Consider the following 56,730-nt stretch of genomic DNA (forward strand, 5'->3'; position numbering starts at 1 on the left):
CCACACGGGCCTGACGATCGTGCGGCGACTCGACGCCGTCCTGCCCGAGCTGGACAAGGAGAGCGAACTCGTCCTGTACCGGGTCGCCCAGGAGAGCCTGACCAACGCCGCCCGCCACGCCGACGCCCGCCGGATCGAGGTCGGTCTGCGCAGCGCGGGCGAGGCGGTGGTGCTGGAGATCTCCGACGACGGACGCGGCATCGGTTCCGCGTTCGAAGGCGCCGGGATCCGGGGCATGCGGGAGCGTGCCCTGCTCGCGGGCGCCACCCTCGACATCACCTCGGTCCCCGGCGCGGGCACGCGTGTCCGCCTCGCCACCCCTGCCCCCAGAAAGCAGTTCTGACCATGTCCGCTTCCGAACCGTCGGAACCTCCTGAATCCGTGCCGGCCCGCTCCGACGCCGGGCCGGCTCCCATCCGCATCCTGCTCGCCGACGACCACGCCCTGGTGCGCCGCGGTGTGCGGCTGATCCTCGATCACGAGCCCGACCTGCAGGTCGTGGCGGAGGCCGGGGACGGTGCCGAGGCGGTCGAGGAGGTGCGCCGCCAGGAGATCGACCTCGCGGTCCTCGACATCGCCATGCCGCGGCTGACCGGGTTGCAGGCCACCCGGGAGCTGCTGGCCATCAGGCCGGGGCTGCGCGTCCTGATGCTGACCATGCACGACAACGAGCAGTACCTGTTCCAGGCGCTGAAGGCGGGGGCGTGCGGCTACGTCCTGAAGTCGGTGGCCGACCGCGATCTGATCACCGCCTGCCGGGCCGCGATGCGCGACGAGCCGTTCCTCTACCCGGGCGCGGTGAGCGCGCTGATCCGCCACTATCTCGACCGGGCCAGGCAGGGCGAGGACGACCAGCTCCTCACCCCGCGCGAGGAGGAGGTCCTCAAGCTGGTCGCCGAGGGGCATTCGTCGAAGTCGATCGCCGACATGCTGTTCATCAGCCTGAAGACCGTGCACCGCCACCGGGCGAACCTGCTGCACAAGCTCGGCCTGCACGATCGTCTCGCGTTGACGCGCTACGCGATCCGCGCGGGCATCGTCGAGCCCTGACCCGTCGTCCGGCCGGGGTGCCCGCACCGCCGGCCGGCCCGTCGTCCGCCCCCCGGGGGCCCTGGCGGTCGCCCTGCCGGGCCCTGACACGTACCGGCCCGGCGCCCGGTAGAGATCCGCGTGCCCGAGCAGTGAGGAAGGAGCGAGCGGTCCGTGCCTTCGGTGCAGCGCGCCCTCCTGCCCTCCGGTCGCCGGATCGCGACGGCGCTGGTCGTGTTCGTCGCTCTGGTGACGACGGGGGCGCTCGCGGCGCCCGTCCCGGCGTCGCACCCGGTGGCGTCCCTCTCGGTGCCGGCCTCCGCCGGCAGCCCGCACCAGGACGTCGTCCCGTACGCCGACGGTCCCTTCAGGAGCGACAGTCCGCACCAGGTCAGGACGGTGCGCGACCAGCTCGCCGAGCGGCTGGACCTGCCGGACCAGCAGGCCGCGGGAGGCGACGGCGGCCAGGTCGTCCCCGGCCCCGGCGTGCGCGCCGTCGCGTCCGACGGGTGGGCGCCCGGGTTCCGTGGCCGCGCGCGGCACGATCGCGACAGGGCTCCTCCGGCCCCTGTCGACGTCTGAGACACCCACCCCATCCCTTTTCCCCGTCGGGGCCGGCGCGCGCCGTCGCCTCGACGTGCCTGCCGGAGGCATGTGTTGAAACGCCGGAAGAACCCGCTGCGCGCCCGCGCGCTGCTCGCCCTCGCCGTGATCGTCGGATCACTGGCCATCGCTCTCACCACCCCGGTCCGTCTCGGACTCGACCTGCGGGGCGGTACCCAGATCACGCTGGAGACCCGGCCGGCGGACGCCGGCCGTGAGGCCACGGACCGCACCCTGGAGGTCCTGCGGGGCCGGGTCGACGCGCTCGGCGTCGCCGAACCGACCCTCGTCCGCTCAGGCGACCACCGCATCCTCGTCGAACTGCCCGGCGTGCACGATCCGAAGCAGGCCGCCGACGTGCTGGGCAGGACCGCGCAGCTCACCGTCCACTCCGTGCTGGCGGACGGGGACCGGGCCGAGGAGTCCGGCGGGTCCGCGGAGGACGGTGAGCTGACCCTGCCCGACGAGTCCGGCCGGCCGCTGAGGCTGACGGCACCGCAACTGACCGGCCGGGACGTCGAGGGCGCCGACGCCCGCTTCGACCAGGAGAGCGGCGCCGGGTGGCATGTCACCGTCGACTTCACCGAGGCAGGCCGGGGCCGCTGGGCGCAGCTCACCGCACAGGCCGCCTGCCACCAGGCCGACGATCCGCGGCGCCGGATCGCCATCGTCCTGGACGACAAGATCATCTCGGCGCCGCAGGTCGCCCCGTCCGTCCCGTGCGGAGCGGGCATCCAGGGCGGCACCACGCAGATCAACGGCTCCTTCGACGACGCCGAGGCCCGCGAACTCGCCCTTCTCGTCGCGGGCGGAGCACTGCCGACGCCGGTGGAGACGGTGGAGCAGCGCGTCGTCGGCGCCACGCTGGGCGAGAGCGCCATCAGGGCCGCGGCCTGGGCGGCCGTCGTCGGAACGGCCCTGACGGCGCTGTTCGTCATCGCCGTGTACCGGCTCGCCGGGCTGCTCGCGACGGCGGCCCTGGCCTGCTACGGCCTGATCTCCTACGCGGCGCTCGCCGCGCTCGGCGCGACCCTGACGCTGCCGGGGCTCGCCGGGTTCGTCCTCGCCCTCGGGATGGCCGTGGACGCCAACGTCCTCATCTTCGAACGGGCCCGCGAGGAGCACGCCGCCCGGGTCAGGCCCAGCCCGCGGTCCGCGCTCAGGGCCGGCTACCGGGGCGCGCTCTCCGCGATCGCGGACTCCAACATCACCACGCTGATCGCCGCCGCCCTCCTCTTCTTCCTCGCCTCCGGGCCGGTGCGGGGATTCGGAGTCACTCTCGGCATCGGGGTCCTGGCGTCCATGGTCAGCGCGCTGCTGATCACCCAGGTGCTCGTGGAGTACGCGGTCGGCCGCTCCTGGCTCCTGCGTCGCCCACGCCTCACCGGCATCACGCACACCGGGTGGGTCCGTGACCGGCTGGTGCGCCGCGATCCGTTCCTGATGCGCCGGCCCCGACGCTGGCTGGCCGCCTCCGCGGTGCTTCTCGTCCTCGCGGGCGCGGGCATCGTGACCCGGGGTCTCGCGTTCGGCGTCGAGTTCACCGGCGGCCGGCTCATGGAGTACTCCACTGCCTCCCCCGTCTCCCCCGACCGGGCCCGCGAGGCCCTCGCCGACGCCGGCATCCCCCGCACGACCGTCCAGTCGTCGGGACCGACGTCGCTCACGGTGCGCACCGACGCGTTGACGCCTGCCGCCGAGGCCACCGTCACCGACACCGTCGCGGGGCTCGGCGGGGAGACCCGGAAGGTGCGGGACGAACTGATCGGCCCGAGCCTCGGCGACGAACTGCGGCGCAACGCCCTCATCGCGCTCTCCCTCGCCCTCCTCGCCCAGCTCGGCTATCTCGCGGTCCGCTTCCAGTGGCGGTTCGCGACGGCCGCGGTCGTGGCCCTCGCGCACGACGCCGTCCTCGTGGTCGGCGCGTTCGCCTGGCTCGGCAAGCCGGTCGACGGCGTCTTCCTGGCCGCGCTCCTCACGGTCGTCGGCTACTCGGTCAACGACTCGGTCGTCCTCTTCGACCGCGTCCGCGAGTTCCGCGCGCGTGACCGTACGACGCCCCTGCCGCGTCTGACGAACCGGGCGATCCTGGGCACCCTGCCCCGCACGGTCAACACCGGCATGGGCGCGCTGCTCATCCTGGCGGCGCTGTTCGTCCTCGCCGACGCCACCCTCACCGACTTCGCCCTCGCCCTCCTCATCGGCCTGACCGTGGGCACCTACTCGTCCGTCTTCACCGCCGCACCCCTGACCCTCGTCCTGTCGCCCCGCAGCGGCCGGCGGCCGGGATCAGGGCCCGAGGAGCGGCCCTTGAGGAGCGGGGGCAGGACGGGTTCGCCGAGCGTGCGTTGATCGGAGCGGCCGTCGTCGTGACACCCCAGGACGTGCGTCCCGGGGTGCGCGTTCGGGGACATAAGTTTGGGGGCGTGCGTTTTGGGGCGTGCGTCGTCCGTGTCGACGCGGCACGGACCGCGTGCGCCGCCGGCCTCGACGAAGCCGCCTGCCGTGCGCTGTCCCGAACGCCGTGCTGCGTTCGGGACAGCGAGCTGCGTTCGGAACAGACCCTTCACCCGATCGATGGCGTGTCGGGCCTCTGGCGTGTCGGTGCCTCCCGCCGTCCCGCCAGTTCACGGGACAGCGCGCTGAACGGCTTCTGGGCCTCCCTCCCCGCCTGACGCCACCGGCTCCAGGGGGCCCGCCGATGGGGTGACGATGGCCCGAAGGGCACCGCACGAGGCGCTCGTGCCGTCTCCCGTTCCGGTGCGGTGCGGGTCGCGCGGGGCGGTCGGGGTGCGTCCACGCGCTGTTGTTTTTGTACTTGCGCTCTCCTAGCCTGCTTCCCATGGCGAATCAGATTGCGGCCGGTCCTGAACTTCTCGAATACGTACGGGAGTTCTCGCTCAGGGAGGACGACATTCTGCGCGACCTCCGGTTGCTGACCGTCGGGCTGCCCGGCGGCGAGGCCATGCAAGTCATGGCGGAGGAGGGCCAGTTCCTCGCATTCCTGATCGCGGCCACCGGGGTCACGGATGTGCTGGAGATCGGCACGTTCACCGGTTACAGCACGCTCTGCATGGCGCGCGCGCTGCCCGCGGAAGGGCGGCTGATCACGTGTGACATCACCGAGCGGTGGCCCGAGATCGGCGCCGAGCACTGGCGGCGGGCCGGCGTCGCGGAGCGGATCGACGTACGGATCGGCGCGGCCGTGGACACGTTGGAGAAAATGCTCGCCGCCGGGTTCGCGGACCATTTCGGCCTTGTTTTCATCGACGCCGACAAAGTGAATTACCCGCGCTATTACGAGCTGGCGCTGCGGCTGGTGCGGCCCGGTGGAGTCGTCGTGGTGGACAACACGTTGTTCTTCGGCCGGGTCGTCGATCCGCTCGCCGTCGACGCGGACACCGCGGGGGTGCGGGCGCTGAACGCCGTCGTGCGGGACGACGAGCGGGTCGATGTCTCCATGCTGCCGGTGGCCGACGGCATCACCCTCGTGCGTCGGAGGTGACGTCGGGGGCAGTGAGGTCGGGGGCGTTGAGGCGGAGGGTGGTGGGGGGCTGCCGTCGCTCGGCCGCGAGGTGCAGCAGCTGGACCGGGTGCGGGTAGGCGGAGCCGTCCTCGTGCGGGTCGGCGCGGATCGCGGCCCGGCAGGGGCAGGGGGCGTCGTCGAAGCCGGCGAAGCGGTAGGCGATCTCCATCATGCGGTTGCGGTCGGTGGGTCTGAAGTCCGCGAGCAGGTGGACGCCGGCCCGTGCGGCCTGGTCGCAGAGCCAGTTCAGCAGGACCGTCCCGACGCCGAAGGCGACCACGCGGCACGAGGTGGCGAGGAGTTTGAGGTGCCAGCTCCCGGGGTGCCTCTCCAGCAGGATCACGCCCACGGCGCCGTGCGGTCCGAAGCGGTCGGTGAGGGTCGTCACCAGGACCTCGTGGCGGGGTTCGGCGAGCAGGTCGCGCAGGACGTGGTCCGGGTAGTGGACCCCGGTCGCGTTCATCTGGCTGGTGCGCAGGGTCAGTTCCTCGACCCGGGCGAGTTCCTCGGGGGTGGCGCGGGTGATGCCGAGGACCAGGTCGAGTGAGCGCAGGAAGTCCTCGTCGGAGCCGGTGAAGCGGGCCTGTTCGTCGGTGCGGCGGAACCCGGCCTGGTACATGGAGCGGCGCTGGCGCGCGTCGACGGTCACGGTCCGGGGGCTGAACTCGGGCAGGGTGAGCAGGGTGGTGGCGTGCTCGGCCGGATAGCAGCGGACGTCCGGGAGGCCGTGGGCGACCTCGGCGCGCTCGGCGGGCTGGTCGTCGATGAGGGCGAGGGCGGAGGGCGCGAAGTTCAGCTGTTCGGCGATCCGGCGCACGGCGTCCGACTTGCGCCCCCAGCCGATCTGCGGGACGACGAAGTACTCGGCGACGCCGAGGGCTTCGAGGCGGGCCCAGGCGGGGTCGTGGTCGTTGCGGCTGCACACCGACTGGAGGATGCCGCGGGCGTCGAGGCCGGTGATGACGTCGCGGACGCCGTCGGCCAGGGCGACGTCGTCGCCCTCCAGGAGGGTGCCGTTCCAGAGGGTGTTGTCGAGGTCCCAGACGAGGCATTTGACGGGCGGGGGCGTCCCCCGGCCGGGGGCGCTCATGCCCGGGTCCTGAGGACGTGGTCGGCCAGGACGAGTTGGCAGACCTCGTCGGTGCCCTCGATGATCTGGGTGAGTTTGGCGTCGCGGTAGGCACGGGCGACGACATGGCCGTCGCTCGCGGCCGCGGAGGCGAGGACCTGGGCCGCGGTCGCCGCGCCCCGGGCCGCGTGCCGGGCGCCGATGTGTTTCGCCAGGACGATGGCGGTACCGAGGTCGGGCGCGTTCTCGTCCCAGCCGCGGCTGGCGTGTTCGCAGGCGCGGGTGGCGATCTGTTCGCCGGTCCACAGGTCGGCCAGGTGCCGGGCGACGAGCTGGTGCTCCCCGAGCGTCTTGCCGAACTGGCTTCGGGAGCCGGCGTGTCGGGCGGCGGCGGTGACGCAGGCGCGCAGGATGCCGACGCATCCCCAGGCGACGGAGAGCCGTCCGAAGGCCAGGGCGGTGGTCACCAGGAGGGGCAGTGGCTGGTGCCCGCCGCCGAGGAGGCTGGTCGCGGGCAGGCGTACGGCGTCGAGGAGGATGTCCGCGTGTCCGGCCGCCCGGAAGCCCATCGGGTCCGGCACCGCGCGTATCCGGACCCCGGGGGTCTCTCTGGGCACCACGACGACGGCGCCGGCGTCCCCCATGCGGGCGACGACGAGGAGCAGGTCGGCCTGTTCTGCGGCGGTCACCCAGCTCTTGCGGCCGTCGAGCACGACGGTGTCGCCGTCGAGGGCGGCGGTGGTGGCGATGGCGGAGAGGTCGCTGCCCGCCTGCGGCTCGCTGAAGGCGACGGCGGCCGTCGTGCCCGAGGCGAGCCGGGGCAGCAGCTGGGCGGCCTGCGCCGGGTCGCCGAGCCGTTCCACGGTCCACGCGGCCATGCCCTGGCTGGTCATGACGCTGCGCAGGGAGCCGCAGAGGCTGCCGGTGTGGGCGGTGAACTCGCCGCCGTCGGCGCTGTTCCAGCCCAGTCCGCCGTGGCGGGCCGGGATCTGGACGGCGAGACGGCCGGTGGCGGCGAGTTCGCGCACGAGGTCCTCGGGCAGCCGGCCCGCGCGGTCCCAGTCGGCCGCGCGGTCGCCGACCAGCTCGGTGAGTTCGCCGGCCGCGGCGGCGACGGCGTCACCCACCGGTGCCGCCCGCGGCGGGACGGCGGAGCCGGTCGACGAGGGCGGTCATCCGCCGCGCGGTGCGGAAGTGCTCCATCTGGAGGTCGGCGCCGCGGACGGAGACGCCGTAGGTCCGCTCCAGGTGGACGACGAGTTCCATGGCGAAGAGCGAGGAGAGTCCGCCGGAGCCGAAGACGTCCATGTCGGGTGACCAGGGTTTCCCGGTGCGCAGTTCGAGGAACGTCAGCAGTTCGTTCTCGATGTCGCCCGGGTCGTCGCCCAGGGGTTCGGGAACCGCGCGGTCGGATGACATGGTCATGCCTTCTCTCCCTCGTACGCGTACGTGTAGAAACCGCGCCCGCTCTTGCGGCCGAGGCGCCCGGCCCGCACCATCTCCAGCAGCAGGTCGCAGGGGCGGCACCCCTCGTCACCGGTCCGGCTGTGCAGCACCCACAGCGAGTCGACCAGGTTGTCGAGCCCGATCAGGTCCGCGGTGCGCAGCGGACCCGTCGGATGCCCGAGGCAGCCCTGCATCAGCCGGTCGACCGACTCGGCGCTCGCCGTGCCCGCCGCCACCACCCGCACCGCGTCGTTGATCATCGGGTGCAGGATCCTGCTGGTCACGAACCCCGGCGCGTCGTCGACCACGACGGACTGCCGGCCCAGCTCCGCCAGCAGGGCGCGCAGCGCGTCGAGCGTCGCCTCGCCGGTGTGGGTGCCCCGGATGACCTCGACCGTCCCGATCAGGCAGGGCGGGTTCATGAAGTGGGTGCCCACCAGGTCCACCGGACGGACGGTGGCGCGCGCCAGCTCGTCGATCGGGATCGCCGAGGTGTTCGAGATGACCGGGGTGCCGGGCGCGAGCAGCGCGGAGGCGTCGGCGAGGACCTTCGCCTTGGTGTCGGGATCCTCGGTGACCGCCTCGATCACCGCCGTGAACCGGGTGCCGTCGGCCATCAGGTCGGCGAGCGACAGACCGGTGACGAGATCGCCCGGCTCGGTGTCGCCGGGCAGCGCGCCCATCAGCCGTGCCGTGCGCACCTGGTGGTCGATGCGCTCCGGTGCCTCGTCGAGCCGGCGCCGGTCGAGGTCGGCGAGGGACACCGCCATCCCGTGCCCGATCGCCAGCGCGGCGATGCCCGTCCCCATCACCCCCGCTCCGAGCACGGCCAATCGCCGCCCGGTGGCTGGGGTACCGTTCTCCGCTGCCATGTCGTCCCTCTTTCGGTGCCTGGCCTGTCCTGCGCTCACTCCTGCGAGCGGCCCGCCTCGGAGCGTTCGGGCCGCGGGGCGAGCAGGTCGCCCGAGGGCTGGGTGTAGAACTGCTGCGCCCACTGCCGGTAGCGGCCGATCGGGCCGTCGCCCTTGGCGAGCCGGGGACGCTCCACGTGCTCCTGGTGGTGCCACATCAGCAGGTCGGCGCCGGTGTCGACGCTGCCCACCCGTTGCAGGATCTCGCTGAGCAGCCGGGCCAGCGGCATCGCCGCCGGGCGGCCGAGCCAGTCGGGCACCCCTGGCACTCCGTTCAGCTCCAGCTTGGTGCCGAAGCGGACCTGCATGCGGCCCGGTCCCGTGGGGGTCGCGTGGAGCATCACGTAGAGGTTCCCGACGCCCGCGGGCAGGACCGTCCGGGCGGCGATGGTGGCCAGCCCGATCACGGTGAGCGTGTAGGACTGGTGGAAGCCGCGCATCATCGTGTTGCGGGCGGTCGCGGTGACCGTGCTGACGGGTTCCCCGGTGACCGGCTGGCCCTCTATGTCGACCTCCTTCAGCCCGTGCAGGGCCGGCAGGTGTCCCCAGTCGAAGGCGTTCTCCATGACGTCCTGCGGGTGGCCCGCGATGTCGAACGTGCCGTGGCTGAACGGCTGCCGGTCGTCCATCGGGAAGGTCGGGACGTCCCAGTGCGGGGGTGCGCCGAGGGCGTGCCACCAGACGTAGATCGAGCCGTTGACCTCGCAGACCGGGTACTGGGTGAGCGACGCCTTCGGGGGCGGCTGGTCGTAGCCGGTGCGGACGCAGCTGCCCGACGGGTCGAACGCGAAGCGGTGGAAGGGGCAGACGATGTCCTCGCCCTCGATCGATCCGCCGACGCCCAGATGGGCCCCGAGGTGCGGGCACTGGGGCCTGACCGCGCGCAGCACGCCCTTGGCGGTGCGGTAGACGACGACCTCGGCGCCCGCGAGCCGCCGGGTGGTGAGGGCGCCGGCCCGCAGCTCGTCGCTGAAGGCCACGCAGAACCAACCGTTGGGGTAGGGGCGGGTGGGCGCGTGCAGGGAGTCGGCCGGCTCCGCGGTGTGCAGGCTGATCTCCCGGGCGCCGAGGAGCTGCTTGACCAGGGGTTTGATGTGCGGCTTCATGCGGTCACTCCCCGTGCTTCACCGGGCAGGCGGCGCCCGGCCGGGTCGGCGGCTCGACGGCGGACTGCGGCTGCGCGACGTCGGTGCGCGCGCCGTCGTCGCCCGCGTCGCGGCGCCGCGCGGTGAGGCGCAGCCGCAGGCCCCGTGAGCTGAGGCTGGTCTCGACCTTGGGGCGGAAGGGCTGGTCGCCGACCGGGGAGAGGTCCCAGCGGTCGACGATGGCGGTCAGCGCGAGGATGGCCTCGGAGAGGGCGAACTGGTCGCCGATGCACTTGCGGGCGCCCGCGCCGAACGGGATGTAGGTGGCGCGGTCGGGCTGGCCGTCCAGCCAGCGGTCCGGGTCGAAGCGGTCCGGGTCGGTGTAGAGGTCGGGCCTGCGGTGCAGCAGGTAGGGGCTGAGCACGATGGTGCTGCCGCCCTTGAAGCGGACGCCGCCCAGTTCGGCGTCCTCGCGGACGACGCGGGTCATCATCCAGGCGGGCGGGTACAGCCGCAGCGTCTCGGTGACGACCCGGGAGGCCAGGCCGAGGGAGGGCAGGTGGGCGGGGTCGAGTCGGCCGCCCGCGAGGACCTGGTCGGTCTCGGCCTTCAGCCGGTGCTGGACGTCCGGGTCGGTGGCGAGCAGGTGCATCGCCCAGGCCAGGGTGATGGCCGTGGTCTCCATGCCGCCGAGGAAGAACGTCAGGGCCTCGTCGGCGAGTTCGGCGTCGGTGAGCTGCCGCTTGCCCTCCTCGCTCTCCTCGTCGACCGCCGCGACCAGGGTGGAGAGCAGGTCGGCGTGGTCGGTCGGGTCGGCCCGCCGCTCGGCGATGATCTCGGCGATGGTGGCGGCGAGCCGGGTGCGGGCGGCGTCGTAACGGCGCTTCTGCGGGGTCGGCAGCCGGCGCAGCAGGGCCGGGGTCATCATGCGGCGGAAGAACGCGCTGACGATGACGGCGGTGTCGGCCAGGGAGCGGCGCATGGTCTCCGCGGGCAGGGCACCGCTGAACATCGTCTCCATGGTGGCGCGGGTGGTGAGGGTCATCATCTCCTGGGTGACGTCGAGGACGTCGCCGTCCTGCCAGGAGGCCGCCTTCGCCTCCGCGGCCCGCGCGAACACCGCGCCGTACCCGGCGAGCCTGGCCGGGTGGAACGAGGGCTGGCAGAGCCGTCGCTGACGGCGGTGCAGGGGGTAGGCGCAGGTGGAGAGGCCGTCGCCGATGACCTCGCGGATCCGGTCGTAGATCGGGCCGCCCTTGTCGAAGGTGCGGTCGTTGAGGAACACCTGCCGGGTCAGGTCCGGGTCGCAGATCATCACGGCGGAGCTCGGGCCGAGCCGGAGGCGGACCATCTCGCGGTACCCGGACAGCGACATGATGAACGCCAGCGGGTCGCGGAGCAGGGGCAGCGCGTGGCCCAGCAGCGGCCACGCGCGCGGGGCGAGCGGGACCGACCCGGCGAGGGGCGTGGTCGTGTCTGTCATGGGGAACCTCACTTCTGCGTTGAGCGGCCGGACGGCCCGTCGGTGACCAGATCGCGGGTGATCTCCAGCAGCGCGGTGGTCCAGCGGAAGCCGACGCCGAAACTGACGACGAGGACGTGTTGTCCGGCGCGCAGCGTGCCGGAGCGGAACTCCCGGTCGAGGCCGACGAGGACGTCGCACGGTCCGGCGTGGCCGAGGTGGCGGCCGGAGGTCCAGGTGGTGTCGGCGGCCCGCAGGCGCAGCGGCGCGGCTCCGAGGAGCAGGTCGATCACCTCGGCGCCGATCGCGATGGGCACCACGCGCGCGATGTCCTCGGGCCGGACGCCGGTCTCGTCGAGGACGGTCTCGACGCAGCGGCGCGTGGATCGCGTCAGCACGTCGATGTAGGGCATGAACCCGGTCTCCTGGACCAGGAGCGGCCGGCCGCTGCCGTCGGGCATCCTGCGGGCCCGGGTGAGCAGTTCGAGCTGCGGGTGGGTGGCCTGGGCGGTCGCGAGGAGCCGTGCGAAGCCCGTTCCCCTGGTGAGGACGGCGGCGGCTCCGGCGTCTCCGGCCAGGTGGCCCATGTCCTCGACGTGCTGCCACCGTTCGGGCAGGAAGCGGACGCCCGCGGTCACCAGCGCGGCTTTGGCGGCCGGGCGGGCGGTGAGGTGTTCGGCCGCGGCGACCAGGGCCGCTCCCCCGCCGTCGCTCGCGGCGCCCACCTCCAGGGCGGTGGTGTCGGGGCCGCCGAGGACCCGCAGCAGATAGGTGGCGGGCGTGAAGTGGTCGTCGTCCTGGAAGTTGGCGTGCGCCACCAGGCTGAGGTCGGCGCCGGTGACACCGGCGTGGCGCAGGGCCTTCAGACCGGCGCGGGCGGCCATCTGGGACGCGGTGCTGTCCACGGAGGCGGCGATCGAGGTGAAGCCGTTGAGGGTGGCCATGGAGGGGGCCCGGGTGTCCACGGGTTTGTCCCAGGGCTCGTGTTTCTGCCGGATCGGCGGTATCCACGCGCCGGTTCCGGCGATGGTGATGTCCTGCCACAACACTGCTGTCTCCTCGGCTGTCACGAACGGACCGGTTGTGGCGCGTCGCCGCGCGGCCGGACGAGTTCCCCGCTGTGGTCAAGGGCGTGCGCGCTGACTCCGGATATCCGGGCGAGCACCTGCCCTTCGCCGCTCAGCGCGGTCAGTTCCCCGGTGGCGAAGTCGCCGTGCAGCCGGATGACCGGGTGCCGTGCGCTGAGCCGGCAGTCGTCGCCCGGTCCGCCGAGGTCGACCTCGTCGAGGCCGGCCATCGGTCCGACCAGGGGCGGGAGGTCGCCGCGCGGCGGCAGCAGCAACAGGTGGACCATCGCGTCGAGGAGGATCGCCGGCACGGTCGTCCCGGCGAGGACCGGGGCCCAGGCGGTGTGGTCGAACCGGAACCGGGCGCTGTTGCCGTCCGGGCCGCGGGCGTAGTCCCCGGTGCCCGCGAAGGGTCCGGTGAGGGAGATCGGCGGGTTCGGGGAGTAGAAGGGCATCGCGAAGTCGGGTTCGGGTTCGTGGCCGGAGAAGTCGGGCGGTCCTGGCAGCGCCGGGTAGCGGTCGGCGAGCAGCACCCGGGTCTCGCAGAGCAGGTCGTTGAAGCGCAGCACCTTGCCGTTCTTGCCGATGCGGTGCGCGGTGATCCGCACGGCCACCTCGGCGCGGTCGCCGTCGCGGCTGACGACGCGGGCCTCGACGGACACCGTGCGCAGCGGTCCCGCGAGCCTGACGGTGATCGACGAGCGGCAGACGAGGGAGCGGAACCCGGTGACGCGCAGCCCGGGGCAGAGGGTGGCGGCGGCGGCCGCGGCGGCTTCCAGGGTGAACGTTCCCGCCAGGGTGTACTCGCCGTTGACCTGGTGGTGGCGCATCCAGCGGCCGTCGCGCTCGGCGAGGGTGCGCGGGTCCCAGGTCTTGGTGAACACCGCCCAGTCGTCGCCCCGGTAGAGCACGCCGTCCAGGAGCGGTGAGGTCAGCGCCGGGTCCGGTGGAGCGGGGTCGGGGGTGTCGGGGGCCTCGGCCCGCGGCACGGCGCGGTCGCCGTGGGTGCGGATGCCGCGCCGGGCGAGCAGGACGCGTTCCTCCTCGCGGATGAAGAACGCCACGCCGCCCGCGGGGGGCCTGGTCACCGCGGAGAGGAACTGGGCGCGGCCCTGCGCGGTGCTGATGTAGGCGTCCATCTTGTTGCGTTTGAGGGTCTCGCGCATGGTGACGCTGCTGGCGACGCCGACCTCGCGCCAGCCGCTCCACAGGACCGCGACCTCGTGCCGGTCGGCGGGTCCGCGCCGCTGCGCCCTGGCGCTCGCGTACGCGAGGTACTCGTTGACGGCGCAGTAGTCGATGTCGCCGGGCGCGGGGGCGAGCGTGGCCAGGGTGCTGAAGGTGCACCAGACGAGGGGCGGGTGTCCGGCCAGGGCCCGCTTCAGGTTGCGGTAGCCGGTTGCCTTGGTGGCGCGGACGGCCCGGAAGTCCGTGAGGGTCTTGGCGTGCAGGGCGCGGGAGCGCAGGTCGAGGACGGTGTTGATGAGCAGGTCGATCCGCCCGTGCCGGTCGAGGATCTCGTGGAGGACGGCGGTGGTGCGGGCGGCGTCCAGGACGTCGCCCACCCGGTGGTGGACCCGGTCCTGGCCGCACAGCGCGGTCAGCCGCTCCACGGTGCGGCGCACTTCGAGGCGTGCCTGGGCCTTCTCGTAGGCGAGGCGCAGGTCGCGGACGGAGGCGTCGGGGCGTCGTCGGCGTTCGGCGGCGATGAACTCGGCCTGCGGCGGCAGCGGTTCGCCGCTCTCCGGCAGCGGGGTGCGGCCGATGACGTACACGTGGGGGCGGTCGGTGCGCAGCGCCACCTCGTGGAGGAGTTCGGGGGTGATGCCGCGGGCGCCGCCGAAGGCGACCACGACCGCGCCGGGTGGCAGGGTGACCGGCGGGGACGACGACGGCGGGTCGTCGACCACGGCGAGGGCGAGCCAGTCGGAGCCGCGGCAGGCGAGGGTGTGGGTCGGTTCCTGGGCGCCGGCGGCGCGGGCGAGCTGGTCGAGCGCGGTCGCGGGGTCCGCGGCGTCGCTGAGCAGGGTCACCCCGCCGCACTGCGGGACCTCCGCGCGCACGGAGCGGACCAGGCCGGTGAAGAGGCCGCTCAGCGGGGGCGGCAGCTCGTCGGGCAGCGCGCCGATCAGGAGCGCGGCGAGCGAGCCGCCGTTGCGCAGCGCGGGCAGCGCCGCCTGGAGCGTGGTGAACGCGAGGTCCTGGAGGTCCTCGGCGCGCGCCGCCTCCGTCTCGTCGCACCCGTCGTCGTCGGCGGCGAGCCGGGACAGCACCCGGATGTGCCGGGGGACGAACGGCAGCCCGGCCAGCGCGTCCCGGGCGTCCTCGGGCCGGACGTGGGCGGCGCCCGCGATGCCGGGCCGCGGTGACCAGACGGCGGTGTCCTGGCCGGTGACGGCGGCGGCGAGGTCGGGGGCGTCGGTGAGGACGACGGTGCCCGGCGGGACGGACGGGGTGCCCCGGGTGGGCGGCGGCGGTGAGGTCGGGACCAGCCGGAAGGTCTGGCGGCGGCCGGTGAACGCCTCGCCGGGACCGGGGAGTTCGGACGTGGCCGGGGCCGCGGTCGCGACGGTGGCGTCGAGGGAGGCGGGTTCGGCGGTGGTGGGCGTCTGTTCCCTCGGTGTCTCCCGGTGGGTCGCGTCGGCGGCGTCGGTCTGTCGGTCCGTCGGTGGGGTGAAGCGGATCACCGGTGAGCCGGTGGCGGCCGGGCCCACCACGGTGTCCGTCTCCGTGACGACCGCGTTGAGGACCGTCAGCAGGGCGTCGAGGGAGAGGTAGGTGTGTCCGCTGCCGGCCAGCACCGGCAGCGCGTGCGAGGCCGCGGCCGGACGCCGCGGGTCGGGGGCGGCGGCCTCGGTGGAGAGCGTGCCCAGGATGGGGAACCCGTGTTCCAGCGCGGTCGAGCGGCGGGCGACGGCGAGGACCGCCGCGCCCTCCGCGATGGACCTGCCCTCCGGCACCAGCCGGTCGAGGTGCCGGTCCCAGCCGCTGATCGGCCGCAGGCACACCGCGCCGACCAGCGCGATGTCGCAGGCCCGGTGGCGGAGTTGGCGCAGCGCCAGGTCGACGGCGGTGTGCGCGGAGTCGCGCTGGGAGTAGACGCTGGTCCCCAGGGCCTGGAAGTCGTAGTAGTTGGCGGCCCGGCCGGAGAGGATGCAGGAGACCGCGCCGGTGAAGTCGTCCTCGTTCAGGTCGCCGGGGATCACTCCCTCGGCCTCCGCCATGCCCTTCGCGAGGTACTCCCTGAGCACCCGGGCCTGCTCCGGGTCGGGCAGCAGGTCGAAGGTGGTGGCGCACTCGGCGGCGTGCACCCGCAGCGCCGCCTGGGTGTTGTGCGTGGTGGGGAGGGTCGAGCCGATCACGATCGCGGTGGTGGGCCGCAGGCTCCTGCCGGGCTCGCCGAGCTGTTCGAGGAGCGGGCCGAGCGCCTGGAGCACCATCAGGTGGGCGGCGTCCATGTGCCGCATCGTCAGCGGCGGGATCCGCACGTCACGCGGGGACGGCAGGGGGTAGGGCGTCCCGAAGCCCGGCTCCGGGAGCGGTCCCTCACCGCGCAGCCAGGCGGGTACCTGGTCGGGCTCCATCCCGGGCAGGTGGGTGTTCCAGCCCACCACGACCAGGTCCTCCCGGTCGTCGCGGACGTCGACACCCCGCCGCCGCGGGGGCACCGAGCGGGGCGCGTGGTCGGAGAGGACGACGTGCGCGTCGGCGCCGCCGAGCCCGAACGACGACACTCCGACGACCCGGGGGCGTGCCGCGTCGGCCGGCCAGGGGGCGTCCGACACCGGCACGGTCAGTCGCCTGCCGTCGCCCAGCAGCGGATGCGGGTCGGTCACCACGGGCTGCCCGGGGACCGCTCCGCGGTCGAGGGCGACCAGCGCGTGCGCGACGGAGACCAGGCCGGCCAGCACTCCGGTGTGTCCGAAGACCTGTTTGTTCGACGTCAGCAGGCAGGTCCGGTCGCTCTCGCCGAGCCGCGACAGCAGCGAGCGGAGTTCGATCTCGTCGCCGACGGGTGTGCCGGTGCCGTGCGCCACGATCCAGTCGACGTCGTCGGAGCCGACGCCCGCGTCGTCCCAGGCGCGGGCGATGGCCAGTTCCTGGCCGCGGGTCGCGGGGGCGTGGATGCCCTTGCCGCGGCCGTCGGCGGCGAGTCCCGTGCCGCGGATGACGCCGAGCACCCGGTCGCCGTCGGCGACGGCCCGCGCGTAGGGCTTGAGGACGAGCGCGATGGCGCCCTCGCCGATCAGCGTGCCGTCGGCGGCGCGGTCGAAGGGCCGCACCCTGCCGCTCATGGAGATGCCCTGGGCGCGGCAGAACAGGGTGAACCCGATCGGTTCGATCACCGAGGTGCCGCCGGCCAGCGCGAGGTCGCAGGAGCCCTCGCGCAGCGCCTTGACCGCCGCGTCCAGGGCGAACAGACCGCTGGCGCAGGCCGCGTCGAGGGTCAGGTGCTGGGTGTCGACGGGGATCAGGCCGCGCAGCGCGTTGCGGACGACGGACGCGGGCAGGTAGGACTGCGGGTCACCGCCGTCACCGCCGTAGTGCGCGCTGATGGCGTGGTCGGCCAGTTCCGCGAGCCACTCGCCGTCCCGGTCGGCCGGGATCGCCTCGCGCACCATGCGCCGGTACTCGTCGCCGAGGACGACGCCCTGGGGGCCGAGGCCGGTCTGGTCGTGGATGCCGGTGGTCGCGGTGAGCCAGCGGTCGGTGGGGCGGCGGCGCACCCCGGCCAGGGCCTGGACGGCGCAGTGCCGCAGCCAGCGGGTGGTGCGCGGCCAGCCGGGGTGGCCGACGTTGCCGTCCGGCTCGGTGAGGGAGGCGGGGTCGGGCACGAAGTCGTGGAGGTATCCGGCCTCGCGGACGTAGAAGGCGTCGGTCTCCTCGCGGGTGGGCGCCCAGAAGTGCGCGAGGTCGAAGGAGGACGGCTCGCTGGAGAGCGGGGCGCCTTCGCGCAGCCGGTCCCAGAACTCGGCCGCGTCGTTGGCCCCTGGCAGGGCGAGGCCCAGTCCGACGACCGCAACGGCGCCGGGGTCGGCGGCGGCGTCCACCGTCACGTCCAGGTCCACCTGCGGCTCCACGTCCTCGTTCGCCTCCACGGCCTTGGCCTCCGACCGGTGCGGTGTCTCGTGCCGTGTCTCGTCCCGTGCCGGGTCCCGGTCGTGCGCGGCTGACGGCGTGTCCTGTGTGCCGTTCAGGGCCGTGTTCAGGGCCTCCCTCAGCGCCTCGTCCGGCGGTCGGGCCGCCGGCGGTTCGGGGCGGGGAGCCGGGGGCGGGGCGGCCGGCGCGGGGGGTGCGGCGGGCTCCGGGGCCTGGGCCGACGCGGACACCGACGTCCGGGGGGACGGGACGGACACCGACGGCGAGGACGACGGTGCCGGTGCCGGTGCCGACGGCGCCGGTCGCGCCGAGGCCGGCGCCGACACTGCTGACGCTGACGCCGATGTCGCTGACGCCGATGGCGCTGTCGCCGATGTCGCTGTCGCCGATGTCGCCGATGTCGCCGACAGGACCGGGACGCGGGACGGCTTGGTCACCCGGTCGGCCAGTTTGCTGTGCAGGCGCAGCCCCTGCATGCCGCCGATGCTGATCCCGCCGTCCGCGACGAGGGTCTGTCCGGTGATGAACCCGGCGTCCTCGTGCAGGAGGTGCACGATCAGCCTGGCCGCCTCCGGGGTGGAGAGCGTGCGGTTCATCAGGTCGTCGACCGCGTCGGCGCGGCCGACCGTCGCCGGGCCGTCGAGGTTGACGACGATCTCGCTGGCGATGGACCCCAGCAGCACGGTGTTGACGCGGATGCCCTCACCGGCCAGTTCCAGGGCGAGGTAGCGGACCAGGGACTCCAGTGCCGCCTTGGTGACTCCCCCGGGTCCGTAGCCGGGAACCGGCTGGTGCGCGCCGACGCTGGACAGGCAGAGGATGCTCGCGCCGTCGCGTCCCTTCATCAGCTCGGTCGCCCGGCGGGCGCAGTGGTAGACCGCCATCACGTTGGTGGACCACGCCCGCTGCCAGTAGGTGTCGTCGATGTCGAACAGCGGCAGGAACGCTCCGCCGGCCGCGTTGTTGATCAGGATGTCCAGGCCGCCGTGGCGCTCCTCGATCAGGTCGAACATGCGGTCGATCTCGCTGGGCTTGGCCACCGAGGCGCGGATGAACTCGCAGCTGTGTCCCGCCTGTTCCAGTTCCTCCTGGAGCAGCTTCGCGCGGTCGACCGAGTGGAAGTAGTTCACGATCACATGGGCGCCGCCCTCGGCCAGGCGGCGCACGATGTCCGCGCCGAGGCTCTTCGCGGCGCCCGTGACGAGGGCGACCTTGCCCCGCAGGCTGTCGTCGGTCACCCGGAGGCCTCCGCCCGGCGCTGGACGACGCTCTCCGCGATCCGGCGCAGCGTGCCGGCGGTCAGCAGCGAGGAGTCCGACCTGAGATCGGGCAGGTCGTAGCGGTCGGAGACCCGGCCGAGCAGGGTGACCTGCTTGAGCGACTCCACGCCCAGTTCGGACTCCAGGCCGTCGTCCTCGCCGAGCAGGTCGGGCGGGTAGCCGAGGAAGTCGCCGTAGAGCGTGCGCAGTTCGGCCAGCACGGTCTCGTAGTCCGGCCCGGCGGAGGACGGCGCGGCCGGCTCCGGCAGGGCGGTCGGCACGGTCACGACGGCCTGTGCGACGGGAGCGGGCGCGGGCGCGGCGGCGGGTTCCGGGTACGCCACCGGCGCGGTCACGGACACGGTGACCCGGGGTGGTGCCTCGACGACGGCGACCGGTGGTCCGGTGCGCTCCGGTTCGCTCGATCGCGGGGAGGGCAGGACGCGGTCGCTCGGCCGGGGCTGGGGGCGCGGGCGGATCGGGCCGAACGTCTGCGGGTCGTCGGCCAGCGCGCGGACGGCCGCGACCGGGTCGCTCTCGCTGAGCGGGACGACACACCGCACGCCGGGGATCGACGCCTCGACGAACTTGGTGACGACGGGCCACTCGCCGCACTCCACGAAGGCGTCGGCGCCCGCGGCGTGCAGGTCGCGGACGGTGTGCAGCATCCGGACCCGGGCGGTGAGGGCGCCCGCGACCAGGTCGACCGGGTCGTCGTCGCCGACGTCGCGGCCGAGCCAGGGGGAGACCACCCGCCACTGCCCCGAGCCGTAGGGGCCCCTGGGGGCGGACTCGCGGAGGTCGCGGGCGGCCCGTGCCATGGCCGGGGTGTGCGTGGGGTGCGGGACGTCCAGCGGGAGGCTCGGCCAGCCGAGCGCGTCGGCCACCCGCTCCACGTGCCGGATCAGCTCCTCCGGGCCGCTGATGACGCTCTGTCGGGGGGCGTTCTCGCAGGCGAGCACCAGGTGGGGGTGGTCGATCAGACCGGCCAGGGACTCCGCCCTGCGGCCGTCGACGCCGACCGCGAGCATCTTCCCCTTCCAGCTGTGCCGGGTCAGCGCCTGGGACCGGGCGACGGCCAGGCGCGCGGCGTCCTCGACCGGGAGGTGGCCCGCGGCGGCGAGGGCCCACAGCTCTCCGATGCTCTGGCCGACGATCGCGACGGGCTCGACGCCCTCGGCGACCAGCATGTGGTGCGTCGCGAGGCTGACGGCGAAGATCTCCAGGTACTGGACCTCGGGGCCGAGGCGCTCGCTGTCGGCGTCGGCCTCGATCAGCCGGGTGCTGATGTCGGGCAGTCCCAGGCCCCTTGCCGCCTTGTCGATGCGTGACAGCGCGTCGCGGACTGTCTCGTAGCGGTTGTGGAGGTCGCGGAGCACACCCCCGCGCGGGGCGGCGACAGTTCCGGGCATGACGAAGACAGCATCCACCTGTGCATCACCCTCATTTCCGTCCCGGCCGCCGGCGTTGTCTCATCGGCGGGCCGGGATCCGCGACGCCATGACGGCGCAACGAAACCGACGACACATGTTCACTTGCCGCGCTATACCTGAGTGGGAGATCCGGCGAAATAGACCTTCGGCAGAAAGTTGTTTCCTGCTTGTTTCATGCCGAACGAGGTCCGCATTAACGGTATCCGGGCGTCTTCCGCGTGAGCAATGATATTTGGGCACCTAGTTTCAGCCTAAACGGATCATGTATTTCAATTGGCCAATCACACTCAGGCGCCCTTGCCGCGGCCCACGACGCGTGTTAGCCCTGGTCCCCCGAGCCCGCACGACGGCCACACCATGACCGTTTCCTCATGTTTTATTCTCGGACATTCGAACGTAATTCGACGGCACAGGTGCCCTTATTCCGATAAGCAGACCTGACCGGGACCGATCGCGCGCCGGATGTCGGTCACCTCCGCCGGCCCGCTCGATCCGCCCCGTCCGGCGCCTTCACCGATTCGCGAATCAGCCAATCCGGCCCACCGGCCGAAAGATGAGCAGGTGTCACGTTCTCCCGCCAAAATCGCCGACGGCACCGGAGCCCCGGCCTTTCCGCGTCCACACCTCCGCGGCGACACTGACCTGATTCCGACGGCGCGGACAAGCCGCTTCCCGCGGGGCCGCACGGACTGTTCGCCTGTGCGACGCGACGGCGGCGCGGGCGGCTGCGCACACGAGCGGACTGTCCCTCTCCGCACCCTTGACACGGTCGAGCCGCCCGCTTGTATGGTCTAGTCCAACAGAACTCACCGCTTCGCATGGGGAGTTGCTCAGGCGAACCCCACTCTCCTCACTCCCCGCGTGGACGGTGAGTGCGCGTCACCTTCGCGCCTCTTGGCCCCACCCACGAGTGGCCGCGCCCGCTCGTACGGTCCCCCACACGACCGTGCGCGCACCGGGGCGGCCTGGAGTGAAGGAGTTCCGCATGCACCAGGGACGCAAGACCGCCGTGCTCATCGGCGCGGCCCTCGCCCCCGTCATCGCCGTCAGCCTGCCCGCCGCGTCGGCGAGCGCGCACGGCTACATCTCCGACCCGCCCAGCCGGCAGGCGCAGTGCGCCGCCTCCACGGTCTCCTGCGGGGACATCACCTATGAGCCGCAGAGCGTCGAGGGCCCCAAGGGGCTGACCAGTTGCAGCGGCGGCAACAGCCGGTTCGCCGACCTCGACGACGACAGCAAGGGCTGGACCGTCACCCCGGTGGCGAAGAGCACCACGTTCTCCTGGCAGCTCACCGCGCGCCACTCCACGAGCACCTGGGAGTACTACGTGGCCGGTCAGCGCATCGCCCTCTTCGACGACGGGGGCGCCCAGCCGGGCGCGCGGGTCGACCACCAGGTCGACTTCGGCGCCCTGAGCGGCAAGCAGAAGGTCCTCGCCGTCTGGAACGTGGCCGACACCGACAACGCGTTCTACGCCTGCATCGACGTCAACGTCGGCGGCTGACCGCCGGGTCGGGGCCGCGCGTCCCGTCCTCCCCGCTCACTCCCCCCACGCGCCGATCGACAGGAGTCATCCTCGTGCACGTCCACAGAATCGGCCTGCTGGCCGCCACCGGTGCCGCCGCCGCGCTCGGTACGCTGACGCTCGCTCCGGCCGCCGTCGCCCAGAAAGCCGAATCCTCCACCGCCGCCGCCGAATTCGTGGTGAGCGAGGCGCAGTTCAACCAGATGTTCCCGGGCCGGAACTCCTTCTACACCTACAGCGGACTCACCGACGCGCTCGGCGCGTATCCCGGATTCAGCAACACCGGCAGCGACACGGTGAAGAAGCAGGAGGCCGCGGCCTTCCTCGCCAACGTCGGCCACGAGACCGGCGGGCTCGTCTACGTCGTCGAGCAGAACACCGCCAACTACCCTCATTACTGCGACACTTCACAGCCGTACGGCTGCCCGGCCGGTACCGACAAGTACTACGGGCGCGGGCCGATCCAGCTCAGCTGGAACTTCAACTACAAGAGCGCGGGGGACGCGCTCGGCATCGATCTGCTCAACAATCCGGACCTGGTGCAGAACGACGCGTCCGTGGCCTGGAAAACGGGCCTGTGGTACTGGAACACGCAGAACGGGCCCGGCACGATGACCGCGCACAACGCGATGGTCAACAGCGCGGGGTTCGGGCAGACCATCCGGTCCATCAACGGCAGCCTGGAGTGCGACGGCGGCAATCCGACGCAGGTCCAGAGCCGGATCGACAACTACCAGCGCTTCACGCAGATCCTGGGTGTCGACCCGGGCGGCAACCTCAGCTGCTGACGCGCACCCTCTCCACGTTCGGGCCGTCCCGGTTCTGCCGGGACGGCCCGTCCGCGTCCGGCGAGTCACGGACGACGCCGCGGAAGGCGCGGCGGAGGACGGCGCAGTCCCGGAAGACGCCGTGGAGGTACCCGCCTCCGTGCGCATCGCCGTCACCTCGCGCATGCCGCCCCCCCCTGACATCCCCTGCGCCCCCGCGAAGGCGCCGAGGGCGGCGTCCGCCGTCCCTCCCACGCGCCGCGTGGCGGTCGCGCTCGTCGCCCCGGCCGCGTGGTCAGCTGGCCTGCCGTTGTCCGAAAGTCTGCCGTCGACGGCCTGAAAAACACTTCCTGCACACCCGTTGACTATGGACATCCCTGTACCTACGCTCTCGCTTGTCCATGGTTGTCCATACACAAAGTGGTGTGTCGATGAAGATCGCGGTTGTCGGAAGTTATGGCGCCGGCCTGACCATGCGGGTCCCCAAGGCGCCCGCCGCGGGCGAGACCGTCTCCGGCGGTACCTTCGCTCCCGGCCCCGGTGGCAAGGGCAGCAACCAGGCCGTCGCCGCCGCCCGGCTGGGCGCCGAGGTCGCGCTCCTCACCGCGGTCGGTGACGACGACTTCGGCCGCGCGGCACACGAGCTGTGGCGGGCGGAAGGGGTCGACGCCTCGCGGGTGCTGACCGCCGGGGCACCCACCATGGTCGGGTTCATCCTGGTCGAGCCGTCCGGGGAGAACCGCATCGCCATCGCCCCCGGCGCCCTCGACGAGCTGGACGCCGCCGCCGTCGAGGGCTTCCGCGCCGAGATCGCCGCCGCCGACATCCTGATCGTCTCGATGGAGATCCCCGAGGACGCCGTCGTCGCCGCGCTCCGTGCCGGCCGTGAGAACGGCACCCGCACCCTGCTCAATCCGGCGCCCGCCCGGCCGCTGCCCGACGCGTGCTGGCCGCTGATCGACGTGATCACCCCGAACCAGACGGAGGCACCCGTCCTCCTCGGCCTCGACGCGGAGCACCGGCTCGACGACGAGGAACTGGTCAGCGCCCTGCGCGAGCGCACCGGCGGGGTCGCCCTGCTCACCCGGGGCGGTCAGGGGGCGCTCGTCGCCGAGGCGTCGGGCGTCACCGCCGTGCCGCCGCTGCGGGCGAGGTCCGTCGTCGACACCACGGGTGCGGGCGACTCCTTCACCGCCGCCCTGGCCGTCGCCCTGGCCGAGGGCCGACCCGTCGCCGAGGCGGCCGGGTTCGCCGCCGCGGCCGGCGCCCACACCGTCTCCGTCGCGGGCGTCATCCCCGCCCTTCCCACCAGAGACCAGCTGAACGCCCGGATTGGAAACGCCTCGTGACTCTGACCACGTCCACCTCACCCGCACCGGCGGCGTCGCCGGGCCCCGACTCCGCCCGGCAGCTCCCGTCGGCGCTGCGCCGGCTGCTGCACGCCCGCGAGGCGGGGGTGTTCGCCGCGCTGGTACTGCTGTTCCTGCTGGGCACCGTGCTCTCGCCGACCTTCGCCCAGTCCGACAACCTGCTCTCGGTGGGCCAGCAGATCGCGCAGATCGGCATCATGGCCGTCGGCGTGACCTTCGTGATCCTCAACGGCGAGATCGACCTCTCGGTCGGCTCCACCTACGCGCTCTCCGCCATCTCCACCGGCATGCTGATCTCGGACGGCTGGAGCTGGCCCGCGGCGATGCTCGTCGGACTGGCCGTCGGCGTCCTGGCCGGGCTCGTCAACGGGCTGGCCGTGGTGGTCCTCGGCGTCCCCTCCTTCATCGTCACCCTGGGCACCCTCAGCGTCTTCCGGGGTGTCGCCCTGCTCATCTCCGACGGCGCCCCGATCTCGCTGAGTTCGTCCAAGCCGGGCGTCGCCGAGTTCAACCTGCTCGGTCAGGGGCGGCTGTTCGGCGTCGTGCCCATGCAGTTCGTGTTCTTCGCCGCCGTCGCCGCCGTCGGCGTGGTGCTCCTGGCCCGCTCCCGCTTCGGCTTCAACACCTACGCGGTGGGCGGCAATCAGGAGGCGGCCCGGCTGGTCGGCGTCAACGTCAAGCGGGTCAAGCTCGCCGCGTTCGTGCTCTCCGGGTTCACCGCCGCTCTCGCGGGCGTCCTCGGGCTGTCCTTCCTCTCCTATGTGCAGGGGGTGACCGGCCAGGGCCTCGAACTCACCGTCATCTCGGCCGTCATCATCGGCGGCGCCGCGCTGTTCGGCGGCTCGGGCACGATGTGGGGCACCGTCATCGGCGTCGCCTTCATCGGCCTGCTGCAGAACATCCTCAACATCAAGGGCATCTCGTCCTTCTGGCAGACCGTGGTCACCGGTCTCGTGATCGTCGCCGCCGTCGCGGCCGACACCTGGCAGCGCAGGCGCAAGAGCCGCGCCTGACCGGCCCGCACCGCCGGCGCCCGGCACCGCCCGGGTCCCGCCCCACCCCTTTGCCCCACCCGCCCCACGCCTCACGCCTCACATCGTTCTGCCCTGCCCTGCCCCTCACCACACCGCACCGCCGTCGGACACGACAAAGGAGTCACCATGTCCCCGCGTACGCTCCTCAGATCACTCGCCGCCGTCACGGCCGCCACCGCGGCCCTCGCCCTGACCGGATGCGGTGCCGTCACCGCCGCCGACTCGGGCAGCTCGAACGGTTCGAAGGACGGTTCCTTCAAGCTCGCCGACTACATCCAGCAGCGGATCGACGACCACAAGCCGATGCGCGTCAAGCTGAGCTACCACGACCCCTCCCTGGCCTTCGCCACGCCGATCTCCGTGGGCATGAAGCGGGCCGGCAAGGAGCTGGGCGCCGATGTCGCGCTCATCGGCCCCACCGGCGGTGACGCCGCCAAGCAGGTCTCCGAGATACAGACCCTCATCCAGCAGAAGGCCGTGGACGGCCTCGCCGTCTCCTCCGCGTCGAGCGACGCCCTCAAGCCGGTCATCGGCCAGGCGTACAAGGCCGGCATCCCGATCATCTCCTTCAACACCGACAACCCCGACTCCGAGCAGATGGGCTTCGTCGGCCAGGACCTCAAGGGCTCGGGCAAGGCGCAGGCCGAGGAGCTGCGCAAGCAGCTCAAGGGCGACGTCGCCGGCAAGTCCGTCGTGGTGTTCTCCGTGGACACCGGCGCCGGCTGGTCGCACGACCGCTTCTCCGGGTTCGAGGAGGGCATGAAGGGCAGCGGGCTGAAGATCGTCGGCCCCGTCAACGTCGGCAACGAGCCCAACGCCGCCTACAACACCGTCGAGTCGACGATGTCCGGGCAGTCCAAGGTCGTCGCCGTCGCGGGTCTCGACTGCTGCTCCACCACCGCGGCCGCCAAGTGGGTGTCCCGGTCGGGGCACGCGGACGGCATCGCCATGGGCGGCTTCGACCTCCTGACCCAGACCGCCGAGTACGTCGACCGCGGGGTCCTCGACTTCACCATCAGCCAGAACCCGACCGAGCAGGGCTACCAGGCCGTCAAGGTGCTCAACGACTTCCTCACCAAGGGCACGAAGATCACCGGAGTGGACACCGGCGCCCAGTTCATCACCCGCGCCAACCTCTCCGACGCCACGGTGGAGGACTGATGCCGGCCGACCCCGCCATCCAGGTACGTGGTCTGTCCCGCAGCTTCGGGCCGGTGCGTGCCCTGCGCGACGTCTCCTTCGACGTGCCCGCCGGGGAGATCACCGCGCTGCTCGGGGAGAACGGCGCGGGCAAGTCGACCCTCCTGAAGATCCTCGCCGGACTCCAGCCGCCCAGCGAGGGCGGGGTGAGCGTCTTCGGCGAGGAGGTCACCTCCTTCGACCCGAGCACGATGCTGGGCCGCCACGGTGTCGCGATCGTCCCGCAGGAACTGTCCCTGCTGCCCGACCGCAGCGTGGCGGAGAACGTGCTCAGCGGGGTGGAGCCGGGCAGCCGCTGGTTCCCCTCGCGGCGCCGCATGGTGGAGCGCACCGCCGAACTCCTCGACGAACTCGACCTCGCGCTCGACCCGGGCGCCTCCGTGCGGAGCCTGGACCTCGCCACCCAGCAGCTCATCGTGGTGGCCAGGTCGGTCGCCAGGGGCTGCCGGGTGCTGATCCTGGACGAGCCGACCGCGATGCTCACCCCCGCCGAGGCCGACCGCCTCTTCGCCCTGATGGACCGGCTCAAGGCGGCCGGTACCACCATGCTCTACGTCTCGCACCGCATGCCCGAGGTCTTCCGCCTCGCCGACCACATCCAGGTGCTGCGCGACGGCGGTCACGTCGCCTCCTGGCGCAGCGCCGACACCACGCCCGAGCGGGCGGTCGCCGCCATGGTCGGCCGCGAGCTCGGCCAGTTCACCCGCCGGGAGCCGTCCGCCGACCGGAGCGCGGCCGAACCCGTGCTCAAGGTCCGGGAGTTGAGCGGGCGCCGGCACGCCGGTGTCTCCTTCGACCTGCGTCCCGGTGAGATCCTCGGGGTGGCGGGGCTGCCCGACTCCGGGCGGGTGGAGCTGCTGCACAACCTCTTCGGCGGTGAGCGCGGCAGCGGCGGCACGGTGGAGCTGCTGGGCCGGGCCTACGAGCGGCGCAACCCGATCGCCAGTGTCGAGCGCCGGCTCGCGTTCGTCCCCGGCGAGCGGCGCGCGCAGGGGCTGCTGACCACGATGAGCGTCGGTGAGAACGTCGGCGCACTCACCACGAGGACGTTCAGCCGGCTCGGTCTGCTGCGCCGTCGCGCCTTCGACTCCGCAGCCGCGGAACAGGCGGAGCGGCTGCGGGTGAAGACGGCCACCATGGGCCAGCCCATCACCAGCCTGTCGGGCGGCAACCAGCAGAAGGCGGTGCTGGGCCGCTGGCTGGCCATCGACCCCGGGGTGCTGATCCTCGACGAACCCACCCGGGGCGTGGACATCGGCGCCAAGGCGGAGATCTACGCGCGGCTCTTCGGGCTCGCCGAGGAGGGGCTCGCGATCCTCTGCTCCTCCTCCGACCTGCCCGAACTCCTCACCCTCACCGACCGGATCGCCGTCATGAGCGAGGGCCGCCTGGTGGCGGTCGTCGACACCGCGGACGCCACCGAGGAGTCCGTGATGGCGCTGGCCACCGGGACGAAGCGGGCCGCCGCCTGACCGCCGACAGCCGCCGCCCCTCCCCCGTCGTCCCCCGGCACGACCCCGTGACCTCACGAACCGCATGACCCCACGAAAGGAAACCGACCGATGAAGCGCTCCGGCATCCTCAACGCCGAACTGAGCGGGGCCCTCGCCACTCTCGGCCACACCGATCTGCTGCTGGTCGTCGACGCGGGCTTCCCCGTGCCGCGCGACGCGCACCGCGTCGATCTCGCGCTCGCCGAGAACCTGCCCGACCTGCGGACCGTGCTCGGTCTGATCGCCGACGAACTGGTCGTGGAGGGCGTGGTGCGGGCCGAGGACGTCCCCACCCACAACCCGCGGCTGGACGCGTGGCTGCGCGAGCGGTTCACCGGCGCCGAGTTCACCACCCGCCCGCACGCCGAGGTGCTCGGCGGCCTCGCCCGGCAGGCCAAGGTCGTCGTGCGCACCGGGGCCTTCGAGCCCTGGGGCAACATCGGCCTGTTCTGCGGGGTCGACGCGCCGCGCTGGTTCGGCGGCGAGGGCGTCGTCGTCCCCGAGCAGTACGCGTCCAAGGTCTGAGCGACCTCACCCGTCGCCGGCTGCGCACCACCCGCCCGACGGCCCGCGCGGCCCGCGCCGCGCACCACCCGCCACCGGCTCCGCCGCACCGGCGGACGTCACCACGCGGCGGCCCCGACCGAGCGGACCGGCCTCTGCCGGCCGGCCGCCCCGCCGCATTCGATCCCAGGGAGAACACCCCATGTCCGAAACCACCGTCACCGCCTCCGAACTCACGCTGACCCCGGCCGAGTTGGCGCCCTACATCCAGCACACCAAGATCGACCCGGACGCGTCGCGCGACGAGATGATCGCCCACGCCAGGGAGGCCGTCACGCACGGCTTCAACGCGGCCATGGTGCCCGCCTCCTGGCTGCCCGTCGTCGTCGCCGAACTGCGCGGCACCGGCGTCGAGGTCGCCTCCGCGCTCGACTTCCCCACCGTCGGCGTGATGACCAGCGCGGGCAAGGCGGCCGAGGCCGCCGAGATAGCCAGGCTCGGCGCCGACCAGCTCGACATGGGCGTGCAGATCGGCTGGCTCAAGAGCGGTCGCTTCGACGACTTCCGCGAGGACATCGCCGGGGTCGTCCGCGCGAGCGGACTGCCCGTCAAGGTCATGCTCGAACTGCCCCTGCTGACCGACGCGGAGAAGGAGGCCGCCGTCGAACTGTCCATGGAGGCGGGCGCCGCCTTCCTGAAGAACGCCAGCAGCGGACAGATCGAGACGGCGAACCCGGCGAGCGTGGGCTACCTTGTCGAGCGGGCGCGCGACGGGGTCCGGGTCAAGGCGTCCGGCTCCATCAAGAGCTACCGGCAGGGCCTGGCCCTGCTGCGGGCGGGAGCCTCGCTGCTCGGCACCAGCGCCGGTCTGTCGATCATCACCGACACCGGGGACGAGTCGACGGCCAGCTACTGACCTGCCCTCACCACCGTGCCCCGGCCGCCGCCCGCGGCCGGGGCACGGCCCACCCGAGGCCGGAGCCGTCCGACTCCTCCGGCCCGACGCGAGAAGGAGATGCGACGACTGTGACGGCCGACGAACGGGGACTTCCGGGCATCCAGCGGGATGTCCCCACGGCGATCCATGTCCAGATCTCGGAACACATCCGGCTGCGGATCGCCGGCGGCGAGTGGCCGGCGCACTATCGCCTCAAGAGCGAACCCGAACTGGCCCAGGAGTTCGGCGTCAGCCGCGGCACCCTGCGCCGGGCCCTGACCACCCTGATCGAGGAGGGGCTGCTGCGGCAGGTGCGCGGGCGCGGCACCTTCGTCACCTCGACGACGATCGAACCGGCCATCGCCCAGAAGCTGAGCACCCTCTCCGAGGACTTCGCCAGCCAGGGCGTCGTCACCACGACCACGGTCCGCGAGTGCTCGCTGATCGTCCCGCCCCGGCCCGTCGCCGCGCTGCTGGATCTCGCGCCCGGCACGCCGGTGCTGAGCCTGACCCGGGTGCGCGCCACCGACGAGGGCCCGGTGGCGCTGCTCTCCAACTTCGTGCGCACCGACCTCGCCCCGGGCATCGAGGAGGTCGACTTCACGGCGTCCAGCCTCTTCGGCGTCCTGGAGGGCACCTACGGTCTGAAGATCGCCACGGCCCGCCGGACGTTCGGCGCGGAGGCCGCCACGGCGGAGGTCGCCGAGGCGCTCGCGCTCGACGAGGGCGCGCCCGTGCAGTACCTCCAGCAGGTCACCTATCTCGCCGACGACCGCCCGGTGGAGTACTCGGACGTGTGGATCCACAGCGGCCGGCTGCGCGTCACCTCGCTTCTGGTGCGCCGGTAGGAACCGGTTGCCGCGCGGGTCAGCGGGCCGGCCCGCGCTCCTGTGCGCGGGCGCGCAGGAGCAGCCCGACCCAGCTGCGGAACGGGCGCCAGCCGTCGGCGATCCCGGCCAGTGCGGCGGGGTCGCCGGCGGCGGCCGCGTCGAGGCCGTACTCGGTGGCCATGGCCCGGTGCAGCCGGGATTCGGTGACGGGGAAGACGTCCGGGTGCCCGGCGCCGCGGATCAGGACGAGTTCCGCCGAGAACGGGCCGATGCCGGGCAGCCGTCGCAGGGTGCGCAGGGCCTCGTCGGCGGGCAGCGCGCGCAGGGCCCCGGCGTCCAGCTCGCCGTCCAGGGCCGCCTCGGCGATCGCGTGCAGGCGGGCCACCTTGACGTCGGTCAGGCCGGGGACGTCGCGCAGGCGGCGCAGCGCCTCGGGGGTGGGGAAGGCGTGCAGTCGCCGGCCCGCCACGTCGACGGCGCGGCCGTGGTCGCGGGCGATCCTGGCCTTGACGGCGGCTGCCTGGGTCATGCGGACGCGGTGGCCGATGACGGCCCAGGCGGCGGCCTCGTAGGGGGAGCAGAAGAGGACCGGGCGCAGTCCCGGGTACTGGGCCAGCAGGCTCGCGACGACCGGGTCGTGCTCGCCGACGGCCGCGAAGCCCGAGCCGTCGACGTCCAGCGAGACGATGCGGGCGATCTGGGCGCGCGCGGCGCCTGCCGGGGTGGCGTCGGGGCCGGGGTGGACGGTGAACTCGGCGCGCACCGGGGCGGGGGGCCCGCCGGCCGCCGCCTCCTTCTGGCGCAGGGCGCAGCCGATCACGCCGTGGGCGTCGTCGGCGGGGAAGGCCAGGCGCAGGACCCGGTCGTGATCCTGGTCGTGGGCGGCGGGGGTGAAGCCTTCCAGGAACCGGATCGACGCGGCCAGGGAGAACGGCCCCGCGGGGGTGAGGGAGGCGGCGGGCACCGGTCAGGCTCCGTGGGCCGTCAGGACGTAGCCCTCCGGGCCGGTGAAGGAGAACATCGGGCCGAACGGGCTGTCGGTGACCGGGGTGAGGATCTCGACGCCTGACGTGGTGAGCCGGTCGTGCAGGGCGTGGGCGTCGGAGGTGGCGAACCAGAGGGCCACGCCGAGGCCGGGGCGGCCGGCGTCCAGGTCAGTGCCGGGCAGCGGCTGCCTGACGGCCATCGGGATGGGCTTGGTGTCGAAGACGACGGCGCCGGGCGGCGAGGCGGGGGCGCGCCGCAGGCCGAGGTGGTGCTCGCAGAACGCGGCGGCGGCTTCCACGTCGCGGACCTGGAGGGCCACGAAGTCGGGTCCTTCGATGCGGACGGTCATGGTGGACTCCTCGAATCAATGTCAGGACTTTGACATTCATGACGCTAGGGCACGCCCCGGCGGGTGTCAAAATACGAACATGACGGAGAGAGCTCAGGTGGAACCGCCGCACCCGGCCGACAGCGTCCTCGACCATGTGGGCTACCGGCTCAAGAAGGCGCACGCGGCGCTGCGCGGCGCCATGGACCAGGCGCTGCGCGCGCACGGTCTGACCGTGCCCCAGTACGCGTGCCTCGAGGTGCTCGCCGCCCGCCCCGGTCTCTCCAACGCCGAGCTGGCGCGTGCCACCTTCGTCACCCGCCAGTCCATGAACGTCGTCCTGCGGGGGCTCCAGGACAGCGGCCTGCTCACCCGCCCGGACGTCGCCGAGACCGGCCGCGCCCGCCCGGCGACCCTCACCGACGAGGGTGAGGGTCGGCTGCGGGCCGCGCAGGCGGACGTCTACGCGATCGAGGCCCGCATGATCCGGACGGTCCCGGACGGCCGGCTGGCCGCGCTCCTCGACGACCTCGACCGGATAGCGGGTGCGCTGAACCCCTGACGCCGTCGGCTCAGTGGCCCGGGGGCAGCAGGCCCTGCACGGACCTGGTGAGTTCGCCGACGGCGACGACGAGCGGGGTGACGGGCTGGACGAAGTCGTTGAGGCGGGTCAAGGCGCGCTGGATCACGGTGGGTTGGGGCTGCGGCTCTCCGAGTTCCTCGCGCAGGCGCCGCAGTTCACGGGTGGTGGACGCGGGGTCGGCGAGTTCGGCCAGGTGGGCCTGGAGCAACCGCTCGACCCGCACGAGGAGTTCGGTGGTCCGCTCGGGGTCCTGGAGCTGGAAGGAGACCGGTCCCGAGATCGCCTGGGCACCGGGGCCGACGGCCTGGTTGCCCACGTAGTGGGTGCCGCCGCTGATCATGAGCCCGTTGTTGACCGGGGGGTCCTGCCGTCGGTCGTCGTCACGCATGGTGGAGCCCCTTCTACTGGGTGGGACGGGCCGTCGGGCCGGGGGCGCCCGCACCGCCCTGCCGGGGGAGGTGCTGGGTGGCGGTCGCGTCGGGGCCGACCGCCTGGTTGCCGACGATGCTGAGCCCGCCCTGCTGGATGACGCCCTGGTTGAGGATGGTCTGCTGCTGGTCGCGGAGGTCGGTGGTGTCCCAGCCGCGGGCGTCGAGGAACTCTCGGACGGCCAGCAGGGTGTGGCGCTGCACCAGGGAGAGGATCTGTTGGGCGTCCACGAGTTGGAAGTAGTCGTGGTACTCGGGGCTGAGCGCCAGCGCCCTGATGCTCGTGCGGGCGCCGAAGTCGTACTCGGGGTCCTGCTCCATGGCCTTGATCTCGTCCGCCATCCACTGGTCGTGGTGGGCGTCGAAGCGTGACTGCCGGTCGGCGCGCCGCGGCGCGGCGATGAGCTTGGCGCCGGTGTGGCGGAGGGCGTCGACGAACAGGGCCCGTCGCGCGTCCTCGGCGAGGGGCCCGCGCAGCCGGTCGACGGCGTGGTACTCGGCGCGCACCGGGCCGAGCAGGTGGTTGACGACCCGCAGATGGAGCGTCCTTCCCACGGTGGCGAAGTGCAGGAAGACGGTCGGGACGATGTCGCCGCCCCACAGCGGCAGGTGGATCGCGAGCTGGTGGCGGAGCGTGCCGGTGGGGCTGAGCATGATCTGCTCGACCGCGTCGGCGGGCAGCCGGGCCGCCGGGGAGAGCGCCTCCTCCCGGAGGAACCGCTCGTCGTCGCCGATCGTCGTGCCCTTCACGAAGATCCGGTCCTCGACGACGAGGGAGCCGAGGGAGCCGAGGAAGCCGAGGAAGTCGGCCTGGTCGGGGGTGTCCTGGGGCCGGCCGCCGGTCGTGGCCGCCCCGGGGGTGGCGTCGTGGTGGCCGGCGATCTCGTGGAGCTGTGCGCGGACGTGGGCGACGAGGTCGGGGACGGTGAACGGCCGCGGTCCCCCGGCGCCGTCCTTCCTGCCGAGGGCGTCCTCGGCGGGCAGCAGCGGGACGGTCAGCGGCCACTCGGAGAGTGCCTCGGGGTAGCCGACCCACGGGGAGTAGCCGCTGTACACGGTGACGTTGCCGTCGCGCGCCTCGGCGAGGGCGGTGAGCCGCCCGGCGATCCACTCCTGCGGGGGCGGGGCGGGCGCGTCCGCCGGGTCGAACGCCTCGCGGGTCAGCCCGGTGCGCAGCAGCAGGTCGACGTCGAGATCGTGGTCGACGACGGTGGCGTACGCGTAGGTCACCGCGGCGAGGAAGGCGAGGGCGGCCGGGACGCCGTGCAGATAGGCGCCGAGCAGCCAGCCGGTGAATCCGGACAGCGGCAGCGACGAGGCGGTGAGGCCGGCGCAGAGCGTGATGACCACCAGGAGCCCGGCCGCGGTCCCGATGCTCGTCAACAAACTGCCTGCGGACAGGCGTTGGCCGCGGGCGGCACGATCGCGGACGGCACGGTCGCGGCCGGTCGCCGGGCGCCGGGGGATTCTGAAGACCAGTGCCACCAGGGCGAGCCACAGCGGGGCGGTGACCGCCACCAGGAGGAAGGAGACGGTCAGGCGCAGATCGCGGCGGTTGTGGAGCGTTTGGGCCGCCAGGCTGTGTCGGACGACGGCCACCAGGTCGACGCCGGGCGCGGGGACGGCGGCGCTCGCCTCGTCGGCGAGGACGTCCTCCACGACGCGGTCGGCGAAGGCGTCGTCGAGGTAGGCCGCCGCGCAGAGGTAGCGGGTGACGTCACCCGGCGCTCTCCCGACCGGTAAGTACCCCCGTGCCGTGTTCATACCGAACCCCTCCCGTTGTCGCCGAGCGCGAAGCGTCCGGGGGCGCGGACGGGTGAGGGTGGGGCGCGGTGCGGCCGATTCGCGCGGTGCGCGGCGCGTACGGTTCGGCGCCTGACGACCGCGCGAGGGCGTCGACGTGCCCTGTTCCCCCGCGACGACTTCCCTGGTGCCCCCGGTCCCCACCCCCGAGATCAGTGGCCGCACTCTATGGCATCCCCGGTCCCGCCGGGCCCGAATCCCCTTATGTCCACCGCCTGTTGCCCGTCAGCGGCGGATCGGCGACGGATCGGCGGCGGCCCGCCTCGGGTGCCCGCGCGGGTCGCGCGGGCCCGGAGGGGGACGGTTCAGTTCAGGTTCGGCTCGGTGGCGTCCGCCGTCGGCCTCGACGACGTGATCACCTCGGAGGGGCGGCCGCCCCGGTCCATCAGGCCGCCGGTGACGGCGAGCCCGAGTCCCGCGACGGCGAGGGCCGCGCCGACCAGGGTGGGGGCGGCCCAGCCCCAGCCCGCCGTGATGACGAGACCGCCGAGCCAGGCTCCGGCCGCGTTGGCGAGGTTGAAGGCCGAGTGGTTGGAGGCCGCCGCCATGGTGGGGGCGTTCTTCGCGTTGACCATGAGCAGCATCTGGACGGGCGTGGTGATGAGGGAGCCCATCGCGCCGATGAACGTGACCGTCACGAGGGCGGGCCAGGTGCTGTGGATCGTGAAGTAGAGCGTCACCAGCGCGGCGGCGAGCAGCGCGATCCCGGCGTACAGCGTGGGGCGCAGCGCGCGGTCGGTGAGGGGTCCCGCGACCAGGGTGCCCAGGGTCATGCCGACGCCGTAGAGCGCGAGGACCAGGGTGGTGGAGGAGTCGGAGATGCCCGTCAGGTGCGTGAGCATGGGGACGAGGTAGCTGTAGACGGCGAAGAACCCGCCGAAGCCGACCACGGCCGTGGCCAGGCCGATGGCGACCTGCCGGTTGCCCATGGCGCGCAGTTCGTGGCGGATGCCGGACTGCTCTCCCCTGGGCTGGTGGGGCACGAAGGCGGCGAGCCCGGCGAGGGCGACGAGGCCGATGACGGCGACCGCGCAGTACGCCCACCGCCAGCCCAGTTGCTGGCCGAGCGCGGTGCCGGCCGGGACGCCGACGATGTTGGCGATGGTCAGCCCGAGGAAGACGCGGGAGACGGCGCGGGCCGCGCGGTCGGGGGCGACCAGCCGGGAGGCGACGACGGCGCCCACGCCGAACAGGGCTCCGTGCGGGAGTCCGGCGAGGAAGCGGGCGGCGAACATCAGGCCGAAGGTGGGGGCGACGGCGGAGGCGGCGTTGCCGATCACGAACAGGCCGGACAGCAGGAGCAGGAGGCGCTTGTGCGGGATCCGCGCGCCGATGCCGGTCAGCACGGGGGCGCCGATGACGACGCCGAGGGCGTAGGCGGAGACGAGGTTGCCCGCTTGGGGGACGGAGACGCCGAGGCCGTCGGCTATCTGGGGCAGCAGGCCCATGGTGGTGAATTCGGTCGTGCCGATGCCGAACGCGACGACAGCCAGGGCCAGGAGAGCCAGTGGCATGGTGCAGGTGGACCTTTCGGGGACAGCGGCGGGGAGACGAGGGAGCGGAGCGGGGATGCGGGGAGCAGGGGCGGACGGGGAGTGTCCGCCGACTGCGACCCCCGTGACCGTTTCTGTCCAGCGTCCTTGCCGGCAAAGCCCCGGAGCGTGCAGCAATGTGGTGCGGTCGCGCATTCCATGGTCGGGGTGTGTCGTTCAGTGATCCATGTCACGGGCGGGCGCGCGGCGCCGGTGAGGCGGGGGCGCCCCGGCCGCCGTCGTCTCCCTGACGGTGGCCGGGGCGTTCCGCGCGGTCCCGCGGTTCAGCCGGTGGAGCGGGCCAGGGTCAGTTCGGTGTTCCAGTAGCTCTCCGGCGGCAGCGAGTCCCAGGGGTTGTTCGCGAGGGTGTCCGGGGTGACGTAGACATGTCCGGCGTTGCGCTTGCGGCTCAGCGCCATCGTCTCGCGCAGGCTCGTCTCGTCCGGGCTGTCGTAGACGAGGTGCCAGATCTTGTCGGCGGCAGCCCCCGCCTCCCACGCCTGCGGCTGGAAGGTGCGGTAGGAGGCCGCGCTGCCCTCGAAGGTGACGAGGGTGTCGGCGGCGGCCGAGTAGCACTGGGCGGCGCCGGTGCCGGGGTTGTCGACGACCACGGCGGAGGCGCCGTAGCGGCTCTCGACGTAGTCGCGCAGCTCGGTGTACCGGTTCACATGGGTGTTGGACGGGCCGCAGTCCGCCTGTCCCTCGTCGAAGAAGATGCCGCCGAGTCCCGCGGTGCCGTAGAGCCGGTACCAGACGTCGACCTCAGCCTTGATCTGGCGCATCCACTCCGCGGGGTCGGTGGAGCCCGACGTGGTGGTGATCCCCGTCGAGCCGAAGTAGCCGGTGCGGACATAGCCGATGACGGTGACCCCGGCGGCGTGGGCGGCCTTGATCGCCGTGGTGTACTGCGCGTCGCCTCCGCCGGGTCCGCTGCTCGGGTTCGCGACGGCGAGGCCGACGGTGCCCGCGCCGCCGTTGAGGCGGTCCCAGGTGGCGCCGGGCGCGAAGTAGGCGGGTACGGAGACCTTCTGGGCGCCGGCCGACGCGCTGTCCGACATGGGGGCCGCGGCGTCGGCGGGAGCCGCGGTGACCGCCAGGGCGGCGGTGAGCGCCAGCGCGGCACAGGCCAGGGCGGACCGGGAGGTTCGGGTCATGCGTGTTCCCTTGCGTGTGGGGGGAGGTGGGGGTCCTTCGGTGCTGCCCTCGCGGTGGGCGGTTCTCCGACTGCGGTTGTTCAACTGAGGTTCTTCAACTGCCCCTGGGGCGCGAGGTGTTGACGTCGGGCGATGGGTCCGGGTGGTGCGTCCCGGAGGACGTCGTCACCCTAGATCCGGTTCGGGTGGGAGTCGAGGGGTCGATGGTTTCGGAGGGTGAACTACTCACCATGGGTGTGCGGTTGGGTTCCGGTCAGGGCGGGCAGGCGGGGCAGTACTCGTGGGGTGCCTGGTCGTGGGCGCCCCGGTGGTGTTCGTCGGCCAGGTCGGAACAGGCCACGCAGACGGTCGCGCCGCCCTCGCCGTGCCGCAGCAGGAACCGGCCGCCGCAGCGGCGGCTGGGGCAGGTGCCCGGAGGCGGGGCCGCTCCTCGCGCCGGTGCGGCCCCGCCGTTCCTCGGTCCGGGGAGCGCGTCCAGGGTGCCCGGGGCCGGGTGGCGGTCGAGGATGTCGAGGGTGAGGTCGATGAAGGGCTGCACGGAGCGACGCCTCCTGTCGGCTCGGGGCCGCTGGGCCCGGTGGGCTCACCGGTGGGGGGCGGGAGCCGCGTCCTGCCCGGCGTCGCCGGGTGGCGCGAGAGGGAGCACGGACGCGCCGTCGGCTTCCGCGTCCGTGGCGCGGAGGTCTCTCCTGAACGCCGCCGCCAGATCCTTGCGCCCCGGGTTCCCGACCGACCGCGCTCCGTCGACCGGCCGCGAGGGTGTGCGGCGCGGCAACGGCACGTCGGCGGGGGCGGGCGGGGGCTGCGGGGCCGGGTGGTGGGACGACCGGAGCGGTCGCGGGAGGACGGGCGGGACCGTACGCCCCGACCGGCCGGACAGCAGGTCGGGCCCTGGTCCGACCGACCTGAGCGGCAGGGGGATGCGGACGGGGGCGGGCGGCTGGGCGTCGACGAGCAGGGCGGCGGGGACGGTCACCAGGGCCGTCGTGCCGTCCGACGCGTTCGCGAGGAGGTGGACGCGGACGCCGTGCCTGCGGGCGATCCTCGCCACCGTGAGCAGCCCGAGCTGTCCCTTGCGGACCTGCTCGCCCGCGTCGGGCCCCTCGGGCTCCCGCAGGAGCGCGTTCAGCCGCGCCCGGCGTTGCGGGCTCATCGGTGCGGCCCGGTCCTCGACCTCGATCGCCAGACCGCCCTCGACCCGCCTGGCCCGTAGGTGGACCAGCGTGGCCGGGTCGGAGTTGTCGCAGGCGTTGTCGACCAACTCGGCGAGCAGATGGGCCAGATCGGGGCCCACATGCCCGGGGAGGGCCAGGTCGGTGCCGTCAGGACCGCCCTCGACGATCGCCCGCGGATACTGCGTGGCCTCGGAGACCGCGCCGCGCAGCACCGTGGTCACGTCGACCGGCCGGCGCCCTCGGCGCAGCGGCTCGGCGCTGAGCACCGCCCTGCTCTCCACCAGCCGCCGCATCCGGGTGACCAGGTGGTCGACGCGGTAGATCTCGTCCAGCAGCACGGGTTCGTCGGTGAGCCACTGCACGGCGGAGAGCGCGTGCAATGCCCTCCCAATAGTGCTGAGTCGACGCTGCGTCACATGGCGTTGGAGGTGGCGCACGATTTCGTTCGGCGCGTCGTCGCGCACACGGGCCAGGGCGGTGGTGGCGTCGTCCCGGAGGCCGTCGAGGAGCCGGACCACCCCCTCGGCGGGGTCGCCCGACCGGGACGGAGCGGCGCCATCGGGGGCGGAGGCAGCGGCGTTCCGGGGGACGGGCGGGCCGGCGTTCTCGGGGACGGCCGGGGCCGCGTTGCCGGGGACGGGCGGGGCGGGGTGTTCGGAGGCGGGCTGGCCGTGACGTTCGGGGGTGGGTGCTCCGGGCCCCTCGGTGGCGGGCGGCTGGTCCCGCTCGCAGAGGTCGCGCACCGCTCGGCGCACGGATCTGTCGAGCGTGTGGGCGGCCTCGGTGATCGTGTCGAGATCGGCCTCCCTGAGGTCGTCGAACGTCCGCCGCAGGGACGTCACCGCGGTCCGCGCCCGGTGGGCCGCCGTCAGGGCGGCGAGGAACCCGCCGACCGCGACCGCCGCGAGCAGCGTGGCCGCCGGGAGCCGGGTGGTCGTCGAGGCGATCACGGCCGCCACCAGCAGGACGGCCTGGGCGACGACGGGGATCACGACCGGCGCGTGGACCTGGTGGCGCAGCGTCCGCTCCAGTGACGTCGTACGGCGGGGGGCGCGGTGGAGGGCGGCCGGGCGGGCGGGAGACACACGAGCTGGCATGACTTCCTCGGAGAACGGGCCTGGAGTGACGGGGAGGGACAAGGAGAGGGATGAGGCGAGAAGCGAGAGGGGGGGTGAGGGGGGCATCGGGCGGGAGCGGGGCGGCAGCTTCGAGGGGGAGTTCCGCTGACGCGCCGACGCATTCCCGGCCCGACGCCCCGGTCTGTGACGCGCGGGACCGCCGACGGGGAGGGCGTTGTCCCCGCGGGGTGGTGATTCCCGTGGCGCTGTCAGTCGTGAACTGTACAACTGCGTACCGCTGCTTTCCGCCCTGTTGACAGCGCCCCGTTATTGAACGGTTGACCGGTTTACGCGCCGGGTGGCGCTGCCGACTTCTGTGGGTGATTCCGTTCCGGCAGTCCCCTTTTCGGCTCGGCCCGCGTTTCCACCTGAACCCGCCGCAGGTCAGCGTGTGGAGTTGAGCGACGGTGGTTATTCTTCAGGTTTTTCCGTCGCGACCGGAAAGGCTGCCCGAGTGGAAAGGGACGCGCCTTCGGGGATGGCCCGCGGGGCATTTTTCGGCCGTGCCTGGCAGGCGATTGTTCAGGCCGGGTGAGCAGTTCGGAATGGCGCGGACAAACGGATGCCCGTGGCGTCGCACCGCCCCTGTCGGACGCGCGCGGGAACGACGTTCGCGACACGCCGGATGGCCGGGTGAGGTGTTGGTGGGCGGGGCGGTCGGCTCAGCCGGTCGCCAGGTGGAAGGAGAACAGTTCGGCGCATGAACCGGCGCCCGCGCAGCGGGCCGTGACCCGCAGATCGTGGCGTCCTGTCAGAGGGCGGACCCCCGCCGCCACCGCGTGCGGTCGCTGTCCGGCCGACAGGGCCATGGTGGTCCAGAGTTCGTCGCGCGGGCCGCCGCCGAGCCGGAACTCCAGGCGTGCCGGGCGCCGGGTGACCCGGGCGACCTCGGCGATCAGCCGGTCCAGGTCCCGCCCGCCGAAGCGCACCCGCTCGTAGACGAGCGAGGCGCCGTCGGGGAGCCGTCGGGCGCCGGGGGCGTCGGTGGGGAACTCCAGGGTCCCCTGCGCGGAGGCGAACCGGTCGGCGGCGATGGGCCGGTCGGCCCGCAGCGGCGCGCGCGGGTCCTGAGCGGGCGCGGTGGCACCCCCTCCCCCGGCGGACCACCGGTCCGTGGTGTGCTCGGCCAGCAGCCCCCCGACGACCGCGCCCGCGACGAGCACCAGCACCACCGCCCGCCACGCCATTCTGCGCACGGTGCGCAGGACGAGCGCGCACCATCTCCCGCACCGCGCGCGCCGGTGCCGGGCGGCCGGGGTGGCACCGGAACGGGTGCCGGTCCGCGCGGACGCCCTGGGCGCGAGGGGCGTCACCGTCGCCAGGGGCCCCGGGGCGCGTCGGCGGGCCTTGGCGCGGGCGTACTCCTCGCTCGGCCACCAGCCCAGCAGACGCGGCGGCAGATGGCGGGCGGCGCGGGCGGGCAGTTCGCCGAGTTCCTCGTGCACGGCACGGCACCGCCGGCATCTGCGCAGATGTTCGACGACCGGGGGCGACAGGGGTGCGTCAGGGCGCCGGGTGAGGTGGTCGAGGAAGGGCGCGCAGTCGGCGCCGTCGAGTCGCTCGGTGTGCAGTGCGGAGCGGGAGTGGCGCAGCGCTTGTTCCGCGCGCCGCAGCGCGATGGTCAGATCGGCGGGTGCCAGGCCGCTGATCGCGGCGAGTGCCGGGGTGTCGTCGCGTTCGACGAGGGAGTGCCAGAGCAGGCAGCGCGGTCCGGCGGGCAGCGTCTCGTAGGCGAGGGTCCAGCGGTCGTCCTGGGCCAGCGGCCACACGGCGCCGTCCCGGAGCCAGTCGACGAAGGGCCGGTGGAAGGAGCCGGGTGCCCTGACCGCCGCCGTCACCGCGTCGAGCCGTACGGATTCGAGCAGTTGGAGCCGGACGCAGCCGGCGTGCCGTCCCTCGTCGAGGCGGCGCGGGGAGGCGACCCGGTCGCGCAGCCGGGTGAAGGCGCCGGTCACCAGGGAGTCCGCGAGGTCGGGTGAGGGGGTGCAGGTCGACGCGTAGGCGAGGGCCGCGCCGCGGTGGCGCTGGTGGAGCAGGGCGAGGAGGGAGCCGTGGCCGCCGCGCAGGTCGCGCAGGATCTCGGCGTCCCCTGGCGGCAGGGCGCGGCCGTGGGGTGCGAAGCCGGTCGGTGACATGCGGGGCGTCACCGCGCCGGACGCGGGCCGGGTGACGCTGTGGTCGCCATGCTCATGGTGGGGGCTCTCCCTGGCTGTGGAACCGGGCGTCCGGGCGTCCCGGAGCGTCGTCGAGAACCGCCGCGCGGAATCGCGCGGCGTGCAAGCGGGCGGACGGTCGTGGGGCGGCGGCGGGTGCGGGGTGCCGGCCCTGCGAGGTGGAGGCCGCGGGTCTCGACGCCCGCACCCGCGGTGGTGGAACCCTGGATGGTGGCACGCGGCCCGCCGCAACCCGGCCCACGAGAGCCGCGCGGTCATTTCCTGGCGCTGGGCGGCACCACGACCAGGGTCACGGCCAGGCCGATCCTGCGGAGCGCGGCGACGAGGGCGGGATCGGCGTGCGAGTCCGTCACGATCGCCTGCACGGTGTCCAGGTCGGCGATCTTCGCCGCGTGCGCTCTGCCCAGCTTGGAGCTGTCGGCGACGACGATCCGGTGATCGGCCTGCTCCATCATGATCCGGTCGATGCTCGCGCCGCTGCCGCTGTGCCGGGTGATGCCGGTCTCCAGGCTGACGCCGTCCGCGCCGACGATCGCGTAGTCGAAGCGGTGGGAGCGCAGCGACTTCTCGGCCGCCTTCCCGACCAGGTCGTTGGAGAGCGGGCGCGCGTGGCCGCCGGTCACGACCACCTCGACCGCCTGCCGGGACAGCAGCGAGGCCGCGGTGTCCAGGCTGTTGGTCACCACCGTCAGATCCGCCCGGCCCGCGAGGTTCCTGGCGACCGAGCGGACGGTGCTGCCGCCGCTGAGGGCCAGGGTGAGCGGCCGGTAGGGGATCAGCGACGACGCGAGGGCGCCGATGCGGCGCTTGGCCTCGATGTTCAGCGAGTGCCGCAGGCTGACCGGGAGTTCGGCGCTGCTGCGGGCCGCGGTGACCTTGCCGTACGAGCGTCTGATGAGGCCCTTCTCCTCCATGACGGCGAGGTCCCTGCGGACCGTGGCACCGGAGGCGCCCAGGATCGCGGGCAGCGAGCAGACCTTCAGCTCCCCTCGCTGCGAGAGGAGTTTGAGCAGGATCGAGATGCGCTCGTCGCGCGTGCGCTCGCTCATGGACAGGCCCGCCGGTTCCACGGCCGGCAGCCGCGCGGGACCAGGGGACCGGACGTCCCCGCGGTCCGCCCGCGGCCGGGGGCGGCCGTCCCCGTCCCCGATCCCGGGACCGGGGGCCACGAAGCGTCGGGATGACCGCACCCCACCATCGGCAGACCTTTCGCTCCAGCGACCACTCCGGTGCCGCGCCTCCGGCCTTCCGTCACTTTCCCGTGACGGTGCCTCAAAGGACGGCAATAATCACCCAACTGTAATGCCGTATTCACGTTCGGCCGTCCACATCCTGTTGAAGTGATCAACGGGACTGAGTATTTCGATGCCTTACAGGGGCCGGGTTCCGAAAAACAGGACATAAGGCGCTCGGCATCGAAGTGGGGCGCTTCGGAGTGACGGTGGCGGACGAAAGCGTTTTCTCACCGGAACGCCATATCGATGCAGCGGCCAAGGAGCATCTGAGCGTCTGTTAAATCGCTATCCGGCGCCACCCGTAAAAGAGGCGGCGGGGACTCTCGACGGACGGCGGGAGACCTGGCGGCCCCGACCGCCGCGCCGACGAACGCGTACCAGGCTCATGGGCCGAGCTCCCTCGTGCGCGGATGCATCCCCGCCTCAGCCGCCGTGGGCGGCCTGGCGACTCGGTCCGGGCTCGCGTCGCCGAGCGGCGCCTACCGGCTGGGTGCACCTCTGGACCGGGTTTTTGCTCCCCGGTGTGCAAGGGAGTAAACAGAGCAGAATCGATCACGTCAAGTGCTTGAAACTGTTCACACGGTGATGAGACTGCGCAGATTCGCGCGTGACCTGGTCGACAGGGGCCTCCTGCCCCTCCCCTGGCCGCCGTTCGCGCTCGGCGGCGTCCGATAGCTCGAACAGGTACAGTCCAACCCGCCAGAGGCCTGAACACCCGTTTCACGCGGGCGAGTTCCCGCTGTGTCCGTGCGAGGGAAGGGGGCGGTCCGGTGTCGCTGGGTGTGACCGGGGCCATCGACGAGGACGGGCGCCGCATGCTGAGAACCGAGCGCCATTCGCGCATAGTCGAGCACGTGGTGGCCCAAGGCGGCGCGAACGTCGTGGAGTTGTCCGATCTGCTGCACGTCTCCCCCGCCACCGTGCGACGCGACCTCCAGTACCTGGACGACCAGCGGGTGCTGCGGCGCACCCACGGCGGAGCGGTCGCCGGTGAGGAGTACGACGAGACGCCCCCGGTGCGCAGGGCGGGCAGGGCGCGCGCGCAGAAGCGGGCGATAGCCGAGGCGGCCGTCGAACTGATCCCGAGGGGCGCGGTCGTCGGACTGACCGGCGGCACCACGACGGCGGAGGTGGCCCGGCTGCTCGCCGAGCGCGGTCCGCTCACCATCGTCACCAACGCCCTGGACATCGCCGCCCAGTTGGTGCCGCACACCGAGGTGTCGCTCGTCGTGGTCGGCGGCCACGCGCGCAGCAGGACCTGGGAACTGGTGGGACCGGCGGCCGAGAAGGCGCTCGCCGAGTACCACACCGACGTCACGGTGCTCGGGGTGGACGGTGTCAGCGCGGCGCACGGCTGCACCACCCACGACCAGTTGGAGGCGTCGACCAACCGGGCCTTCGTCACCAGCGGCGAGACGGTCCTGGTGGTCGCGGACGGCAGCAAGGTCGGCCGGGCCACCTTCGCCCGCATCTGCCCGGCCGGCGATGTCGACCATCTGATCACGGACGAGGGCGCGCGCGGTGGTGGCCTCGACGCCATCGCCGCGGCCGGGGTCCACGTCACCACCGTGCCCGTGCCGTGACCCGGCCGGTGCGGCCCTCCGCCCCGGTCCCGCGCCCCTGACACTCCGTCGCCGCCCGGCCGGTGGAACGCTCATGAACGGTGATCGAATGGGCCCGCACCCGGCACCGCCAGGTGCCGCCCGCCGAGGGACCGCGCCGCTCCCGCCCCCGGCTCCCTCCACCCTCGCCCTCCGTGCGGTCATGACCGTTCCGACCTGCGGATTCGCCGTACCGACGAGGTCCGATGACCGTCGCGACCCGGGTGGGCGACCGGCCCGCGCGGACGCGTTCGCGGCCCGGTTCAGCGGCCTTTCGTGCCGATCGGGCACCCCGGTGTCCGAACGCGCGGTCCCGCGCGGGTGAGCGAGCACTCCCGAGCACCCGTACCGACGGGCGAAGCACCATCCGCACCCAGCCGAGGGAGAAGCATGACCGGCGGGACACCAGGCACCGACCTGATCGACATGCGTCTGCTGAGAACGTTCATGGTGGTCGCCCAGGAACTCAACTTCACCCGGGCCGGCACCCTGCTCCATCTCACCCAGCAGACGGTGTCCTCCCAGGTAAGGACATTGGAGACGGGTCTGGGCGTGGAACTGTTCCGGCGCACCACCCGCCATGTCCGGCTGACCGAGGCGGGCATGCTGCTGCGGCAGCGGATGCAGCCCATCCTCGACGCGATGGACGAAGCGGTCGTCGAGGCGCGGGAGTTGGCCCGTCGCGACGGGGTCGTCTTCGTCGTCGGACACACCGCGTCGGCGGCCCACCGGCTGCTGCCGCGCGCCGCCGGGCTGCTGGAGCGCATCGCGCCAGGACTGCGGCTGCGGTGCGAGCAGCGGACGGAACTCGGTCTGCGGGCCGCCGTCGCCGAGGGCAGCGTCCATCTGGGCGTCGGTCTCGAGGTCGCCTTCCCTGCCGCCAGGATCGCCAGTCACCAGTTGGGCCCCGAGCCGTGGTGCGTGGTGGTCGGGTCGCAGCATCCGCTGGCCGGCCGGGGCCGGCTGGCGCTCGCCGATCTGGTCGGCCACGAGTGGCTGAGCTGGCCGCGCTCCAGCCATCCCGGGCACTGGCGTGCCGTGCACCGGCTCGCCGCCCTTGCGCCGCCTGAGCGGGCCGTGCGGGAGACCTGGCTCAGCGTCGCGCACAGCCGGCTCGCCGGCACGGACGCGGTGATGCTCCAGCCGCTCTCCTACGCGGCGCACTGCGCCCGCGGACTGGTCGTGCTCGAACTGGTCGACGCCCCGGCGGCCCACTTCACGGCGGTGTGGAGCACGTTGATGACACCTCCTTGTCTGAACCAGGTGCTGGCGGCGCTGTCCAAGGCGGCGGAGTATCCGCCGGACCGCACGCACGGCCGACTGTCACCGCAGGGGTCGGGAACCGCCCTCGAAGGCACGGCGCCGGACGTCGGACGGCACTGAAGGACGTCGGTGGGCCGGCCGGGTGCGGTGGGGGCGGGGGCGTGGTCCGCGGACCGGATGCGGGACGGACCCGGAGCGCGGTCTGCGGGCCCGGCACGGTACGGACCGGGACATGATCCGCGGACCGGATGCGGGACGGACCCGGAGCGCGGTCTGCGGGCCCGGCACAGTACGGACCGGGACATGATCCGCGGGCCCGGCACGGTGCGGATCGAACCGGGCTCGACCCGCCGGGGAAGGTCCGGTCCGGACAGGGCCCGGACCCGCAACGGCCCGGCTCACGAACGGAGTTGGTGGGCCATGGCTCGGGCCGGGCATGCCGCGGACCGCGCCCGGTGTCGGCCGGGCGCGGCCTGCGGGACGGGGCGGCCTATCCGCAGTACATGCCGCGTTCCGCGGCCGTCATCGCGCGGGAGTGCTGCGTCTTGACGCTGGTCTCGCCGTCGGCGGGGCCGGTGGCCTCGAACGGCACGTACCAGTAGCGGTGGCCGCGGAACCGGTCCTTGAAGATCAGCTCGTAGGTGCCCTTCGCCTTCTGGAGCTTGGGGGCTCTGGTGATCCAACCGACCTCGCCCGCGGGCACGTTGAGGATCGTGGTCTGGCTCTCGGTGTGCGACGAGGACCAGGTGTGCCGGTAGGACTGCTCGAAGGCCAGCTTGAAGACCGGCCCGAAGGGGAATTTGCGCTCGAACTCCTCCCGCAGCGACACCCCCATCGAGTTGGACTCGCCCGTGGTGTCCTCCCAGGTCCGCGACGAGGTCTGCGGGTCGTCCGTGCAGTTGTAGACGGCGTCACCGACCTGGTGGGCCGCGCCGGGGAAGACCGTCAGGTCGCCCGACGGGTGGAAGAGGCACTTGCGGGTGCCGTTGTCGCACCGGCCGAGGAGTTCGGCGTCCGACGGCGTGCCGTCGTCCGCCCTCGCCGACGGCACGGCGAGGAGGGCGCCGCTCGCCACCATCAGGGCGGCCAGGGTGCTCGCCCGTCGAGCGCGGTCGCGCGTTCGCAGCATGATGTGTGTTCCCTTCTGCGGGACGCCGGTGGCGCCCGCCGTCAGCAGTGCTCGGCCTGCTCCGCGCCGGTCATGGGCCGGGTCCGCTGGGCCATGGTGCTGGTGTCCAGCGGACCCGTGACCTCGAAGGGGACGTACCAGTAGCGGTGCCCGTGGAACCGGTTCTTGAAGATCAGCTCGTAGGTTCCGCTGACGCGTTGCAGGTCGGGCGTGCGGGTGACCCAGCCGACGTGACCGGGACGGATGTCCACGAAGGTGGTGGAGCTCTCCGTCACCGCGTGCTTCCAGGAGTGCTCGAAGCTCGTGGTGACGCTCGCGCTGAAGACGCCCTCCCACCCCACGCCGACGGTCATGGAGAGGCCGAGGCTGTTGGACTCCTCGGTGGTGTCCGACCATCCGATGCCCGAACGCTGGGCCAGGGCCGTGCAGTTGTAGTCCTCGTCGCCGACCTTCCGGGTGGGGCCCGCCACCTTCACGGGCGGCCCGTCGGGGTGGAAGACGCACTTACGGGTGCCGTTGTCGCACCGGGCGAGCAGCTCGGCGGGGGTGGGCGGGGCGTCGTCGGCCCACGCGGTGGGGACGGTCAGCGCGCCGCCGACGACGAGGGACGCGACGAGGACGCCGGTCAGGCGCAGCCGCCGTCGCGACCTGCCGGCGCGGCTCGGTCCCGGGGTGCGGGACGCGGCGGGTGGGTGCGGGCGCACCGGCTCCCCCGTCACCGGAACTCGATGGACTGCGCGAGGTCGTTGAACGGTCCGTCGATGACGGGCGTCAGCTCCTTGAGCGGTGCGGAGGCGGCGCCCTCCAGGTAGGGCCGGGAGTGCAGCACGAGGTCGCACTCGGCCCAGCCCTGCACGGAGGAGACCCGGCCCTTCCACTCCTCGGGGAGGTTGAAGTAGAAGTCGGCCTTGCCGTCGCTGTGGCAGGGGTGGCTGCCCCAGAGGGTGATCGACCTGCCGCCGTAGCGCCAGTGCTCGAACAGGGTGCCGATCACCACGTCGCTGGGCTGCTGGACCCCGGTCTGGGCGCTGGCGGCGTTGTCCTTGATCTGCTGGGTGGCGAAAGCCCGCGCCTCGGTCTCGGTGCCGAAGCACTCCTTTTCCTTGCTGCCGACATTGTAGGCGCAGTGGGAGCCGTCGCCGGGGGTGTCGGCATCCGCGGTGCCTGCCATCAGGGAGGCAAGGAAGACGAATCCGAGGACGCCGGCGCCCGAGGCGACCGCGACCCTGGTCCTTCTCGTCGTGAACTGCATGGGGACGAATTTCCTCTCTCTGCGGTGACCGCGTTCTCCGGGCTCGCTCGCCGGGAGCGGTCTCTCCGTAACTCGCTCCAGGGGTGGGGGAATTGCGTCCGTTCTTTCCCTGGATCGCATCGGAGGCGTTCGCCATCCTGCGACCACACACCGGGCCGCCACCACTCGAATCCGCGCGTGCGGCGAACTCTTTGTGGATGACCTGGGCGCGGGCATGTTCTGCTCGCATAGGTCCGCTTTATTAGGGGATCGGGGGCTGTGAACGTGACGGGAGGCGCGAGGCGGGTCGCACCGCGCCGTGCGGGAGGGCGCCGAGCGGCAGGGTCAACTGATCGTGGCTCATGAGCAGTTGGCCTGCGACAACAGGCCCGACCGAGGGCTGCCCGCGTCCCCGTGTCGCAGGCTCCCGCCACCGTCGCCGAGGACCAGCGCGCCTGCCCACCGGACCGTCCCGCCGGCCGACTGATCGGCCTCCGCCACTCCAGCCGCCCTCAACCCGCCTACAGTAGGTAGCCATTCGCCGGTCGCGCCTCCTACTGAATCCCGCGCAATTCGGTGAACGTCTCGCGGGACGCGCCCCGGAGCGACTACCGCCCGTAGGCGGGCAGTTGAACAGACGTCAGGGGAACCGCGTATTCAGCCGTGGAAAAGAACCGTGCAGGGACCACGGGTCGCGTCACGGAGAAGTCCGCCGGGCGGCAAGGGAACGGCTCTCGCGGCCAACTCCCTTTCCTCACGCGGCCGTTACGGAACTGAAATGCGGGCGGTCAGCCGGTTTTGCCTGGGTCGAAGGGTCGTGCCAAGGTGCGTCGCGGCGCACGAGGTGCCCGCCGTCACGGAATTCCGGGTGCGGCGGTACATCTTTCGACCTTCTTCTCCGGCCTGCCGACTGCCGTGCGTTCCCGGGCTGTCCATGAAAGAGGAACCTTGTCGAACTGGCTTCCTTCCCGTCCGCCGGAGCGGCACTCCGTCATCGAGAGCGCGCCGCGCGATCCCGTCATCGGACTGCGGCTCTGGGAGGACCGGCGCGGCCCGGTCCTCGCCTACGCGGGCCTGTGCACCCGTGACCGGGCGGCGGCCGTCGAACTCGCCGACCAGGTCGTACGGTTCGGCGGTTGCGCGCCGCGTGGGGACCGCTCGTGGCTCGACGGCCTGCCGAGCGTTCCGGTCGCCGTCCAGACGGTCCTGGACACGGCGGCGGGGTGGGCCGCGACCCCGGCGGGGCAGCGGCTCCTCGCCCCGGATCTGCTGACCTGGTTCGACACGGAGGGCGCCGACCGGGGCGGGTGGGCCGACCCGCAGCCGCTCGCGGTGCGGGGGCTGCGGGCGATGGGCGCGGACGACGCCGAACTCCTCTGGTGGAGCGGCGTGGAAGGCGTGCCCGTCGACGAACTCGCGCGCCGCCTCGGCCGGCGGAGCGTCGAGGTCGCCACGGAAGTCGACCGGGTGCGCGAGGAGTTCAGGGAGCGCTGCCGGCTGGCCCACGGACTCCACCTCGCCGACCCGGTCTGCCGCTCGTACGCCGGGCTCCTGGACGCCACCGCGCGGGAGAGCGCGCCGTCCACCCCCGTCGGTCTCCTCCAGCACCTCGACACCTGCGCGGAGTGCCGTACCGCCTTCACCTGTCTCAGCCTCGACGGCGCCCCGCTCTCGCCGGTGATCGCGGCGGCGGCGCTGCGCTGGAAGGGCCGTACGTATGTGGCGCGACGGCGCCGGCAGCTCGCGGCGGCGCCCACGGTCGCGGTGCCGTCGCCGTCGCCCGTCCCCGCGGGCCGGCGTCGGGCCGGGGCCCCCGTCGACCGGGGGGACCGGCCGCTCCTGGTGGCCGGCACCGCCGTCGCCCTGGTGCTGGTGGTGACCGGGGCCTGCGTGTGGTGCGACAGCCCACGCGACGGCGGTTCGACGCCGAAGGCCGGTGTCGGCGCCGAGTTCCACGGCGGCGGGCTCACGGCCTCGCCCTCGGCCGATCCCTCTGGCCCGGAGAGGCCCGGTCACGGGCCGGGGCGGGAGACGGGACGCGGGTCGTCCGTGCGGCCCGCGGGCGACAACACCCCTGTCCCGGCCGGCGACGACTCGGCACGGCCCGCTCCCCCGCCGCCGGCCGACGCGGTCTGCCGCGCCCTGTTCGGTGTGCGGGACCCCTGGGCGGACCCCGTCGAGGCGGCGCTCGTACTGCGGGCGGGGCGGGCCCTCGAAGGGGGCTGGTCCGTGACCTTCGTGCTGGCGCGCGGGGTGGAGATCCACGGCGTCCGGGGCGGCCGTGCGGTCCGGGACGGGCGCGTGGTCCGGGTGACCGCGGGACCGGACGCAGCCGCCGTGGCTGCGGACGCCGCGCTCGACCTCGGCCTCGCGCTGAGCGGCTCCCCCGACGGCGGGTGGCTCTCCGGGGTCCGGGTCGACGGCAGGCCCTGCTCACTCACCACGACCACGCCCCCGCAGACCGAGGAACCCCCGCGCGGGGGCGGCGACGGCGGCCGGGAGGGGGACGACGACGGTGACGGAGAGGGCCGCGGCGGAGAGGACGGTCGAGGGTCGGGCTCCGGGCACGGTTCCGGTTCCGGTGAAGGACACGGCGACGGCGGACGAGGGGGCGGGGACGGCGGCGGAGGCGGCGGCCGGGACGGAGGTGACGGAGGCGACGGCCGAGGCGGAGGTGACGGGGGCGGAGGCGGAGGCGGAGGCGGCGGAGGCTGGTGACGGGGTGGGGACGGCGGCGGGCGTGCCTGGCCCGGACTGACGGATCGGCAGAGGGCGATGGAACGTGGAGAGGGGGGCGGTTCCCGCCCCATGGGAAGCTCCTTCGCGTGCCCGTCCGAGTGGTCGGCGAGGCGCGACGGGACCGGCACGAGGGCCTTGGGGCGCTCGCGGACGGATCGGTGACGATCCGTCCGCTCCCCCGGACGAGCCCGGGGTGCGAGTCCCCGGTGTCCGCTCCGGGCCGCGTCCGTCAGGAAGTCGGCCCGGGTGGCGCCGGCCGTGGCCGGCCGGAACGTCGGATCAGCCGCACGCCACCTCGACCTTGATCCACTTTCCCTCGTAGTAGGCCTCGGCGAAGCACTTCTTGGCGGCGTCCGTCGTCGCCGACGCCGTCACGGCGGTCCCAGCGGTCAGGCCGATCACTGCTACGAGTACGCCGATCGCGGAGGCCGTTCGGCGCTTGCGGGCCCGTGTCGTGTGCGTCACCTGCTGCGTCCTTTCGACAGGGCGTCCCCGGACCGGCCGGCGGCGCCATGGGTGCCCCCGGTGGCGGAGGCGCACTCCGAGGATGGGGCGGACGGGGCGCCGCAGGGAGGTCACACCGTGCCCTGGACGAGGCGCACGGGGTGGGTGGTGTACTGGCGGGTTCGGAGATCGACGGCCAGCATGCGGGGCATGGACACCTCCGACGCGTTACGCGACTTCCTGATCTCCCGCCGGGCCCGGCTCCGCCCCGGGGACGTGGGGCTGCCCGACCACGGGGTCAGACGGGTGAGCGGGCTGCGCCGTGAGGAGATAGCGGCGCTCGCGGCGGTCAGCGTCGAGCACTACATCCGCCTCGAACGCGGACAGGCGTCCAGGGTGTCGGACGCCGTCCTGGACGCGGTGGCCGACGCGCTGCGGCTGAGCACGGGCGAGCGGCGCTATCTGCGGAGTCTGGCGCGACCTGCCGCCGGAGCCGACGGCGCCGACAGAGCTGACGCAACTGGCAGAAACGGTGCGGTCAGTGGCGGGCGGGGCGTGCGGCCGAGCGTGCAGCGCGTCCTGGACTCGATGACCGACACGCCCGCCTACCTGGTGGGCCGGGGAGGCGCGGTGCTGGCGTGGAACCGGCCGGCGGCGAGGGTGTTCGTCGACTTCGGGCGGGTCCCCGTCGCGGAGCGGACCGTCGGGCGGCTCATCTTCGTCGATCCGTACGCCCGTTGGCTGTACGTCGACTGGGAGGCGAAGGCCAGGGAGGCGGTGTCGTATCTGCGGACCGAGACCGGCAAACGGCCCCAAGACCGCGAGCTGGCCAGGGAGATCGGTGATCTCGCCGCTCACAGCGCCGACTTCAGGCGGCTCTGGTCCGAGCAGCACGTCCTGGAGACCACGCACGCGACGGTCGTCCTGCGCTGCGGGCCGCCGCACGACCGGCTGGAGTTCTCCTGGGAGGCGCTCCAGATGACCGGCGACCCGGACGAGGTGGTCCTCGTCTACACCGCCGCCCCCGGCACCCCGACGGCGTCCGCGCTGCGGGAGCTGTGCGGCGCGCACCGGGGCGGCCGGGCGCCCCGGTGACGGACGTCGACTCGCGGCGCGGTCGGGACGTCGCCCGGCGTCCGCGGAACGGCTCAGCCGGGGAATCGGTAAGCACCCCTGCCCGCGGTTCGCCGAGATCAGCGCGGCGGTTCGCGCTGGGTGGTGGCCGACGGCGTCCCAGCCGTGCCCGGCCAGCCGGCCCACCGGGTCGTCGGGCATCTCCGCCACCCGCAGGGACGCCGCCGACCCGGGCGGGCGGCAGTTCCACCGCGTCATCGGGCCGATGGATCAGCAGTCCTTCGGCGTTCCCCACGGTCGGCGCCGCCGGGTCGTGCCCGGCGGTCGCCGGCGCGTCCGGCCACTCGTCGCGCAGATCGACCGCGACGGCGATCCGCTCGCGGCGTGCGACGGCCCGCTCCTCGCGACCTGCCCGACCCCGGACGCGGACGCCTGCCGCAGCAGGTCGCGGCGCGTCGGCTCAGCGGGGCGCGGAGGCCGGGGAAGCCGCTTCCGGGGCGGCGGGGTCGCCGTCGTCCAGGGAGACGTCCTTGGTCTCCTTGCCGAGCACGAGCGCGGTCAGCGTGAGCAGGCCCATCGCGGACAGGTAGACGCCGACCAGCCAGGGCGAGCCGTCGCCCGCCTCCCAGAGGGCGACCGCGATGAAGGGGGCGACGGCCGCGCCGAGGATGGAGCTGACGTTGTAGGAGATGCCGGAGCCCGTGTAGCGGACGCTCGTCGGGAAGAGCTCGGGCAGCAGCGCGCCCATCGGCCCGAACGTCATGCCCATCAGGGTGAAGCCGAGCACGAGCCACAGCACCACGCCGAGGGTGCCGAGGCCGATCAGGGGCACCCAGACCAGTCCGAAGACGACGATGGCCGCGGTGACCCAGAGCAGGGTGGTGCGCCGTCCGTACCGGTCGGCGAGCGGTCCGGAGACGAGCGTGAACACGGCGAAGAACAGCACCCCGAAGATCATCATCAGGACGAACGTGGTGTAGCTGTAGCCGAGGCCCGGGACCGCCGCGTCCTTCGCGGTACGCCCGTAGCTGAGCGAGAACGTCGTCATCAGGTAGAACAGCACGTACGTCGCCAGCATGATGAAGGTGCCCAGGACGAGCTGCCTCCAGTGGCCGCGGACCACGGTGGCGAACGGCAGCTTCTGGACCTTCCCGCTCTCGCGGGTCCTGGCGAACACCGCCGACTCGACGAGCCGCGAGCGCACCCACAGGCCGATCGCGACCATCACGGCGGAGAACAGGAACGGGATGCGCCAGCCCCAGTCGACGAAGGCGTCGGAGGGCTGGGTGGGGTCGGCGCCGGCCGTGGACGGCAGCAGCGCCCCGATGGCGAGGAACAGGCCGTTGCCGATGATGAAGCCGAGCGGGGCACCCAGTTGGGGGAACGTGCCGTACAGGGCGCGCTTGCCGCGCGGGGCGTTCTCGGTGGCGACCAGCGCGGCGCCGCTCCACTCGCCGCCGAGCGCGAAGCCCTGCGCGAGCCGCATCACCACCAGCAGGGCGGTGGCGATCCAGCCGGCCTGCGCGTAGGTGGGCAGGACGCCGATGAGGAACGTGGCGATGCCCATGGTCAGCAGGGACACCACGAGGGTCTTCTTGCGGCCGAGCCGGTCGCCGAGGTGCCCGAAGAAGACGGCGCCGATCGGGCGGGCGACCATCGCGGCGCCGAAGACCGCGAACGACGACAGCAGGGCCGTCGTCGGGTCACTGCCGGGGAAGAAGAGGGAGGGGAAGACCAGGACCGCGGCGGTCGCGTAGATGTAGAAGTCGTAGAACTCGATCGTCGTGCCGATGAGGCTGGCGACGAGGACACGGGACCGCGGGTTGACGGGCGTCGCGGCTGATCCGGTGTTCGGTGCGGGCATTGCTGGGTCTTTCGCGCGAGGTGCAGATCGGTTGCCGGGGGCCCGGGGCTCCGCGCGCGTCCCCCTCGCCGAAAGACCGTGCGCTCCGTGCGGGCAGGGCAACGATCTCAGGCATCTTACGTTCCGGAAACCGCATCTCACCATGTGATACGCCAGGGTTCTGCCGCACCCCCTCCGACCTGCCCGCCTCAGCCCCCGGCCCGGCCCCCGGTCGGCGCCGGGCGGGCGCGGCTCGAACTGAGCGGACCGCCCGGAGAGGGCATGGTGGAGTCATGTTGGTGATCGCCGTGGTCTTCGCCGTCCTGGGCGCCGTGAGCAACGCGGTGGGCACGGCCTTCCAGCGCAAGGCCGCCGCCACCGTGCCCCGGGGCGGCGGGGTACGGCTGCTGCTCACCCTCGCGCGCCGGCCCGCCTGGGCGATCGGCATCGCCGGTGTGGCGTGCGCCGCGCTGTTCCAGGCGCTCGCGCTGATCAACGGCCCGATGGCGCTCGTGCAGCCGCTGTTCGTCCTGGAGCTGCCGTTCGCGCTGCTGATCGCGGCCCCGCTGCTGCACCGCAGGCTGAGCACCGAGGGCTGGTGGGCGATCGCGGGCGTGGTCGGCGGGCTCGCCCTGCTGCTCGCCTCGGCGGCTCCGTCGGGGGACAACGAACAGGCGTCCATGGCCCGCTGGGTCCCGGTGCTGATCGTCGGCCTCGGCTCCATCGCCGCCCTGGTGATTCTCACCCGGTCCTCGTCGTCGCCGCTGTTCCGGGCCGCCGCGCTCGCGACCGGCGCGGCGATCGGCAACGCGCTGACCGCCGCGCTCATGAAGTCGGCCACGAGCCGGCTCGCCGACCAGGGCGTGTCGGCCTTCCTCAGCAGCTGGCAGACGTACGGGTTCGCGCTCACCGGGGTGGCGTCGCTGCTGCTGCTGGAGAACGCGCTCCAGGCGGGCCCGCTGGCCGCGTCGCAGCCGGCGCTCACGGTCGGCGACGCGGCGGTCAGCCTGCTGCTGGGGATCGTCCTGTTCGAGGAGACGGTCAGGACCGGCTGGTGGCTGCTGCCCGAGGCGATCGGCACCGCCCTGATCGTGTGGGGCGTCGTCCGGCTCACCCACGTGGTGCCGCACGCGGTCAAGGTGCGCTGAGGACCCGTGGTCGAGGTGCGCCGAGCAGCCGCCCTCGGGAACCCGGCGGCGCGGCGGGACCTGAGCGGACCGGGGAGGAGCCACCGCGCCCGCCCCGGGCCGGCGCCATGACGGCCGGCGGCGACGTCACGCGGCTCATGAGGACGCCGCTTTTGTCGACCGCCGTCCGTGAGGGCTTCCCGAACGAATCCGGCCACAATCGGTGGGGGTTCACCAGGTGTCAGGAGGGGTCGGAATGACCGAGGGGTTCACACGCCGTACGCCCAGCCGTCGGGGCGAGGGGCTCGCGCTGCGGGGGGAGATCCTCACGGCCGCCGCCGCGATGCTCACCGAGTCGGGGCGGGAGGGTGACCTGTCGCTGCGCGCGGTCGCCCGGGAGGTCGGCATCTCGGCCCCCAGCGTCTATCTGCACTTCAAGGACCGGGCCGAGCTGGTGGCCGCCGTCAACCGGCAGGCCTACGAGCGGCTGGTCGCCGAGTTGCGGGAGGCCAGGGACCGCGCCGGCGCGGCCGGGCCGCGGGCCGCGCTGCGCGCGATGGCGCAGCACTACTGCCGGTTCGCGGTGGACAACCCGGGGCTGTACCGGCTGATGTTCGGGATCGAGCGGATGCCGCTCTCCCGCGACGAACTCCCGGGCCACCCGCTGTGGCTGCTCCACGGGGCCTGGACCGAGGCCGTGTCCGCCTGCCGCGCCACCCCACAGGACCCGCCCGGCCTCAGCCCCGACGCAACCGGCGCGCCCGACCCCGGCCCGAGCGACCCCGACCCGAGCGGGCCCGACCCGAAAGGAACCGGCCCGACCGGACCGCACCCGACCGGCGACCGCCCGACCGGCGACCGCCCGACCGGCAACCGTCCGACCGGCAACCGTCCGTCCGGACACCTCGGCCCGGCGGACGACGCGCGTGTGGTCAGGCTGCTGTGGTTCTCGCTGCACGGGGTGGTCGCGATGGCCGTGGCGATGCCGTTCGCCGCCGACCGGCAGGGCTTGGAGGAGATGGCCGACGACCTCCTCGACCTGGCGCTGACCAAATAGCGCGGGGCGGGCGGTCACCCACGGTCACTTTGATTGCCTCAGTCTACTAACGGTGTTAGGACAGGGGTCGGACGTCACCCGGACTTCTCCCCCACGGAGGCACCCCATGGCCCAGCCGCAGGCGGACACGGCGGTCGAACTGCCGCACCACCCGAGCCCCCGCGCCGCCGGATGCCCCTTCGATCCGCCGCCCGCGCTGCGGAGTCTCCCGTCGGACCAGCCCCTGTCCCGGGTACGGATCTGGGACGGCAGCAGCCCGTGGCTGGTCACGCGCTACGAGCAGCTGCGCCGGCTGCTCGGCGACCCGCGTGTCAGCGCGGACGCGACCCTGCCCGGCTATCCGCACCGCACGCCCGCGACCAAGGCGAGCGACGAGACCCGCCGCACCTTCCTCACCATGGACGACCCGGACCACGCCCGGCTGCGCCGGATGGTGACGGCCCCCTTCGCCGTCCGGAAGATGGAGGCGCTGCGCCCGGCCGTCCAGAGGATCGTCGACGACCTGATCGACGCGATGCTCGCCGGCCCCAAACCGGTCGACCTGGTGCAGGAGTTCGCGCTGCCGGTCCCCAGCCTGGTCATCTGCGAGCTGCTCGGCGTCCCCTACGCGGACCACGACTTCTTCCAGCGCAACACCAAGGTCGTCGTCGACCGGACGTCGACGCCCGAGCAGGTCCTCGACTGCCTCGGCACCCTCACCGACTACCTGGAGGAGCTGCTGTCGGAGAAGGCGGCGAGGCCGGCCGACGACCTGCTCTCGGTGCTCGCCACCGAGCCCGTCGCGACCGGTGAGATGACCCGGCGCCGGGCCGCCGAGACGGGCGTGCTGCTGCTCGGCGCGGGCCACGAGACCACCGCGAACATGATCGCGCTCGGCACCCTCGCCCTGCTCCTCAACCCGGACCAGCTCGCCCTGCTCCGCGACGCCGAGAACCCGGGGACGGCCGCGGGAGCCGTCGAGGAACTGCTGCGCTACCTCACGATCGCCCACTCGGGGCGGCGGCGGGTGGCGCTGGAGGACATCGAGCTCGACGGGCAGACCATCCGGGCCGGGG

General features: G+C 73.2%; 46 protein-coding genes and 1 pseudogene (2 of these 47 cut by a window edge). 22 read left to right on the plus strand and 25 right to left on the minus strand.

Annotation, left to right across the window (positions count from 1 at the left end):
- From DDJ31_RS00460 to DDJ31_RS00480, 5 genes are all read left to right on the plus strand, one after another.
- A protein-coding gene (locus DDJ31_RS00460; protein ID WP_164785071.1) for a sensor histidine kinase crosses the window boundary here: on the plus strand, positions 1 to 343 show its final stretch. The gene continues 620 nt to the left of window position 1, outside the view; the window shows 343 of its 963 coding nt (coding positions 621-963); its start codon lies beyond the left edge, outside the window; its stop codon occupies positions 341 to 343.
- 2 nt (positions 344 to 345) lie between these two features.
- Positions 346 to 1,050, plus strand: a complete 705-nt coding sequence (locus tag DDJ31_RS00465) for a response regulator (protein WP_127182303.1) — start codon at positions 346 to 348, stop codon at positions 1,048 to 1,050.
- 153 nt (positions 1,051 to 1,203) lie between these two features.
- Positions 1,204 to 1,611, plus strand: coding sequence for a hypothetical protein (locus tag DDJ31_RS00470; RefSeq protein ID WP_127182302.1), 408 nt, complete (start codon positions 1,204 to 1,206; stop codon positions 1,609 to 1,611).
- Between the two features lie 72 nt (positions 1,612 to 1,683).
- Positions 1,684 to 3,984: a protein translocase subunit SecD gene (secD, locus tag DDJ31_RS00475; protein WP_240678340.1), complete on the plus strand. Its 2,301-nt coding sequence runs from the start codon at positions 1,684 to 1,686 to the stop codon at positions 3,982 to 3,984.
- A gap of 490 nt (positions 3,985 to 4,474) precedes the next feature.
- Complete coding sequence (locus tag DDJ31_RS00480; RefSeq protein ID WP_127182301.1) at positions 4,475 to 5,137, plus strand: O-methyltransferase; 663 nt, start codon at positions 4,475 to 4,477, stop codon at positions 5,135 to 5,137.
- On the opposite strand, the gene DDJ31_RS00485 is transcribed toward DDJ31_RS00480, so the two are convergent.
- From DDJ31_RS00485 to DDJ31_RS00525, 9 genes are read right to left on the minus strand one after another with little or no spacing between them, the layout of a single operon-like run.
- A complete protein-coding gene (locus DDJ31_RS00485; protein ID WP_127182300.1) occupies positions 5,115 to 6,248 on the minus strand; it encodes an HAD-IIIC family phosphatase in 1,134 nt (377 codons plus the stop codon). The genes DDJ31_RS00480 and DDJ31_RS00485 overlap by 23 nt on opposite strands.
- On the minus strand, positions 6,245 to 7,354 hold the full coding sequence (locus tag DDJ31_RS00490) for an acyl-CoA dehydrogenase family protein (RefSeq protein WP_127182299.1): 1,110 nt from the start codon (positions 7,352 to 7,354) through the stop codon (positions 6,245 to 6,247). The genes DDJ31_RS00485 and DDJ31_RS00490 overlap by 4 nt, the downstream gene beginning before the upstream one ends.
- Positions 7,347 to 7,652: an acyl carrier protein gene (locus tag DDJ31_RS00495; protein WP_431029066.1), complete on the minus strand. Its 306-nt coding sequence runs from the start codon at positions 7,650 to 7,652 to the stop codon at positions 7,347 to 7,349. Before DDJ31_RS00495 ends, DDJ31_RS00490 begins: the two co-directional genes overlap by 8 nt.
- The gene (locus DDJ31_RS00500; RefSeq protein ID WP_127182298.1) at positions 7,649 to 8,545 is read right to left on the minus strand and encodes a 3-hydroxyacyl-CoA dehydrogenase family protein; all 897 of its coding nucleotides are present in this window, start codon (positions 8,543 to 8,545) and stop codon (positions 7,649 to 7,651) included. The genes DDJ31_RS00495 and DDJ31_RS00500 overlap by 4 nt, the downstream gene beginning before the upstream one ends.
- 35 nt (positions 8,546 to 8,580) lie before the next feature.
- Positions 8,581 to 9,690: an aromatic ring-hydroxylating oxygenase subunit alpha gene (locus DDJ31_RS00505; protein ID WP_127182297.1), complete on the minus strand. Its 1,110-nt coding sequence runs from the start codon at positions 9,688 to 9,690 to the stop codon at positions 8,581 to 8,583.
- Between the two features lie 4 nt (positions 9,691 to 9,694).
- Positions 9,695 to 11,152 (minus strand): cytochrome P450, encoded by a 1,458-nt coding sequence (locus DDJ31_RS00510; RefSeq protein WP_127182296.1) that lies wholly within the window; start codon positions 11,150 to 11,152, stop codon positions 9,695 to 9,697.
- 8 nt (positions 11,153 to 11,160) lie between these two features.
- Positions 11,161 to 12,180, minus strand: a complete 1,020-nt coding sequence (locus DDJ31_RS00515) for a 3-oxoacyl-[acyl-carrier-protein] synthase III C-terminal domain-containing protein (protein WP_127182295.1) — start codon at positions 12,178 to 12,180, stop codon at positions 11,161 to 11,163.
- A 17-nt stretch (positions 12,181 to 12,197) separates the two neighbouring features.
- Positions 12,198 to 18,536, minus strand: a complete 6,339-nt coding sequence (locus DDJ31_RS00520) for an SDR family oxidoreductase (RefSeq protein WP_127182294.1) — start codon at positions 18,534 to 18,536, stop codon at positions 12,198 to 12,200.
- Complete coding sequence (locus tag DDJ31_RS00525) at positions 18,533 to 19,969, minus strand: acyltransferase domain-containing protein (protein ID WP_127182293.1); 1,437 nt, start codon at positions 19,967 to 19,969, stop codon at positions 18,533 to 18,535. Before DDJ31_RS00525 ends, DDJ31_RS00520 begins: the two co-directional genes overlap by 4 nt.
- 1,006 nt (positions 19,970 to 20,975) lie before the next feature.
- Here DDJ31_RS00525 and DDJ31_RS00530 point away from each other — a divergent pair.
- The 9 genes from DDJ31_RS00530 to DDJ31_RS00570 all read left to right on the plus strand — a co-directional run bounded on the left by DDJ31_RS00530 (position 20,976) and on the right by DDJ31_RS00570 (position 29,668).
- Positions 20,976 to 21,494: a lytic polysaccharide monooxygenase auxiliary activity family 9 protein gene (locus DDJ31_RS00530; protein WP_127182292.1), complete on the plus strand. Its 519-nt coding sequence runs from the start codon at positions 20,976 to 20,978 to the stop codon at positions 21,492 to 21,494.
- A gap of 74 nt (positions 21,495 to 21,568) precedes the next feature.
- On the plus strand, positions 21,569 to 22,303 hold the full coding sequence (locus DDJ31_RS00535; protein ID WP_127182291.1) for a chitinase: 735 nt from the start codon (positions 21,569 to 21,571) through the stop codon (positions 22,301 to 22,303).
- Between the two features lie 410 nt (positions 22,304 to 22,713).
- Entirely contained in the window at positions 22,714 to 23,631 is a 918-nt protein-coding gene (locus tag DDJ31_RS00540; RefSeq protein WP_127182290.1) for a ribokinase, read from the plus strand.
- Positions 23,628 to 24,665 carry an ABC transporter permease gene (locus DDJ31_RS00545; RefSeq protein ID WP_240678339.1) on the plus strand — a complete coding sequence of 346 codons (1,038 nt, stop codon included), beginning with the start codon at positions 23,628 to 23,630 and terminating at the stop codon, positions 24,663 to 24,665. Before DDJ31_RS00540 ends, DDJ31_RS00545 begins: the two co-directional genes overlap by 4 nt.
- Before the next feature lie 147 nt (positions 24,666 to 24,812).
- The gene (locus DDJ31_RS00550; protein WP_127182289.1) at positions 24,813 to 25,847 is read left to right on the plus strand and encodes a sugar ABC transporter substrate-binding protein; all 1,035 of its coding nucleotides are present in this window, start codon (positions 24,813 to 24,815) and stop codon (positions 25,845 to 25,847) included.
- Positions 25,847 to 27,358 carry a sugar ABC transporter ATP-binding protein gene (locus tag DDJ31_RS00555; RefSeq protein WP_127182288.1) on the plus strand — a complete coding sequence of 504 codons (1,512 nt, stop codon included), beginning with the start codon at positions 25,847 to 25,849 and terminating at the stop codon, positions 27,356 to 27,358. The genes DDJ31_RS00550 and DDJ31_RS00555 overlap by 1 nt, the downstream gene beginning before the upstream one ends.
- A 90-nt stretch (positions 27,359 to 27,448) precedes the next feature.
- Positions 27,449 to 27,904, plus strand: a complete 456-nt coding sequence (rbsD, locus tag DDJ31_RS00560) for a D-ribose pyranase (protein WP_127182287.1) — start codon at positions 27,449 to 27,451, stop codon at positions 27,902 to 27,904.
- A gap of 181 nt (positions 27,905 to 28,085) precedes the next feature.
- The gene (deoC, locus tag DDJ31_RS00565) at positions 28,086 to 28,799 is read left to right on the plus strand and encodes a deoxyribose-phosphate aldolase (protein ID WP_127182286.1); all 714 of its coding nucleotides are present in this window, start codon (positions 28,086 to 28,088) and stop codon (positions 28,797 to 28,799) included.
- Between the two features lie 110 nt (positions 28,800 to 28,909).
- The gene (locus DDJ31_RS00570; protein ID WP_127182285.1) at positions 28,910 to 29,668 is read left to right on the plus strand and encodes a GntR family transcriptional regulator; all 759 of its coding nucleotides are present in this window, start codon (positions 28,910 to 28,912) and stop codon (positions 29,666 to 29,668) included.
- 19 nt (positions 29,669 to 29,687) lie between these two features.
- Here DDJ31_RS00570 and DDJ31_RS00575 read toward each other — a convergent pair whose 3' ends face one another.
- Positions 29,688 to 30,614 carry a DNA-3-methyladenine glycosylase family protein gene (locus DDJ31_RS00575; RefSeq protein WP_127182284.1) on the minus strand — a complete coding sequence of 309 codons (927 nt, stop codon included), beginning with the start codon at positions 30,612 to 30,614 and terminating at the stop codon, positions 29,688 to 29,690.
- Positions 30,615 to 30,617: 3 nt separating this feature from the next.
- Entirely contained in the window at positions 30,618 to 30,986 is a 369-nt protein-coding gene (locus tag DDJ31_RS00580; RefSeq protein WP_127182283.1) for a VOC family protein, read from the minus strand.
- A gap of 79 nt (positions 30,987 to 31,065) precedes the next feature.
- Between DDJ31_RS00580 and DDJ31_RS00585 the strand changes: the two genes are divergently transcribed.
- Entirely contained in the window at positions 31,066 to 31,527 is a 462-nt protein-coding gene (locus DDJ31_RS00585) for a MarR family winged helix-turn-helix transcriptional regulator (protein WP_127182282.1), read from the plus strand.
- 10 nt (positions 31,528 to 31,537) lie between these two features.
- Here DDJ31_RS00585 and DDJ31_RS00590 read toward each other — a convergent pair whose 3' ends face one another.
- From DDJ31_RS00590 to DDJ31_RS00625, 8 genes are all read right to left on the minus strand, one after another.
- The gene (locus tag DDJ31_RS00590) at positions 31,538 to 31,936 is read right to left on the minus strand and encodes a hypothetical protein (protein ID WP_127182281.1); all 399 of its coding nucleotides are present in this window, start codon (positions 31,934 to 31,936) and stop codon (positions 31,538 to 31,540) included.
- Between the two features lie 13 nt (positions 31,937 to 31,949).
- Positions 31,950 to 33,740 carry a hypothetical protein gene (locus DDJ31_RS00595; protein WP_127182280.1) on the minus strand — a complete coding sequence of 597 codons (1,791 nt, stop codon included), beginning with the start codon at positions 33,738 to 33,740 and terminating at the stop codon, positions 31,950 to 31,952.
- 344 nt (positions 33,741 to 34,084) lie between these two features.
- Positions 34,085 to 35,293, minus strand: a complete 1,209-nt coding sequence (locus DDJ31_RS00600; protein ID WP_127182279.1) for an MFS transporter — start codon at positions 35,291 to 35,293, stop codon at positions 34,085 to 34,087.
- A 302-nt stretch (positions 35,294 to 35,595) separates the two neighbouring features.
- Positions 35,596 to 36,465 (minus strand): spherulation-specific family 4 protein, encoded by an 870-nt coding sequence (locus DDJ31_RS00605; RefSeq protein WP_127182278.1) that lies wholly within the window; start codon positions 36,463 to 36,465, stop codon positions 35,596 to 35,598.
- Positions 36,466 to 36,718: 253 nt separating this feature from the next.
- Positions 36,719 to 37,003 carry a hypothetical protein gene (locus DDJ31_RS00610; RefSeq protein WP_127182277.1) on the minus strand — a complete coding sequence of 95 codons (285 nt, stop codon included), beginning with the start codon at positions 37,001 to 37,003 and terminating at the stop codon, positions 36,719 to 36,721.
- Between the two features lie 45 nt (positions 37,004 to 37,048).
- Complete coding sequence (locus tag DDJ31_RS38840; protein ID WP_240678338.1) at positions 37,049 to 38,737, minus strand: sensor histidine kinase; 1,689 nt, start codon at positions 38,735 to 38,737, stop codon at positions 37,049 to 37,051.
- Between the two features lie 683 nt (positions 38,738 to 39,420).
- Positions 39,421 to 40,893 (minus strand): hypothetical protein, encoded by a 1,473-nt coding sequence (locus tag DDJ31_RS00620; protein ID WP_127182276.1) that lies wholly within the window; start codon positions 40,891 to 40,893, stop codon positions 39,421 to 39,423.
- A gap of 293 nt (positions 40,894 to 41,186) precedes the next feature.
- A complete protein-coding gene (locus DDJ31_RS00625; RefSeq protein ID WP_127182275.1) occupies positions 41,187 to 41,981 on the minus strand; it encodes a DeoR/GlpR family DNA-binding transcription regulator in 795 nt (264 codons plus the stop codon).
- A gap of 1,001 nt (positions 41,982 to 42,982) precedes the next feature.
- Here DDJ31_RS00625 and DDJ31_RS00630 point away from each other — a divergent pair.
- Both DDJ31_RS00630 and DDJ31_RS00635 read left to right on the plus strand, forming a co-directional pair.
- A complete protein-coding gene (locus tag DDJ31_RS00630) occupies positions 42,983 to 43,750 on the plus strand; it encodes a DeoR/GlpR family DNA-binding transcription regulator (protein WP_127182274.1) in 768 nt (255 codons plus the stop codon).
- Between the two features lie 408 nt (positions 43,751 to 44,158).
- Positions 44,159 to 45,151 carry a LysR family transcriptional regulator gene (locus DDJ31_RS00635; RefSeq protein WP_127182273.1) on the plus strand — a complete coding sequence of 331 codons (993 nt, stop codon included), beginning with the start codon at positions 44,159 to 44,161 and terminating at the stop codon, positions 45,149 to 45,151.
- Between the two features lie 370 nt (positions 45,152 to 45,521).
- Here the strand turns inward: DDJ31_RS00635 and DDJ31_RS00640 are convergent, their stop codons facing one another.
- From DDJ31_RS00640 to DDJ31_RS00650, 3 genes are read right to left on the minus strand one after another with little or no spacing between them, the layout of a single operon-like run.
- Positions 45,522 to 46,160: a hypothetical protein gene (locus tag DDJ31_RS00640; RefSeq protein WP_127182272.1), complete on the minus strand. Its 639-nt coding sequence runs from the start codon at positions 46,158 to 46,160 to the stop codon at positions 45,522 to 45,524.
- Between the two features lie 41 nt (positions 46,161 to 46,201).
- Positions 46,202 to 46,864 carry a hypothetical protein gene (locus tag DDJ31_RS00645; RefSeq protein ID WP_240678337.1) on the minus strand — a complete coding sequence of 221 codons (663 nt, stop codon included), beginning with the start codon at positions 46,862 to 46,864 and terminating at the stop codon, positions 46,202 to 46,204.
- 11 nt (positions 46,865 to 46,875) lie between these two features.
- Positions 46,876 to 47,412 carry a hypothetical protein gene (locus DDJ31_RS00650; RefSeq protein ID WP_127182271.1) on the minus strand — a complete coding sequence of 179 codons (537 nt, stop codon included), beginning with the start codon at positions 47,410 to 47,412 and terminating at the stop codon, positions 46,876 to 46,878.
- Between the two features lie 927 nt (positions 47,413 to 48,339).
- Between DDJ31_RS00650 and DDJ31_RS00655 the strand changes: the two genes are divergently transcribed.
- Positions 48,340 to 50,109, plus strand: coding sequence for a hypothetical protein (locus DDJ31_RS00655; RefSeq protein ID WP_127182270.1), 1,770 nt, complete (start codon positions 48,340 to 48,342; stop codon positions 50,107 to 50,109).
- 300 nt (positions 50,110 to 50,409) lie between these two features.
- Here the strand turns inward: DDJ31_RS00655 and DDJ31_RS00660 are convergent, their stop codons facing one another.
- A complete protein-coding gene (locus DDJ31_RS00660) occupies positions 50,410 to 50,595 on the minus strand; it encodes a hypothetical protein (RefSeq protein WP_127182269.1) in 186 nt (61 codons plus the stop codon).
- Between the two features lie 189 nt (positions 50,596 to 50,784).
- Between DDJ31_RS00660 and DDJ31_RS00665 the strand changes: the two genes are divergently transcribed.
- Positions 50,785 to 51,669, plus strand: a complete 885-nt coding sequence (locus DDJ31_RS00665) for a helix-turn-helix domain-containing protein (RefSeq protein ID WP_127182268.1) — start codon at positions 50,785 to 50,787, stop codon at positions 51,667 to 51,669.
- A 286-nt stretch (positions 51,670 to 51,955) separates the two neighbouring features.
- On the opposite strand, the pseudogene DDJ31_RS39990 reads toward DDJ31_RS00665, so the two are convergent.
- Together DDJ31_RS39990 and DDJ31_RS00675 are read right to left on the minus strand one after the other, a co-directional pair.
- A pseudogene (locus DDJ31_RS39990) lies at positions 51,956 to 52,021 on the minus strand (hypothetical protein); the annotation flags it as partial.
- 87 nt (positions 52,022 to 52,108) lie between these two features.
- A complete protein-coding gene (locus DDJ31_RS00675) occupies positions 52,109 to 53,512 on the minus strand; it encodes an MFS transporter (protein WP_127182267.1) in 1,404 nt (467 codons plus the stop codon).
- Positions 53,513 to 53,784: 272 nt separating this feature from the next.
- Between DDJ31_RS00675 and DDJ31_RS00680 the strand changes: the two genes are divergently transcribed.
- The 3 genes from DDJ31_RS00680 to DDJ31_RS00690 form a co-directional block, all read left to right on the plus strand.
- On the plus strand, positions 53,785 to 54,639 hold the full coding sequence (locus tag DDJ31_RS00680) for a DMT family transporter (protein WP_127182266.1): 855 nt from the start codon (positions 53,785 to 53,787) through the stop codon (positions 54,637 to 54,639).
- Positions 54,640 to 54,874: 235 nt separating this feature from the next.
- Positions 54,875 to 55,675: a TetR/AcrR family transcriptional regulator gene (locus tag DDJ31_RS00685; protein ID WP_164785070.1), complete on the plus strand. Its 801-nt coding sequence runs from the start codon at positions 54,875 to 54,877 to the stop codon at positions 55,673 to 55,675.
- A 106-nt stretch (positions 55,676 to 55,781) separates the two neighbouring features.
- Positions 55,782 to 56,730 carry the 5' portion of a cytochrome P450 gene (locus DDJ31_RS00690; RefSeq protein ID WP_127182265.1) on the plus strand. It continues 284 nt past the right edge of the window, so the window shows 949 of its 1,233 coding nt (coding positions 1-949); it begins with the start codon at positions 55,782 to 55,784; its stop codon lies beyond the right edge, outside the window.

Source organism: Streptomyces griseoviridis, from assembly GCF_005222485.1.
In the GTDB taxonomy this organism is placed as follows: domain Bacteria; phylum Actinomycetota; class Actinomycetes; order Streptomycetales; family Streptomycetaceae; genus Streptomyces; species Streptomyces hintoniae.

What these genes read in the sequence shown, in the direction of transcription:
- DDJ31_RS00510 (WP_127182296.1), bottom strand. Translation starts at nt 11,152, where the DNA reads ATGACAGACACGACCACGCCCCTCGCCGGGTCGGTCCCGCTCGCCCCG.
- DDJ31_RS00550 (WP_127182289.1), top strand. Translation starts at nt 24,813, where the DNA reads ATGTCCCCGCGTACGCTCCTCAGATCACTCGCCGCCGTCACGGCCGCC.
- DDJ31_RS00635 (WP_127182273.1), top strand. Translation starts at nt 44,159, where the DNA reads ATGACCGGCGGGACACCAGGCACCGACCTGATCGACATGCGTCTGCTG.
- DDJ31_RS00465 (WP_127182303.1), top strand. Translation starts at nt 346, where the DNA reads ATGTCCGCTTCCGAACCGTCGGAACCTCCTGAATCCGTGCCGGCCCGC.
- DDJ31_RS00600 (WP_127182279.1), bottom strand. Translation starts at nt 35,293, where the DNA reads ATGCCACTGGCTCTCCTGGCCCTGGCTGTCGTCGCGTTCGGCATCGGC.
- DDJ31_RS00605 (WP_127182278.1), bottom strand. Translation starts at nt 36,465, where the DNA reads ATGACCCGAACCTCCCGGTCCGCCCTGGCCTGTGCCGCGCTGGCGCTC.
- rbsD (WP_127182287.1), top strand. Translation starts at nt 27,449, where the DNA reads ATGAAGCGCTCCGGCATCCTCAACGCCGAACTGAGCGGGGCCCTCGCC.
- DDJ31_RS38840 (WP_240678338.1), bottom strand. Translation starts at nt 38,737, where the DNA reads ATGCCAGCTCGTGTGTCTCCCGCCCGCCCGGCCGCCCTCCACCGCGCC.
- DDJ31_RS00625 (WP_127182275.1), bottom strand. Translation starts at nt 41,981, where the DNA reads ATGAGCGAGCGCACGCGCGACGAGCGCATCTCGATCCTGCTCAAACTC.
- DDJ31_RS00630 (WP_127182274.1), top strand. Translation starts at nt 42,983, where the DNA reads ATGCTGAGAACCGAGCGCCATTCGCGCATAGTCGAGCACGTGGTGGCC.
- DDJ31_RS00480 (WP_127182301.1), top strand. Translation starts at nt 4,475, where the DNA reads ATGGCGAATCAGATTGCGGCCGGTCCTGAACTTCTCGAATACGTACGG.
- DDJ31_RS00555 (WP_127182288.1), top strand. Translation starts at nt 25,847, where the DNA reads ATGCCGGCCGACCCCGCCATCCAGGTACGTGGTCTGTCCCGCAGCTTC.
- DDJ31_RS00500 (WP_127182298.1), bottom strand. Translation starts at nt 8,545, where the DNA reads ATGGCAGCGGAGAACGGTACCCCAGCCACCGGGCGGCGATTGGCCGTG.
- DDJ31_RS00620 (WP_127182276.1), bottom strand. Translation starts at nt 40,893, where the DNA reads ATGTCACCGACCGGCTTCGCACCCCACGGCCGCGCCCTGCCGCCAGGG.
- DDJ31_RS00525 (WP_127182293.1), bottom strand. Translation starts at nt 19,969, where the DNA reads ATGCCCGGAACTGTCGCCGCCCCGCGCGGGGGTGTGCTCCGCGACCTC.
- DDJ31_RS00540 (WP_127182290.1), top strand. Translation starts at nt 22,714, where the DNA reads ATGAAGATCGCGGTTGTCGGAAGTTATGGCGCCGGCCTGACCATGCGG.
- DDJ31_RS00650 (WP_127182271.1), bottom strand. Translation starts at nt 47,412, where the DNA reads ATGCAGTTCACGACGAGAAGGACCAGGGTCGCGGTCGCCTCGGGCGCC.
- DDJ31_RS00590 (WP_127182281.1), bottom strand. Translation starts at nt 31,936, where the DNA reads ATGCGTGACGACGACCGACGGCAGGACCCCCCGGTCAACAACGGGCTC.
- DDJ31_RS00530 (WP_127182292.1), top strand. Translation starts at nt 20,976, where the DNA reads ATGCACCAGGGACGCAAGACCGCCGTGCTCATCGGCGCGGCCCTCGCC.
- deoC (WP_127182286.1), top strand. Translation starts at nt 28,086, where the DNA reads ATGTCCGAAACCACCGTCACCGCCTCCGAACTCACGCTGACCCCGGCC.
- DDJ31_RS00680 (WP_127182266.1), top strand. Translation starts at nt 53,785, where the DNA reads ATGTTGGTGATCGCCGTGGTCTTCGCCGTCCTGGGCGCCGTGAGCAAC.
- DDJ31_RS00665 (WP_127182268.1), top strand. Translation starts at nt 50,785, where the DNA reads ATGGACACCTCCGACGCGTTACGCGACTTCCTGATCTCCCGCCGGGCC.
- DDJ31_RS00495 (WP_431029066.1), bottom strand. Translation starts at nt 7,652, where the DNA reads ATGACCATGTCATCCGACCGCGCGGTTCCCGAACCCCTGGGCGACGAC.
- DDJ31_RS00675 (WP_127182267.1), bottom strand. Translation starts at nt 53,512, where the DNA reads ATGCCCGCACCGAACACCGGATCAGCCGCGACGCCCGTCAACCCGCGG.
- DDJ31_RS00505 (WP_127182297.1), bottom strand. Translation starts at nt 9,690, where the DNA reads ATGAAGCCGCACATCAAACCCCTGGTCAAGCAGCTCCTCGGCGCCCGG.
- DDJ31_RS00580 (WP_127182283.1), bottom strand. Translation starts at nt 30,986, where the DNA reads ATGACCGTCCGCATCGAAGGACCCGACTTCGTGGCCCTCCAGGTCCGC.
- DDJ31_RS00595 (WP_127182280.1), bottom strand. Translation starts at nt 33,740, where the DNA reads ATGAACACGGCACGGGGGTACTTACCGGTCGGGAGAGCGCCGGGTGAC.
- DDJ31_RS00485 (WP_127182300.1), bottom strand. Translation starts at nt 6,248, where the DNA reads ATGAGCGCCCCCGGCCGGGGGACGCCCCCGCCCGTCAAATGCCTCGTC.
- DDJ31_RS00640 (WP_127182272.1), bottom strand. Translation starts at nt 46,160, where the DNA reads ATGCTGCGAACGCGCGACCGCGCTCGACGGGCGAGCACCCTGGCCGCC.
- DDJ31_RS00585 (WP_127182282.1), top strand. Translation starts at nt 31,066, where the DNA reads ATGACGGAGAGAGCTCAGGTGGAACCGCCGCACCCGGCCGACAGCGTC.
- DDJ31_RS00685 (WP_164785070.1), top strand. Translation starts at nt 54,875, where the DNA reads ATGACCGAGGGGTTCACACGCCGTACGCCCAGCCGTCGGGGCGAGGGG.